This is a genomic window from Brenneria populi (genome assembly GCF_036016195.1).
In the GTDB taxonomy this organism is placed as follows: Bacteria; Pseudomonadota; Gammaproteobacteria; order Enterobacterales; family Enterobacteriaceae; genus Brenneria; species Brenneria populi.
On record NZ_JAYWTM010000037.1, the window covers coordinates 1 to 42,174 of the forward strand.

Sequence of the window (42,174 nt, forward strand, 5' to 3'; positions counted from 1 at the left end):
AAGCGCTAAATGCAAAAAAATCATCAAGCGCTCAAAAATAACCCAATACGCCTTTTTTAGCCTGCATTTCGTACTAAAAACGGGGAGGATATAGACAAAGAAAAAGAAAACGGAAGAAATAGACGATTTCCTCCGTTTTCATTCTTATTAACAAGCAAGATTACTGACGGGCAACGATGTTTTCACCATCAACGTCCAGGGTTACCGGCTTGCCGGGAATCAACTTGCCGGACAAAATCTGCTGCGCGAGCGGATTTTCAATCAGCTGCTGTATCGCCCTTTTCAGCGGACGCGCGCCATAAACCGGATCGAACCCGATTTCGCCCAACCGTTCCAGCGCAGCATCCGTTATCGTCACATGGTAACCGCGCTCTTCAAGGCGTTTATACAAACGCTGTAGCTGGATCTTGGCGATTGAGGCGATGTGTTTTCTTCCCAGAGGATGGAACACCACCACTTCATCAATACGGTTAATAAACTCAGGACGGAAGCTATGGCTAACCACTTCAAGCACCATCCCTCTCATTTCCGCATAACTCCGTTCGCCAAAGCGTTCCTGAATCAGGTCGGAGCCAAGGTTCGACGTCATAATGACGACCGTGTTGCGGAAATCGACCGTACGCCCTTGCCCATCGGTCAGACGCCCATCGTCCAATACCTGCAGCAGAATATTGAATACATCGGGATGCGCCTTCTCGATCTCATCCAGCAGGATTACCGAGTAGGGACGGCGGCGGACCGCTTCTGTCAGATATCCCCCCTCTTCATAACCGACGTATCCCGGAGGCGCCCCCACTAAGCGCGACACCGAATGTTTTTCCATAAACTCGGACATGTCGATACGCACCATCGCATCGTCGCTATCGAACAGGAAAGAGGCCAGCGTTTTACACAGTTCTGTTTTACCCACCCCGGTCGGCCCAAGGAACAGGAAAGAACCGATTGGGCGGTTGGGATCGGACAGGCCGGCGCGACTGCGTCGGATAGAGTTCGCCACCGCTTCGACCGCTTCATCCTGTCCGATTACCCGCTGGTGCAGCGCCTCTTCCATTCTGAGCAGTTTTTCACGTTCACTTTCCAGCATTCTGGATACCGGGATACCCGTCCAGCGGGCGAGCACTTCGGCGATTTCAGTATCCGTCACGCGGTTGCGTAACAGATGCATGGTTTTACCTTCAAGCTGCGTCGCCGCCGCCAGCTGTTTTTCCAACTCGGGAATTTTACCGTATTGAATTTCGGACATCCGCCCCAGGTCCCCCTGGCGCCGAGCCTGCTCCAGAGATATTTTCGCCTGTTCCAGCGCGGCTTTGATATTCTGGGTCCCCGTGAGAGAGGCTTTTTCCGCTTTCCACTCCTCTTCCAGTTTAGAGTACTCGCGCTCTTTCTCTTCCAGCTCGGTGCTTAGCAGCTCTAAACGTTTTTGGCTGGCTTCGTCCGACTCTTTCTTCAGCGCCTGTTGCTCCAGTTTTAACTGAATGATGCGGCGGTCCAGACGATCCAAAGCCTCGGGCTTTGAGTCAATCTGGATACGGATACTGGAAGCGGCCTCATCGATCAGGTCAATCGCCTTGTCCGGCAGCTTTCGATCCGCAATATAGCGATGGGACAGCGTAGCCGCAGCGACAATGGCCGGGTCGGTGATCTGCACGTGGTGATGCAACTCATAGCGTTCTTTAAGTCCGCGTAAAATAGCAATGGTATCTTCGACCGTCGGCTCGGCGACGAACACCTTCTGGAAACGACGCTCCAGAGCCGCGTCTTTTTCAACATATTGCCGGTATTCATCCAGCGTCGTGGCACCCACGCAGTGCAATTCGCCGCGGGCCAGAGCCGGCTTCAGCATGTTCCCGGCGTCCATAGCGCCGTCGGCTTTACCCGCCCCGACCATGGTATGCAGCTCATCGATAAACAGGATGACATTCCCTTCCTGTTTGGATAAATCGGTAAGCACGCCTTTTAGCCGCTCTTCAAATTCCCCGCGGTATTTCGCGCCGGCGACCAGCGACCCCATATCCAGGGAGAGTACGCGCTTGTTCTTTAATCCTTCCGGCACTTCGCCGTTCACGATCCGCAGAGCCAGACCTTCAACAATGGCGGTTTTACCGACGCCCGGCTCGCCGATCAATACCGGGTTATTTTTAGTTCGACGTTGTAACACCTGAATGGTGCGGCGAATTTCTTCATCACGGCCGATAACCGGGTCAAGCTTGCCTTGTTCCGCGCGTTCGGTCAGATCGATAGTGTATTTTTTCAACGCCTGCCGCTGGTCCTCAGCGCCCTGATCGTTCACCTGTTCTCCTCCTCTGATCTGATCGATGGCTTTGGTAACGCTTTCCTGCGTTGCCCCGGAATGTTTAATCATGTCACTCAGCGCGCTTTGAGAATCCAGCACCGCCAGCACAAAAAGTTCAGAGGAAATAAAGGTATCGCCACGTTTTTGCGCCAGCTTGTCGCACACGTTTAAAGTGCGGACCAGCTCGCTGGACGGCTGAACATCCCCGCCGGTGCCTTCTACCTGAGGTAAACGCGCAATTGCCTGACCGATCTCGTTTTTCAGACGGGAAACGTTGGAGCCGGCCGCGGTAAGAAGCGGGCCTACGGTACTCCCTTCCTGATTGAGTAAAGCGCTCATCAAGTGAAGGGGTTCGATAAATTGATGATCTCGTCCGAGAGCAAGAGATTGGGCATCGGCGAGAGCTAGTTGAAACTTGTTGGTAAGACGATCCAGACGCATAACACCTCCCATGGAACTGGTCAAAACTGCTACTGGAGATCAGATGAGGTCATCCCTCAAGATTTCAAGGTTATTTTGCCAATAGCGATGGGATTAAAATGTTATTTGCCGTGGATCGCCTTAATTCAATAGGTTATATCAGCCAGATTAAACTTGCCATACGGCCCGTCACGCCGTCGCGCCGATAAGAGAAAAATCGCCGCGGATCGCTGACCGTACAAAAATCGCCGCCAAAGATCCGCGTCACGCCGCCGGCGCGTAAACGTAACCGCGCCAGTTGGTATATATCGGCAAGAAACTTATCGCCATTAGGCCTGAATGCCGATATCGCCATGGCGTCATGCTGGATAAATGCGTCCCGAACTTCCGCCCCGACTTCAAATGCTTGCGGACCAATGGCCGGGCCAAGCCACGCCATAATCCGAGACGGTTCGGCGCGAAAACAGGATAGCGCCGACTCCACCACGCCGGCGCACAATCCGCGCCAGCCGGCATGAACCGCCGCCGCCTCATCGCCCGCGACGGAGCAGAGCAGAACCGGCAGACAGTCGGCGGTCATCACAGCGCACACCTGCCCTTGCCGATCGGTGTAGACCGCATCCCCGCGGACAGTAGACTGTTCTTCGCCGTCGATACGGATCGTATGCGTACCGTGAACCTGTTCCAGCCAGCGGGGCATTGAAGGCAAGCCGGCCTTATCCATCAGAAGCTGGCGGTTTATTCTCACCTTTTCGGCATCGTCGCCGACATGGTTTCCCAGATTGAGCGCGTCATAAGGCGGCAGACTGACGCCGCCGCAACGAGTGGTGCTGCATGCCCGGACGCTCTGCGGTACAGGCCAATCAGGATGTATCAGCATTATCTCATCACCAGTTGAGTTGATCCTGGAACGCTTCGGTATCCGCTTTTAATGCATCGATGAGATCGAGCATATCCTGGGGCAGAGGCGCATGCCACTCCATTTGTATCCCGCTGATCGGATGATATAAACGCAGCATTGTGGCATGCAGCGCCTGCCGGTCAAAACCGCGCAGCGCGGTAATAAACGCGTCCGAAGCGCCTTTAGGCGGGCGAGGACGTCCGCCGTATAAAGGATCGCCCACTAGAGGATGGCTAATGTGCGACATATGCACGCGGATCTGATGGGTTCGTCCCGTTTCCAAACGCAGCCGCAAGCGCGTATGCGCGCGGAAATGCTCCATGATGCGATAGTGCGTGACCGCAGGTTTCCCCATCGGGTGAACCGCCATATGCGTACGTTTGGTCGCATGGCGCGCTATCGGCTCCTCCACCGTTCCCCCCGCGGTCATGGTGCCAATCGCAACGGCTTCATATTCGCGCGTAATTTCACGCGCCTGTAATGATTCGACTAGCCGGGTCTGCGCCGGCACGGTTTTCGCGACCACCATTAATCCCGTGGTGTCTTTGTCCAGACGGTGCACAATTCCCGCCCGCGGCACATCCACGATTTCAGGATAGTAATGCAATAGCGCATTGAGCACGGTGCCGTCAGGATTGCCGGCGCCAGGGTGAACGACTAATCCCCTGGGTTTATTGATCACCAGAATATCCTGATCTTCATAGACGATATCCAGCGCGATATCCTGCGCTTCCCAACGCGCCTCTTCTTCGATAAGCGCATCAATATCAATCAATTCGCCGCCCAGCACTTTCTCTTTTGGCTTATTGATGACATTGCCGTTAATCTGTACCCGGTTCTCCAGAATCCACTCTTTTATACGAGATCGTGAATAATCAGGGAACAATTCGGCCAAAGCCTGATCTAAGCGTTGTCCGAGTTGGGATTCGGCCACCGTTGCGGTGAGTTGTACTTGTTGTGCCATAGTTGCAGCTTCTTCGTTAACGTTGGGTTTTCACGGCGAGGCCGTTTAAAATAATGTACTATTGTAGCTGGTCTAAATCGGGAGCTTAACGGACAGTTTCCCGGAATAACACTCTGAGGATAATCAAAACGTCATGACGCGTATGAAATATCTGGTGGCTGCCGCCACGTTGAGCCTGGCGCTGGTTGGTTGCTCCAACGGTTCCAAAGATGCGGTTCCCGACAGTCCGCCATCGGTGCTGTATGATAATGCTCAACAGAAATTGCAGGACGGTAACTTTAGAGCAGCCATCACGCAGTTGGAAGCACTGGATAACCGCTATCCATTCGGTCCCTATTCTCAGCAGGTACAGTTGGATTTGATTTACGCCTACTATAAATCCGCTGAACTGCCGCTGGCTCAAGCCTCTATCGACCGCTTCCTTCGATTAAACCCCACCCACCCAAGCATCGATTATGTCTTGTACATGCGTGGACTGACGGATATGGCTCTCGACGACAGCGCGTTGCAGGGATTCTTTGGCGTTGATCGTTCCGATCGCGATCCTCAGTACGCCCGCACCGCCTTCCGAGATTTTACCCGCCTGATTCAGGGTTATCCAAACAGCCAGTATGCGACCGACGCCAGTAAGCGCCTGGTCTATCTGAAAGAACGTTTGGCTAAATATGAACTTTCCGTCGCGCAATACTACACGAAACGCGGCGCCTATGTAGCGGTAGTTAATCGCGTGGAGCAAATGTTACGTGACTACCCGAATACTCAGGCGACGAAAAACGCCTTGCCGCTGATGGAAAATGCCTATCGCGAACTTCAGTTAGCCGCACAGGCGGATAAGGTCGCCAAGATCATCGCCGCGAATCCGGCTTAACATAACCGATACGCAAATACAGCAAACGGCGGCTTCGGCTGCCGTTTTTTATGCGTGTGAATAGAAAGGGAAAATCGTTAATAAATCAGGCGGGCTCAACTTATCCAGCCAATAATGACACAGCCCGGCTCGCCTCCTCAAGCACTTCCCGTCGATTCTCGATCTCGCCTCACAAATCATGTTTTTTTGACAAAAAGTGACAAAAAAAGGTGATCATAATCACGATTTTTGTCTTCACTCGCGCTATGCTGAAACTATTCAAGACGGACAAAGGCAGAGAGGTAAGTTATATGACTATCAATATTACCAGTAAGCAAATGGATATTACCCCCGCAATACGTCAGCATGTCGAAGACCGTCTTTCAAAGCTGGATAAGTGGCAAGCTCACCTGATTAATCCGCATATCGTTTTGTCGAAAGAGCCGCAGGGTTTTGTCGCCGACGCGACAATCAGCACGCCGAATGGCCCGCTGGTCGCCAGCGCCAAGCATGAAGATATGTATGCCGCTATCAATGAACTGATTGCCAAGCTTGAGCGCCAACTCAATAAAGTTCAGCATAAAGCTGAAGCGCGTCGTGCCGACGCATGCGTTAAAGACGCCAACCTGCAGGTTCCGCAAGAAGAGTAACCGAACGTTCATTACACTTTTTCTATCTAACGCGCCGTTTGGCGCGTTTTTGTATGTGGGCATGCGTGCCATCGCCCTTGAAGGGCGCCGCAGAGCATTGTTCAAAATCGCCGCCGGCAATTTTGTATTGACAGGATGAAAAGACAGCAGTTACTTTACACGCTCTTGCTTCCTACTCATATTTCTTATTTCATACGGGACCGGCATGACTGACACAGCGTTCTTCTTCGTATTTTTTTTCACCTTCCCCTGAACCCGGGAGGCGATTCGTCGTAAGAGTTAGAATACGAAGACGAACAAAAAAGCCTTCTGAAAACAGGAGGCTTTTTTTATGGCGGGCTATCCTTGCCCGCCTCCCTTTGGGCCGTCGCAAGCGACGTTAAAAATCGCTCCCGGCGATTTTTTATGGCGGGCTATCCTCGCCCGTCCCCTTCGGGCCATCGCAGGCGACGTTAAAAATCGCTCCGGCGATTTTTATCAGGACAGAAAACAGGTAACGATATAATGACCGATAACCCACTACTGGTTCTACGTGAGCGCATCAGTGAACTGGATTTAAAATTACTGGCACTACTGGCGGAAAGGCGGGAACTGGCGCTTGAGGTTGCACGCAGCAAACTGCTGTCGCACCGCCCTATCCGCGACAAAGAACGCGAGCGGGCTTTACTGGACAAACTCACCGCCGTTGGGAAAACCTATCATCTTGATGGTCACTACATTACCCGTTTATTCCAGGTTATCATTGAAGATTCCGTACTGACGCAACAGGCGCTATTGCAGCATAACCTCAACCAGACGAGCGAGCGCTCCGCGCGGGTGGCGTTTCTTGGACCCAAAGGCTCTTATTCTCACCTGGCGGCCCGCCAGTACGCCGCCCGGCATTTTGATCAGCTCATTGAGTGCGGTTGCCAGAAATTCCAGGATATTTTCAATATGGTGGAAACCGGTCAGGCCGACTATGCCGTGCTGCCGATTGAAAATACCAGTTCAGGATCCATCAACGACGTCTATGACCTGCTACAACATACCGGGTTATCAATTATCGGCGAGCTGTCGAATCCGATTAACCACTGCGTTCTAGTGGCCACAGATACCCGTCTGGATCAGATAGAGACGGTGTATAGCCATCCGCAGCCCTTCCAGCAATGCAGCCACTTCATCAATCGTTTCCCCCACTGGAAAATTGAATATTGTGAAAGCACCGCCGCGGCGATGGAAAAAGTGGCGGCGCTCAACTCGCCCAAAGCCGCGGCCTTGGGCAGTGAAGCCGGCGGAACGCTGTATCAACTGAAAGTGCTGGAACACGACCTGGCCAACCAGTCTCAGAACATTACCCGTTTTATTGTCCTTGCCCGTAAACCCATCGAGGTTTCAGAGCAGGTTCCGGCGAAAACCACGCTAATTATGGCGACAGGGCAACAGTCCGGGGCGCTGGTCGAAGCGCTGCTGGTGCTGCGCGACCACGGCATCATTATGACCAAGCTGGAATCCCGGCCGATTAACGGCAACCCCTGGGAAGAGATGTTCTACATTGATGTACAAGCGAACCTACGCAGCGACGCGATGCAAAAGGCATTGCAGGGACTGGCGTCGATTACGCGTTCATTAAAGATTTTAGGCTGCTACCCCAGCGAAAACGTGGTTCCCGCGGACGCCGCAGAGTGAAGAAAAGCCACCCCGGCAACCGCCGGGATGGCTGAATAAGCAATGATAAATAGTATGAACGACGCTTATTGGCGGATATCGTTGGCCTGGCGCAGCAACGTCCGGCTTTCGGCCTGGAATCGCCCCGCGTAATCGCCGAACCAATGCTCCACCTTTTTGAAACTATTGATAAACTGCGCTTTATCCCCCTGCTCCAGCAGCTCGATGGCTTCGCCAAAGCGTTTATAATAACGCTTAATCAAAGCCAGGTTATTCTCGGAAGACATAATGATGTCGGCATACAGCTGCGGATCCTGAGCGAACAGCCGTCCCACCATGATCAATTCCAGACGATAAATCGGCGATGACAGCGCCAGCAGCTGTTCGATCTGCACGTTCTCTTCCGCCAGGTGCAGGCCATAGGCGAAAGTAGCGAAATGCCGCAGCGCCTGAATGAACGTCATGTTTTGATCGTGCTCCACCGCGCTAATGCGATGCAAACGGGCGCCCCACACCTGAATTTGCTCCAGCAGCCACTGATAGGACTCCGGCTGACGGCCATCGCAATAGACGACCACCTGTTTAGCCAGGCTGCCGCTGTCCGGCCCGAACATGGGATGCAGGCCAAGTACCGGCCCATGGTGCGCCGCCAGCATGGCCTGCAAAGGACCATTTTTCACCGAAGCCAGATCCACCAGAATACAGTCGTCAGGCAGTTTGGGCAGCCGGGCGATAACCGACTCCGTCAGATGGATAGGGACGCTGACGATAACCATACCGGCATCAGACAGCAGGCTCTCGGCTCGCGGCCAATCCTCCTGTTCCAGGATCCTGACCTGATACCCCGACAGCGTCAGCATTTTTTCAAACAACGCCCCCATTTTCCCGCGCCCGCCCACAATCACTATCGGACGAAGCTGCGGGCATAGCGTTTTAAATCCTTTATCATTCTCGCTGGAATAGGACTCGCGCATCACGCGGCGCAGGATATCCTCGATCAGATCCGGCGGAACGCCTAATTGAGCAGCCTCTTTACGGCGCAAACTGAGCATTGTCGATTCACGGTCCGGCGCATAGATAGGCAGGCCGTAACGGCTTTTGACCTCGCCCACTTCCGCCACTAAACGCAACCGACGAGATAATAGCGCTAACAGCTCTTTATCTACCTCATCTATCTGATCACGCAATGCGGTCAGTTCAGCTACCATTACTGTTACTCTCCTGAATGTTTTACCCGTTCCGCGCCGATCTCTTGATGTACCTGACGCAGCAACGCTGCGGTGTTTTCCCAACTGATGCAGGCATCCGTTACCGATACGCCGTAGCGCATCTCCGAGCGGGGCTGTTCTGACGACTGGCTGCCTTCGTTAAGATGACTTTCCAGCATCAGGCCGATAATAGATTGATTGCCTGCCTTAATTTGCTCAATTGCCGACTCGACCACGATGGGCTGCCGACGGTAATCTTTGTTTGAGTTACCATGGCTACAATCTATCATCAGGGAGGGTTTCAGTCCCGCATCAAGCATCTGCTTTTCACATTCAGCAACATCTTGCGCGCTATAGTTCGGTTTCTTGCCGCCGCGTAAAATAACGTGGCCGTCCGCATTTCCCTGGGTGTGCAGCAGGCAAACCTGTCCGGATTGGTTGATTCCCATAAACCGGTGCGGCATCGCCGCGGCCCTCATGGCATTGATCGCCGTGCCAAGACTGCCATCGGTGCCATTTTTGAAACCGACGGGCATCGACAAGCCTGAGGCCATTTCCCGGTGGGTTTGCGATTCAGTGGTGCGGGCGCCAATGGCGGACCAGCTGAACAGATCGCCCAGATACTGGGGATTATTGGGATCCAACGCTTCAGTTGCCAGCGGCAGCCCTATATTGACCAGCTTGAGGAGTAATTCGCGCGCAATATGCAGCCCGGCTTCCACGTCGCATGAGCCATCCATGTGCGGATCGTTGATCAACCCTTTCCAGCCGACGGTGGTGCGCGGCTTTTCAAAATAGACCCGCATAACGATATACAACCGATCGCTCAGCTCGGCTGAGAGGGATTGCAAACGGCGCCCGTACTCCAACGCCGCATCGGTATCGTGAATGGAACAGGGACCGCACACAATCAGCAGGCGGCGATCGCGCCCGTGAATGATATCCGCAATCGTTTGGCGCGCGCGGGTGATGGCTTTTTCTTCATCATCACTCAGCGGGAATTTGGCCTTCAGATCATCCGGAGTGATAAGTATTTGTTCTTCAACGATATTAATATTATTAAGCGAGTCTTTTTGCATGTTCATATTATTCCTGACAAATCCTGTATGACGTGATCGATAAATGCGTTCTTGCATTATGGCTACACCATAACACGGGACGTAAATTTTTCAATCCATTAATGTAAACTAAATTTACCACCCTCTCCTCATCCGCGGTAGCAACCACGGATTCAGCTTCTCACTTCAGCCTTTCAGCATGGCAACCCTCAGCGTGAATAATGGTAGAATCAGCGGAACATAAAGGGGGGTTACAATGCTGAAAGCCATCATCATTGACGACGAATTACCCGCTCGTGAAGAGCTAGCCTTGCTGCTGGAAAATGAGACCGACATAACCATCCTTGCTCAATGCGGCAATGCGCTGGAGGCGATACCGGCCATTCATCGGCTACAGCCTGACGTTATCTTTCTGGATATACAGATGCCGAAAGTCAGCGGTCTGGAATTAGCCGCGATGCTGGATCCGGAGAACATGCCCTATGTCGTCTTCGTCACCGCCTATGATGAATATGCCGTGCGCGCATTCGAAGAACACGCTTTCGATTATTTGCTCAAGCCGCTCGATTCACAGCGGCTTGGCAAAACGCTGAATCGTTTACGCCGCGGCGTTAGTGTAAACAAAAATATACAATCAATTACCGAACCCTACCTGCGCCACATTCCATGCAACGGACACAACCGCATTTTTTTACTTAAGGTCGATGAGGTTGAATATCTCAGCTCCGAGCTGAGCGGAGTACATGTCGTAGGGGTAAATGAATCGGGCTATACGCAACTCTCGCTGAAGACCCTGGAAGAAAAGACCCCTTTCGTACGCTGCCACAGAAAATATATGGTCAATACGGATCTGCTGAAGGAAATTCAACTTATGGAGAACGGCGCGGCGGAAGTGCTCACCAATACGGGAAAACATATTCCCGTCAGTAGACGCTATCTAAAATTATTAAAAGAAAAATTGGGCATCGCATAAAATAAAAAGGGCGTGATTTTATCACCATGCTTACCGAATAAGGGTCCCACTATGAAATACAGTTACGCTCTGGCTGTAATTCTTTTGCTCACCGGGTGCCGACATCATCTCTCTGCGCCGACGGACGGCGGAGAAAAAAACGTCTGGTACCATGCCGGCTATCAAGACGCCATATCCGGCATGGTGGTCAAGGATAATAGCGCATTGGAGGAGTGGTTCGGCGATCCCCAGGTAGATAGGGAATCCTACTTATTCGGATACGGCGCCGGGCAGACGGCGCTCTGCCAGCCCGATAACATCCTGGCATGGAGCAAGGCCGGTAAAAATTTCCCCGCCAGCTGTGACGGCGTCGCCAACGCCGAACAGTTACGAACGCTGTGGCAGCGCAGCATCAATTAACATACGCCGGGACGAAACAGCAGACGTAAAAAAAGGGCTTAGCCATCGGCTAAACCCTTTATTCATAACAACTTTCGGATGTTGCGAAAGCGCGCTATTAGTTAAGACGCTCCTGATACAACGCACCAAAAAACAGTTACTTACCATAAAAAACAAATAGTTAATGTAACTTCTATTGCATTGTTTTGTAGCGTTATGAAAGCTCCGCCGCCATTTTGCCGCCATTGTAATCGGACAGTGGATTTAAATGCACGGCCTCTTCTAAATGGTCGGGGGCAAAGTGAGCGTACCGCATGGTTTCCCGGATATTCGCGTGACCGAGGATGCGCTGTAACACCAGAATATTCCCGCCGTTCATCATAAAATGACTGGCAAAAGTATGCCGTAAAACGTGAGTCTTTTGCCCTTCCGGTAATTCTATATGCGTTCGTGCCAACACTTTTTTGAATGTCTGATAGCAGGGTGTAAACATGCGCCCCTGCCGTGGCGATAACTCGTCATATAGCCATTGCGGGATCGGCACGCTTCTGTTCTTTTTGCCTTTGGTTTTGAAAAAGGTCACTTTACAGGGCGATAGTTGAGAACGGGTTAAGCTCTCGGCTTCCCGCCACCGCGCCCCGGTAGCCAGGCAAATTTTGATAATGGTCGTCAAATCATCATTGCCATATGCAACGCTGGCCGCTAATAGCTCTGGAATTTCTTTCTTTGTCAACCATGACATTTCCTTTTCGGCCTCTTTAAAGACGCGTATCCCGTCAAGGGGATTCGGAAGATGCCACTCACCCAGGCGCTTAAGTTCATTGAACATGGCACACAGGTATTGCTGTTCACGGTTAACGGTGATGGGCTTCACAATCCATTTTTCTGGATCCGCATCCCTGCCGTTGGGGATTTCACCGGCCAGCCGTTTGTCTCGATAATGCGCCCAATCTTTAGCGGTTAAACGGGACGCTATCGGGTCATTGAGGCCATTACATATCAGGCGAAATTTTCCCATTCGTGACTCTATCGCCGACAATGAGCGCCCGTGCAGATTATGCCAAAGCTCTATCAGCTCACTGAGTTTGCGGCGATCTTCTTTTGCCCCCAGCCACGGCTTATCGTCAACCTCACGCATGGTGTATTTTTCAAATGATTCCGCCTCACCCTTTGTATTGAACTGCTTTCTAATACGTTTGGAATCACGACCGTTCGGGTAACACTCACACAGCCATTTACCGGTGTTTAATTTTCTTACTGTCATTCCACACCTAAATAACAACGTATTTAATTAGCCATGAATATGAAATGGCTCATCGCTAATTAAGAAAAATCAATCTTCAATGATGCTTACAATGTCACCGGTTTTTAAATCGACTCTAGCGGAAACCTGTTCCTTAACCACGGCACCATAGGCATTTTTCCCTTTGAAAGTGGTTTTTACAATACCGTGGGGATCCTTGCCCAATACAATGCGTGAAAAAGTTTCAACATGTTTATAAGAAGAATCATCATTCATGCTTTTTTTAATTAGTTTTTCCAGTGGGCGATATGAGCCATCCCAGCCACTAAAGTTTTTCTGAAATGCATCAAGGTTTATCCGTTTAGCCAGCATGTCAGGGGTATTCTCATACTCGCTGTAGCACCAATCTAAGACCGTATCTAATGACAGTTCACCTGATTTTTGTAAGCTGTTTTCACTCATGCACGAATAAAAAGAATCAGCGGAATTAACATCAATACCTTTAAACTTCACATACTCATCAATAATGTCATGGCGCGTTGTTTGTGGCTTGTTACGATAATCACTTAATGACAAATCGGCATATTCAAATTTTGCTGGAGCTACTGAATTAGATACTTTTGTATCAGTTGTTTCAGCGACAATCTTTTTTGTAGGGAAAAACGTTGAACCAATAACGGCAGGGATAAAGAAAGCAGCCGCATACGTGGCACAGGAGCGTCCACGGCTCGGCATTAGTACCAGTTTCGGTTTCACCAAGCCAATCAGGAAAGCAATAAAGGCGGCTACGGAGATTAATGCTAATAAATTATCCATTCTAATACCTTTAATTAATGATTTTATCTGTGTGTAGATGTATTGCTGTTAAACCTGTCTTGAATGCAATGATTTCCATTGTAATTATATGTTTTTTTCCAATGTAAAAATCACACTGCCGTAAATCAGAATATCGTTAATCCCACATTCAAAATCTATCGAATTGTTTGATAATTTAACCCTGCCGCCCGGTAACCGGACGATATCAAATACATCATAAGAATTATCAACATTAACAACCCAGCGCCCATTACCTATATTCTTAGCAGCCGTATCAACTCCCCACGAACACCCTAAGCCTTCAATATAAACAGGCTGTGCGGTTTCATTACTCACAAGCGAGCGATCCATAGACCAGTAACCAGCCTCTTTCATGTCCCCCGCCTCAAGGCGATATTTAGGGATAAGTCTATTGGTGTTGACCTCCAGATCGCCTCCTTTCCCACTGCTAGCCGCTTTCCCCTTTCCCGTCGCCAACCACTCAAGGGAAACGCCAGTATCCAGCGCACAGGCAATCACCACATCGCCGGGAAAGAAATTACGGCGTACCCAGGTACTGATTGTTGCGGTAGAGATACCCAGCAAATCGCCTAACTCTTTCTGTGTGCTAAATCCGTAGGCGTCCATAATACGGCGCAGAACGGCTTTACCGCCGGATGCCAATATCTGATCGTAAAGCGCCTTTCCTTTCAAACTCACATTATTAATTTGCAAATGCGAACTATCAAACTCACCGGTAACTAACCAGTTAACATCAGCGCCTGTATCAAGCGCGCATTGCACTATCACGTTGCCGGGAACCTGGCCGCGCTGCAACCATCCAGCTACGTTACTTTTCGCTATCCCAAGTTTTTCGCCTAACTCTTTTTGCATAGTAAACCCATAAGAAGAAAGGATTCTTTCTAAAACCTCGGATGCTATAGCGTTTTCAATCCTCATAAAAACCGCTCCTGAACCGTTTTTCATATTTACAGATACAAAAAACGGATCTAAAGTATCTCCATCGACCAAGATGCAAGACACTGCAAAACGTATCAATAAACGCGAGATCATGCGATATGCAAGACGCAAAATCAACAGAACTCACTCAAAAAGATGTTGTTCCTATGCTCCCGCCAGAACAACTAAACCAGCTTGTCGCCCTGCTGGGGCCAGCTATTGAATCCATGATAAGCGCCTCACTGTCTGACGTGATGACCGTTCCAGACTTTGCTAAAGCGCGCGGCGTGAGTGCTCGGCTTGTCTGGCAATGGCTGGATGAAGGCGTGTTGCTCAGGGCGCCAACGGATAACACAGGTAAGGGTAAAACCCGCGTGTTAGTCAATGTCAGCGCATGGCGTGAAAAATTGCGCCAGCAGGCCGTCAATTGCCGTTACATCGATTCAAAAGCGTAATGCTTAATTCGATTATTCAAACTAAAAGGATTTTCGTCATGTTTGATTATCAGATTTCCATACATAAGCACTTTGACAGCGCCTGTCAGACGTTTGCAACAAAGCACAATCTGGCGAAGCTGGCCGAAACCGTGGGGATGAATCAGCAAACCCTGCGCAACAAACTGAACCCCGACCAGCCGCATAAGCTGACCTGTGACGAACTGCTGACGCTTACCGATGTAACCGAAGACGCAACGCTGATTGATGGGCTTTTGGCTCAGTTGAACTGTATGCCGGCCGTACCCGTAAACGAGGCTAAGGCCGAACTGTTAACAACCTACGTGTTGCAGGCAACCGCCGCCGTCGGTGCCGTAGCTGCTGAAAGCGTATCGAATGAGCGTATGACCAAAAGCCGACACAGCAATTTTATGCACAGTATTAACGCCGGGATCCGCTGCTTGTCGCTGGTCAGTTTGACTTTGCAAACACGTATCCAGGCAAACCCGACGTTAGCCTCTACCGTTGATGCACTTAGCGGAATTGGCGCGTCGCTGAATATAGGGTGACTTAACTATGCAGACACCAATATCTATCGCGCCTTTCCTCTGGTATCACCAGACGGAGAAAAAGCCCGATTTCACCATTACCCACGGCAAAGGTCGTAAGGGAATTATCATCCGTACCCGTCCGGCCAGCCGTACCCAGCGGATAGTCCGTTTCATCAAATCAGCAACAAGGGGGATAGCATGACAGCGTTTACCGTCAGCAGTATGCAGAACTTACCCGCCGGGCTGCGCAACGTGATCGGTAAACACTTTGCCGATAGCCGCTGGCGCGAAACCTGCGCATATTACAACGGCCTGTCCGAACGCTACCGTTTAACTGTGTGTTTCCATGCGCAACTAAAAAAGCGTCATTCGGTTTTTCGTCTGGAAGAAATGACCGACGCGGAACGCACGATGATTGTTTGCGCCATTGATGAACTGCGCCATGCGTTTTCGAGGCAGCGTAAGCACGGCGTTAATCATGCGACATTTTTAAGCTGGTTAAGCGTCAGCGAAAGAAGAACGTTATTTATGCACGCCGGGTTAACCGAAACAGAATTTAGCCAGCCTTATTGGCGTATTGATGATGAGTCTTGCAAATGGCGCGATTCATTATTACGCGCATTAAATGAGCTTTTAAGTTTATTTGATGATGCCCCCGCAATATTAACGGCCATAAAGCCGGAAGAATATTTCAACTAATTAGTTTCACCAAAAAGCAAATAGGCGCTTAACCGCGTCGGGAATCCTTTTATCTGAGGTTTATATGCACATGTATAAAACAGTCGGGCAGGAAATGCGCCGCAACGCAGAAAACGACCGCATACAGCTAATGCTTGCTCAGGCACGCAATGAAGCTAAAGCAGACGCGCAAGTCTCTTTTTCTTGCCGCCTGGATAAGTTGGCGACGCATGCGGACATCAACGAGCTAAGCAATAAGGAAATTATCGAATTATTACGGCAGGAATCAGTCGCCTTTAATAATTCCGGTTCAGATATTAAGGCGGTGATGTAATGGAAAACCCCGCTTATAACCGCGTCGATATCAACGGCAATTACGCCATTGTCAAAGTCGGCTATGACTTTGCGCTGGGTGAAATCAAATGCGGTAAAGAAGACGGCGATCAGCCGTATTTATCCACGCTGGCTGTTTATCAGAACCCTATCGGGCTAATTAACGATTTTATCCATCATGGAATTAGAACCGCCATTTGGAAAAACAAAGTCACCGATTCCAAAAGCCTGCTGGCTGAATCAAACCGGCTGGCCGAGTTGTGCCAGAAAGCCTTTGACCAACTGAATAACACCGAGGAGTAACCCACGATGCCGGATTTAATGGATATGGTGCAGCAGCGCCAGCAAGAAATTTTAGACAAGCAGATCGCCAGCGCCCGGAACGCCCAACGCGGCGTTTCTGCGTTTGAGTGTGAAGACTGCGATCAGCCCATCCCCGAAGCGCGCCGCGCCGCCATTCACGGCGTAACCCGTTGTGCGTCCTGTCAGGGTATCCACGAACAGAAGAATAAGCATTTTCGGGGGGCGTTATGAATAGCATTGATTGGAATGAAATTTCGCGCCGTGGGCTTTTAGTTCGCATAAATAAAGAAATTATGCACCCGCTCGGCCTTGCCGTTTTCCGTGATCCAGATAATGGCGTCTCAGAAGGGGCCGTTATCGCTGACGATGGTGTTTGGCAATATGCTGAATCTGTCCGCACATCGTTAACTGAATTAGTGCTAGGGGAAGTTAGCGATTTCTTTGCGGGTATCGGCCAGCCCGGCGCGCCAGAGACACCTGAAGAAATGCAGGTTGCATTGATGGCGCGTGTCAGGGAGGTAATGGAGGCCGGAAGCCTATGAATACTGTTATCGATCCCCGCTGTTTTGCTGCTGACACAATCAACATCAATTCAATATCTGGCGGCAAAGATTCACTAGCTCAATGGTTGCTGGCTATTGAAGCTGGCGTAACAACCATCCGAGCCTTTGCTGATACGGGACATGAACACCCACAAACAATGGAATATCTGGATTATCTGGAATCCAAGTTAGGGGAAATCCGCAGGGTTAAAGCCTCATTTGACGATCGCATAGCTGGAAAGCGTAAATTCATTGCTGAGCGCTGGCCTGTCACGTTAGTAACTGAATGCGGTATGACCGATGCACAGGCCAACACAACGGTTGCCCGTGCGCTTGATGTTCTTCATCCAACTGGTATCCCTTTTCTTGATTTGTGTATGTGGAAAGGCCGATTTCCTTCCACTAAAGCCCGGTTTTGTACTTTTGAGCTAAAACACGCCCCTATTCGTGATCAGATCGTCATGCCTCTGTTGGCTGAATATGATGAAGTTATCAGTTGGCAGGGAGTCCGGGCGGAAGAATCCCCGGCGCGTGCATTACTGCCGGAGTGGGAAACTGATGCAGACAATACGCCGGGATTGCATGTTTACCGTCCGATCCTCTCATGGACTCATGCTGATGTGTTTGCATTGGCAAAACATCACGGCATTAAGCCAAATCCTTTATATCAGCAGGGATGCAGCCGCGTCGGCTGTATGCCTTGTATTCATGCGCGCAAATCTGAATTGGCGGAAATATTTAGCCGCTGGCCAGAGGAAGTAGCACGTGTGGCTGAATGGGAAAAGTTAGTGGCCGCGTGTTCACGACGCGGTAACAGTACTTTCTTTCCATCAACGCAAGACCCTAGTAAGGCGGAACGCCGCATTGAGTTCATCACTGTTGAATCTCACGGAATTGAAACCTATAGAGACTGGGCGTTGACCTCTCGCGGCGGAAAACAGTTTGATCTGTTTGCTGGCATGAATGACAAGGCCGTGTGTAGCAGCGTTTATGCTGGGGTTTGTGAATGACAGTTACCCGCCGGGGGCGCACAGCCCCAACGCCCCCGCTTCCTTTCCCCGGTAGCACCCGCGATCAGTTCGTGGGCGCTTATCCGTGGAACGCCCCCCGTCCGGCCATCGTGCCGGAAGAAAGACAGCTTACCCGTGAGGAATGGACTCAGGGGCAAGCCGTTTTAGAGAAAATCAACCGTCAGCCTCGTTTCCTGCGTGAGATTTGCCTAAGCCGTTACGCCTGGCTGGAAAAGAATAAAGGGCAACAGAGCGCTAATAAGTTTCTGGTTTACAGCTTTATGCAGCGCATGTGGCCGCGTATTGAGGCAATCAATACCCGGCATGCCATGAACCGCAACGCATCAGAGCGTTTTCTGTCGGAATCCGACGCCTATCAAACATTGCCCGGCATGAACGATAAAGCGCTGGGGCGATTGGCGGCCAGAATATCCGGCCAGCTCTTTTCCACCTATGAAGAACTTAGCGACTCGTTGCTGGTACAGCACGACGGCGATCGGGAAAAGCTATTTACCGATGCCGCACAGTTTGAGCTTTATGGGCAGATCGCCGGTATGGCGCGTGCGTTCAATGTTACCCCGCTATTCTGGAAAAAATACCGTAAAGGCACGCTGGATATGCGAAAAGCCGTTGCCAGTATTTCCCGGTTGGTTGATGAGGAATGGTGGACGCGTCAGCTAAAAGCCCAGCGCACCCGCTGGCGTGAAGCCCTGATGATTGCCGTCGGTCAGGTCAATAAAAATGCCTCTCCCTATGCCAGCAAGTTGGCGATCCGTGACGTGCAGGCACGCCGCCTGGCAAGCATGGATTACCTGAAAAACTGCGAGCTGGAAAACGTTGAGACGGGCGAGCGTATCGACCTGATTGATAAAGTCATGGCGAGTATTTCTAACCCGGAGATCCGGCGTATGGAGCTGATGAGCACTATCGCCGGGATCGAGAAATATGCCACCGAACAGCGCGACGTCGGGATGTTTATCACCATCACTACACCATCAAAATATCACCCTACCCGCATCATCGGTAAAGAAGAGAAAGTCCAGTTTAACCGCGGTTGGGATAAAGAAGCCTTTACGCCCAAAGACGGCCAGCGCTATCTGGTTGCGCTATGGGGAAAGATGCGCACCGCATTTAAAGATAATGACCTCAAGGTTTACGGGATGCGCGTTGTTGAGCCTCATCACGATGGTACACCGCACTGGCACATGATGCTGTTTTGTAAACGCGCTCAACGCCAGCCGATCATCGATATCATGCGCCGCTATGCATTGAAAGAAGACGGCGACGAACGCGGCGCGGCTAAGTACCGATTTGAATGCAAGCACCTGAACAAAGGCGGCGCCGCTGGCTATATCGCAAAGTACATCGCAAAGAATATCGACGGGTACGCGCTGGACGGCCAACTGGACGACGAAACCGGAAAACCGTTGCGTGATATGGCCGCCGCTGTTACCGCCTGGGCGTCAACATGGCGCATCCCTCAGTTTAAAGCTATTGGCGTTCCGACAATGGGCGCTTACCGCGAGTGTCGCAGCAGCGCGTTGCGTGGCGTCAGCCTGGCCGAACAATTCGACGAACAGGTCGAAGCGGTGCGCTGTGCTGCCGACGCCGGAGACTTTGCCGCCTACATCAAATCGCAAGGCGGCGCCAACGTATCCCGCGATCTGCAAACGGTACGCGTCGCGCGGCGGATATCAGACAAGCTCAACGACTACGACGAAGAGGTGCAAAAGGTCGTCGGTATTTTTGCCCCGCATTTGGGCGCCGGTCATGTTTTTGAAACCCGCACAACAGAATGGCGCATCGTTTCTAAAGCCGTTGACCTTGAGCCTTTGACCTTAAAAAGCGCCTCTGGCGCGCCTCGGAGTCCTGTCAATAACTGTGGGTTGCGTTCTCAACGGTCGGGCGCAAATGCCAAAAATCAGGCCGAAAACAGCGGCATGGAGCCGACATTAGAAACCGGAAACCCAGCGATTGACTGGAATGACGACGCGGCTGTAAGGGCGTTAGGAATGCGCTTGCGAGGGCAAACAGTCAGAAAGAACCATGTTCAACGTGATTTTAACCCCAATACATTCCGCGATCCGTCGCCGTCGGCCAGGTTGACGAGTGAAGAACGGGAACAGATACCCCGCATTCAGCTTGATTTGTCCCAGCGCGGTATCACTGCGCAACGCTGGGAGCTGGAAGCGCTGGCGCGTGGCGCCACGGTGAAGATTGACGGCGAACCTATTTCATACCCGGTAACTGATGAGTGGCCGGGGTTTAGTAATCAGATGGAGGTTTAAATATGGCTATTTCATTTAGTTGTAAATGCGCTGAACGCAGCCAACCATTAAAACAGCGTAATTGGCGAGTGGTTCAGAGAAATTGCAATCACTCTGCGTTTAATGGATATCGTTTTACACCGAGTGAGTATTCATCAGTGACATGCCTAACGTGTGGTGCCACTGGTCGTACTAAAGCGGCATATGTTGATTATTTACCTGATTACAATCATGAGGCATCAAATGCCTAAATCCCCAGCAGAACGTAAAGCCGCCCAGCGCGCACGTCAGCATGACGCCGGTATGGTGAAAATCGAGATTCATGTCGATACGCAAGAGTTGGATATGCTTAAGCGCAACTGCGCCCTACGACGTCCGGGGCGCGATCCCTATGATATCGACGAGTATCTGACAATGTTAATCCGTTGTGATGCCGCTGCCCTGCAACAACAAATCGCCGCGTTGAATAAGCGCAAGTGCAAGAAATGCGGGGAAAAATTACCCGTTACCGAGTGCTGCCTGTCTGGTGAATCGGAGTGCTGGAATACGCTAGGATGGCATGATCTAAAGTTAATGGCGTGACATGTCACAAAAGATAGGGGGATGAAAATAAGCCCCCTATTATTCGTTGACGGGGATTCTATTTTATAAAATACTGTATATGCACACAGTATAAGGGGAAGCGTTTTTCGTGGGGTATCCAGAAGATATGCAGTTGACTTTGTCACGCGTTCAATTTATCGCGGACGTTTCGTTAGTATCACAATGTGATTTAGAAGAATTAAAAATCGCTATGTCGTTAATCGCTGATTTGGCGCAAGGGACGATACCAACTACAGACAATCGAGGGGATTTTGATAAGGCCGAAGTGTTGGAATACCTGAAAGCCAAAGCACCAAAACACCAGTCATGAGTAATGCATGCATAACCCGCATGATTTTGCATGATGATCATCTGCTAATTTTTACCCGTTGACGCCACGCCCGGAGCGGATCGAAGAGGATCGGGCGAGTGCATGAAAAGCGACCTGTAAAGCGGGCAGGCGTGGCGGGGATAGCATTGCGCGCGAGCGCTGTTAATTGTTAAATTTTGGGCGCGCCTGCGGCGTTCTGCCAGGTCGGGGCGGAAACATTGGACTGACGGTTGATTTTTCGTTGAGGCGCTTAGAATGCGATTGATGGGCTGTGAGCGGGGTACAAAAAAAGCCGCTGAAAAAGCGGCTTTCATCGGCGGGATTATTCTTCTTTCAGGGCGTAGGGCTTGAACGCGATCACCTCCATACCCAACCAGGCATTGACCTCCTTCATTCGCTCCTGCAACGGTGTTAACTCGTTACGGACAAATACCTGACTGGCTTTTTCCACATCACCAAATCCGCCTGTATTATTTGGGATAATACCCATCATCTGAGGCGGCACCCGGTGCGCGCTTAACAGGTCGTCACGGCTGGCATTCTTGATGTTAAAGAAATCGTCCTTTGTCGCTACCTCACTGAGCGGCACGATCTTGATGCCGTCCGGTTTACCGTTGGGGGCATAGAAAAACAGATTTTTAAAATTCCCCAACCCTTTGGTATCTTTCATGGCCTTACGCAAAGCGTCTACGTCTGTGCTGTTTTGTGCGGCATCGGTCACATACATGATGTAACCCGCGTGCGCGCCGTTCTGATAATACTTTCTGCGAAACAGCGTGGCCGACTCATTCAGCCAGGCGGAATTTAACGAGCTGATGTATTCCGGTAATCCGTAATACTCCTGATTGATATCCGGCTCAAGCAAATGAAAAACACTTCCGGGTTCAAAACGATACGGTAGTTTAAACGACGAGATGAACCAATAAACATCATCTTCAACACCGCGCCGGGTATATTTTGCCGGGCTGGATTCCAGCCGTAACAAGCCCCCTACCCGATTGCGGCGCTTTTCAAGATAGGCATTACCGAAAACCAAGTAATCCAGCGCAAAGCGGCTAAAGTCCTGCTGGCTCAATAACGGATGCGGGATAAACGTGCTTGCCAGAATATTACGTTTCACGTAAATGGGTGAGCTATGGTGTACGGCAGCGCGCAGGCTTTTTGCCAGCCCGGAAAAGCTGATCGGCGGCTCTATCCATTTACCGTTGGTGATGCATTCGGCATAGTCGAGAATATCGCGCCGATCCAGAACGGCGGACGGCTCGCCAAAGGTGAACGCTTCAACGGTCGGCATTTTTTCGGCTGTCGCGGTGTTGGTTTTACGGTTTCTGCGTTTGCTCATTAGTTGAATTCCAAGATGCTGACGGGGGCGTGACCGTTGATCGCGGTCAGCGGTTCATTTAACAGCGCGTGCATGGTTGCCCAGGCGACGTCGGCGTGGCTGGCTTCTTCACTGCGGCTGGCTTCATATGTGGCGCGGCTACCGCTGGCCGTCATGGTTTTGCGGATTGCCATAAAAGACTGTGTGATGTCGGTGTGGCTGGTGTCGTACTCCAGGCGGCCGCTGTTGATGGTGTCTTTCGCTTTCAGCACCATTGCGGTTTTTACTTCCGGCGAATACTTGATTTCCCGTGCTGCCGGGAAAAATCCTCGCACCAGTTGGTAAACCCCCTGACCGATGCCGGTAGCGTCAATGCCGATGTATTCAACGATGTATTTTTCAGTCAGCGCCTTGATGGCCTCCGCCTGGGCGGCAAAGTCCATGCCCTTCCACTGGAAACGCTCAAGAATACGGAATTTACCGCCCGGCGCCTGCGGTGGCGCCAATACCACGCATCCGGCGCTGTCGCCGGTATGTGATGGGTCGTAACCAATCCATACCGGCTTATAAGCAAAGGGGCGCATTGCGTAGGGGTTGAAGTCTTCCCATTCTTCCAACGAGTCGACCATGCAGCACTGCAATTCCTCAAAGGGGAACACGGACGCTTTATCATCAACGAATTCACACATCAGCAGGTTTTGATACTCTGCCGGGCTGTATTCCAGCGTGAGCTGATCGAGGTCGAACAGGTTGCAGCCGCCGGTCAGCGCATCCTCAACCGTAACAATCTGGCGCCACTGGCCGTCACCACACAACGCCCCGGCGGACAGGTGCGCATGACTTAAGTCAAGATGGATGTGATCATCTTTGTTACGCCGGCCTTTGTTGAACAGCTCGCCAGACCAGAACGGGTAAGCGCTGTGTGCCAGACTGGACGGGGTAGAAAAATAGGTGGTGCGCCACTTTTTATGCAGTGACATGCCGCTGGCGACTTTGCGCAGTTCCTGAAATTTGGGGATCCAGAAATATTCATCAAGATACAGGTTGCCGGTGTAGCTCTGCGCGGTGCGGATATTGGTGCCGAGGAAAAACAGACGCGCCCCATTCGGCAGCACCATCGGGTCGCCTTTCAGGTCAACATCAACCAGCCGGGCAAAATCAATGATGTAGTTTTTGAAAACGTGCGCCTGCGCCTTACTGGCAGAAATGAAAATCTGATTACGGCCAGTCAGCAGCGCATCTATCAGCGCCTCCCGCGCAAAATAGAATGTTGCGCCGATTTGGCGGCTTTTCAGGATATTGCGGATACGGTGTTGTAGCCCTGCCCGATACCATCCCTTTTGATATTCAAACGCATCTTTCAGAAAAATATCATTCAGCTTTTCTATAGCTTCATCACTGAACAGATTCTTGGCTGGTGCCTTGCGTTCGCCCTTGTTGCGGTTGCGAACATTGGGGTTTAAATCAGCTTCATTGCCGGTCTGGCTGTATCGGTTTACCCGTGCCAACCGCTCAATCTGACGGCCTAACAGGTCGATCTCTTTGTAGTCGTGTCCCTCTTTTTTCGTCTTCATGATGAGCTGAATCAATCGCGCTTCCAGACTGGCTTCAACACGCGAAACCGGGGCGATATCGTCCCAGCCGTCGCGCTGCTTCCAGCTCTGCACGGTTGGCGTTTTCTGATTCAGCATTTCCCCAATCTGACGCACTGAAAAGCCTTGCCAGTACAGCAAAGCCGCCTGTCGCCGTGGGTCGCTGATGATGGTTGTATCAGTGGCTATATTCATGGCTGCAAGGCTACGTCAGCCCCCGCCATACCCGCCTTAACTGCCTGTTGTGTCAGCGATTAACAAACGGTGATTGATAGCGCCCCTATCCGTTATGGTCGGATACTCGCCCCGACTTCCTGAAAACAGACGGATAAGACAATGGCAAAGAAAGTTTCTAAGTGGTTCCGGGTCGGGGTTGAGGGCGACACCTGCGACGGTCGCGTGATTGACGCGAAAGATATTCAAGATATGGCGGAAACGTTCGACCCGCGCGTTTACGGCTGCCGTATCAACCTTGAGCACCTGAAAGGCATCCTGCCTGATAGCCCATTCCGTCGCTATGGCGATGTGGTCGAGCTGAAATCGGAAAAAATCGAAGATGATTCCGCAATCAACGGCAAGTTGGCGCTATTTGCCAGACTGACCCCGACCGATGATCTGATCGCCATGAACAAAGCCGGGCAAAAAATTTATACCTCTATGGAAATTCAACCCAATTTTGCCAACAGCGGTAAAGCGCGTCTGGTCGGATTGGCTGTTACCGACGACCCGGCGAGCCTCGGCACGGAAATGCTGGAATTCAGCGCCAAAGCAAAACACAACCCGCTGGCCTCCCGTAAGTCATCCCCGGAAAACCTCTTTTCTGCTGCTACCGAAGTGACGCTGGAATTTGAAGATCTGCCCGACGTTGAGCCAACGCTATTAACCCGCGTTAAGTCCCTGTTTAGCCGCAAACAGACTAGCGACGATGCCCGATTTGCCGATGTGCATGAGGCCGTTGCCGAAGTCGCCGGTCAGATACAGACCAACGCCGACAGCGTAGATCAGCGTTTTACCCAGCTTGAGCAACGGCAGCAGCAGGACGTTAGCGAACTGACTCAGAAACTGAGCGCCAGCGAGAAACAGCTTAACGAACTAAAAGCCACGTTGGACGGCGCCGAAAGCCTGACGCAAACCCGCCGCCCAGCGGCTACCGGCGGCGAAGGTGACGCGGAGCTGTTAACCAACTGCTGATACCCGGCGAACAGAAACGCTCGCGGTAATACCCCTATTTACAGAGAAAACAGGAAAGACCATGCGTAAAGAAACCCGTTTTAAATTCAACGCCTATCTGACTCAGGTAGCGAAAATCAATGGCGTTGAGGTGGAAACGCTCAGTAAAAAATTCAGCGTTGAGCCGTCCGTCACGCAATCGTTGATGGATGTGGTGCAAGAGTCATCCGAATTTCTGACCCGCATCAATATCGTGCCTGTCGCTGAAATTACCGGTGAGAAAATCGGCGTCGGCGTCACCGGCTCTATTGCCAGCACCACGGATACGGCCAGCGGCAAAGAACGCGAAACCGAGGATTTCGCCAATCTGGAATCACGGCAGTACAAGTGCGAACAGATGAACTTTGATTTCCATATTCGCTACAACACCCTTGACCTGTGGGCGCGCTTTCAGGATTTCCAGATTCGTTTGCGCAATGCGATTGCCAAGCGCCAGGCGCTGGATTACATCATGGCCGGTTTCAACGGCGTGAAACGAGCCGCAACCTCAGACCGTAGCAAAAATCCGCTGCTGCAAGACGTCGCCGTCGGTTGGTTGCAGAAATACCGCGATGAAGCGCCTAAGCGCGTCATGAGCCAAATCACCGATGAAACTGGCGCTGTGGTTTCTGAGAAAATCCGCGTTGGCGAAAACGGCGATTATGAAACCCTCGACGCGCTGGTACTGGATGCGACCAACACCATGATCGAAGCATGGTTCGCGGAAGACCCCGATCTGGTGGTGATTTGTGGCCGTCAGTTGCTGGCTGACAAGTATTTTCCGCTGGTCAACAAATCGCAGGATAACAGCGACATTCTGGCCGCTGACGTGATCATCAGCCAGAAACGCATCGGCAATCTGCCTGCCGTTCGCGTGCCGTACTTCCCGGCTAATGCGCTGATGGTAACCCGTCTGGATAACCTGTCTATTTACTACATGGACGACAGTCACCGCCGCCATATCGAAGAGAACGCCAAACGTGACCGCATCGAAAACTACGAATCCATTAAACAGGATTACGTGGTGGAAGATTACGGCTGCGGCTGCCTGATTGAAAATATCCAGCTCGGCAAGTTCCAGAAAGCGGCGCCGGAAACCACCACTGATTCAGGAACCGGGGAGTAAGCCATGCTGAGCCCAGCACAGCGTCACATGATGCGGGTGTCGGCGGCTCAAGCGTCGCAGCGGGAGGATGATCCGCTGCGACAGGCGACGGGATATGAACAAATGCTTTTCCGGCTTGCGGCTGATAAACGCACGTTAAAACAGGTGCATTCACAAGAGCGTAAAGCCGAAATAAAACGCGGTTTACTCCTGAACTATGCGCCGTGGGTGACCGGGGTATTGAGTAACGGACGTGGCGCGCAAGATGCGGTGTTAATGACGGTCATGGTCTGGCGTCTTGATGCCGGAGACATACCCGGCGCGCTGGAAATTGCCCGTTATGCCCTGCCGCATAAGTTACTGATGCCATTCGGCACCCGCTCAACGCCCTACTTGTTAGCCGAAGAGGTGGCCGAATCTGCAACCCGCGCCCATACCGCCGGACAACCGGTAAGCATTGACGATCTGCTAACCACGCTGACGCTAACCGACGAAGAGGACATGCCGGATCAGGTGCGCGCCAAATTGCACAAGATTATCGGTCTGTTACTGCGTGACAACGACAAGCCGGAGCAAGCATTACCGCACCTTAAACGAGCCTTTCAGCTTGATAGCCGATGTGGTGTGAAAAAAGACATAGAACGGCTGGAAACCCGGTTGCGCAAAGCTGCCGCCAGTCGTTAAACGAACGCGCCCCGCGCCGGGCGGCACACAGGCCAGGACGGTTATCCGCTTCTTTGTGCCTGTGTCCACCGCCCACCTATTACGAGGTTGTCATGACGACAATGATTATCCCCGCCCCGGCGGAGCCCAAAACAGCACCGGTGACTATTCCCGTACCGGAAGGGCATGAAGAGGTAATAAAAAATACCTATTTCTGGCCGGACATTGAACCAGACCGACTGCGAAAACTCATGCGACTGGAAAGCACCATCACGCCAGACCGATTAAGGCATGCGGCCATGACGGCAATTTCCGAGGTTAACGCAGAGCTGTTCCCGTACCGGGAAGCCCAAATGGCCGCCGGTTTTATGACGCTTGCTGACGTTCCCGCCGAGAAAATCGACGGCGAAAGTGAAAAGCATCATCACTACCTGCGCGCAGTTTGTTCGATTACCACCGCGTCGCTGTATGAACGTTACCGAGGCTATGACGCCAGCGGAAAAGGAAACAGTAAAGCCGATGCCATTGACGGCACGATTGATGAGCTATGGCGAGATGCGCGCTGGTCAATCAGCCGGTTGCAGGGGCGGCAACACAGCATCATCGGGCATATCTGATGAACGTTATCGCACAGCAGGGCGACACCCTTGACGCCCTTTGTTATCGCCATTACGGACGCACGCAAGGCGTAATCGAAGTCGTATTAACGGTTAATCAGGGGCTGGCCGAGCTAGGGGCAATTTTGCCCCACGGCACCACGGTTACCCTACCGGATATCGATACGTCGCCGGTAAGTGAATCTATTCAACTATGGGATTAAGTCATGATTGAAAACGATAAAAGCATCATTTCTCTGTTTATCATCGGCATGCTGATTGCCGTCGGCAAAGTGTTAACTGGCGGCGAAGCTATCACGATCCGGTTGTTTGTCGGGCGCATCCTGCTTGGCGGTTTTGTGTCTATGGTCGCCGGTGTTGCACTGGTGCAATTTCCCGACCTATCGCCTGTAGCGATCAATGGCATCGGCGCCGCGCTGGGGATTGCTGGCTATCAGGCTGTTGAGCTGTTTATTCAACGTAAAGGAAGTAAATGGCTGAGTGGTAAAGGGGGCGATGATGACAGCCAGTAAATTTAAAAACCCTAATCTGTGTCCCTTTCTCGACATGCTGGCATTTTCCGAGGGTACAGCAAGTCATCCGCTGACGCGCAATAACGGCTATGACGTAATTGTCACCGGGCTGGATGGCAAGCCGGAGATTTTTACCGACTACCGCGATCATCCGTTTGCCTCTGGCCGGCCGGCCAAAGTTTTTAACCGCCGGGGAGAAAAATCAACGGCATCCGGTCGTTATCAACAGCTTTATCGATTCTGGCCGCATTACAAGCAACAGATGGCGCTGCCGGATTTTAGCCCGGAATCTCAAGATAAGCTGGCCGTGCAACTGATTATTGAACGCCGGGCGCTGGCAGATATTGAGCGCGGGGATATCGAACGGGCGATTTCTAAATGCCGCAATATATGGGCGTCACTGCCGGGCGCTGGTTACGGTCAACGTGAGCATCGGCTAGATAAGCTGATTCAGGTTTATCAACAGGCTGGGGGCATCTTGGCATGATAAATCAGTGGATAAAACTTCTTGCTATCGTCGCCGTGTTATTACTCGGTGCATTGGCAGTGACTAAGTGGCAACTGTCAAATGCCAAAGACACGATTGACCAACAGGCCGCTAACCTAACGCAGCAAAAAGATACGTTGCTGGCACAGAACGCCGCTATTGGGACGTTGCAGGACAACGCCCGGCGCAATGAACAGGCGCAGGCGGAATTACGCAATAAATTATCATTGGCCGGGAAATTGGCCGCTTCACGCGGTGAAAAACTAACGAGGTTACTCAATGAAAATGAAGCGCTGCGCCGCTGGTATGGCACTGCTTTACCTGACGATATTAAGCGGATGCACACCCGCCCAGACTTTGACGACCCCGACGATTATTTACGTTGGCTGTCCGAAAGTAACGAGTTGCCCGATACCGGGCAGCAGCCCGGAAACAAACGGTGATTTGAGCGCGGATAATCGCCAGTTGGAAAGCTCGCTGGTGAGTTGCGCGCTTCAGGTCGAAACTATCAAACAATGTCAGGAACAACATCATGCTGAAACCAAGCAGCTTACGCCGCGCCCTGAATGACGCTGTGCCGGTACTGAAAAATAATCCCGACATGCTGCGAGTGTTCATTGATAGCGGCACGGTGATATCAACCTATGCGCCGTCGCTGTCGTTTGAAAATCAGTACACGCTCAATCTGATTGTGACGGATTTTACCGACGATATTGATTGGTTAATTGTGCCGATTAACGCCTGGCTGCGAGAAAACCAGCCCGACATGATGGCGAATGATGATCTCCGCAAGAAAGGCTTTACCTATATTGCTGACATTAATGATAACGGTAGTTGCGATGTCAGTATCAGCCTGAAATTAACAGAACGGGTGATCGTCGACGAAGTCGATAAAGCGTTACACGTCAGACATGCGCCAGAGCCGCCGCTACCAATCCCCATCGAACGCCCGACAGCAATGTATAGCAACGGTGAACTAGTGAGCCAATGGCATGAATGAGTTAAAGCCTTTTGACGATAAGCTGGCCGGGCTGCTTGCCAGTCTGTCACCGGCTGGCCGCCGCCAACTGGCTGGGAAAATAGCTAAATCCCTGCGCAATAGTCAGCAGCAGCACATTAAGAAACAGCAGGCACCGGATGGCACGCCATACAAACCGCGCAAGACTCAGCCGATTAGAAGTAAGAAAGGCCGGGTTAAACGCCAGATGTTCCAGAAACTGCGCACCGCCAAGTACCTTAAAGCGAAGGGAACCGCCGACAGTGCCGCCGTGGATTTTGTCGGTCGGGTGCAACGTATGGCAAAAGTACATCAATACGGCTTGCGTGATCGGCCTAACCGCTACAGCGCTGACGTTCAGTATGAAGCCCGTCCGTTGCTGGGATTTAGCACCGAAAATATCAAAGCTGTTGAAGACGAACTAATTAACCATTTGTCGTTGTCTGATTGACCAGCAAACCGCCTTAGATTGCCGCCAATATCCCCCGGCGGCATTCTTCACGTCATGAGCACACAAGCAAGCCTTATCGAAATCCAGCGTCTATTGCGCAATCTGATCCGTGTCGGCGTTGTTACCCAGGTCAACACGGTTGATGCCCTATGTCGCGTACAAACCGGCGAAATGACTACTGACTGGCTGACTTGGTTAACACGTCGCGCCGGGCGTTCCCGCGATTGGTGGGCGCCGTCGGTTGGTGAGCAGGTTCTTATCCTGTCCGTAGGTGGCGAGCTTGATACCGCCTTTGTTCTGCCTGGCATCTATTCCGATGAGAACCCCGCGCCGTCGGCCTCGGCGGATGCATATCACGTCAGCTTTCCCGATGGCGCAATGATTGAGTATGAACCGAAAGCCGGGGCGCTGACTGTATCCGGGATTAAAACAGCCGACGTTACCGCATCAGAATCAATCACCGCCACGGTGCCGCTGGTAATGGTGAAAGCAGAGACACGGATCACATTGGATACGCCGGAAGTCGTTTGCACCAACAAACTGATAACGAAAACGCTTGAGGTGCAACAAGGCGGAACGATGAAAGGCAATATTCAGCATAGCAGCGGCGACCTCTCATCGAACGGTGTAGTAGTGCATACGCATGTTCATAGCGGAGTGATGGGCGGGCCCAGCAATACAGGCCTGCCGTCATGAGTGCAACCTATTCCGGCATGAGCCGGGACGCCGGGCAGACCGTCAACGACTTGGCGCATATCCGCCAGAGCGTGCGAGATATTCTGATTACGCCGATCGGTTCCCGTGTTATGAGGCGTGAATATGGCTCTTTGCTGTCAGCGCTGATAGACCAGCCACAAACCCCAGCCGTTAAATTACAGGTGATGTCAGCCTGTTACATGGCGCTGTTGCGCTGGGAGCCACGCATCAAACTGACGGGGATCACCCTTGAAAGTTCATTTGACGGCGCATTGGTCGTCGATATCACCGGCGTCATTGCTAACAGTAACAACGCCTTTTCTCTTAACGTTCCTGTGAGTTGACTCAATGGCCATTATTGATTTAAGCCAGTTACCCGCGCCGTTGGTCGTTGAAGAACTGGATTATGAAACGATTTTCGAAGAGCGAAAAGAGACGTTGCTGTCGCTGTATCCAGAAGACCAGCGGGAGGCCGTCGCCCGAACGTTGACATTAGAGTCTGAACCGCTGGTTAAGCTGCTACAGGAAAACGCCTACCGCGAGGTTTTATGGCGGCAACGGGTGAATGAGGCCGCAAAGTCAGTGATGGTCGCTTATGCAACGGGGGAAGACCTCGATCAGCTTGGCGCCGATTTTAATGTTTCCCGACTGGTAATTACCCCGGCTGACGACACAACGTTACCGCCGACACCTGCGGTAATGGAAAGCGACAGCGATTTTCGCCTACGTGTTCAGAGCGCATTTGAAGGGTTAAGCGTCGCCGGTTCTGTGGGTGCATATCAATTCCATGGTCGTAGTGCCGACGGACGCGTTTCTGATGTATCGGTTATCAGCCCCAGCCCGGCCAGCGTTACCGTATCCGTGTTATCAAGAGAGGGAGACGGTAGCGCCAGTGATGAGTTAATCGCCATTGTTGCCGCCGCGCTGAATGGCGAAGATGTGCGCCCGATAGCGGATCGGGTGACCGTCCAGTCAGCCGTTATTGTGCCTTATGATATTGCCGCCGCGCTGTTCCTGTATCCGGGGCCGGAAGCTGAGCCCATTCGCAGCGCCGCTGAACAGAAATTACAAACCTATATCAGCGCCCAGCATCGGCTGGGACGAGATATCCGTCGGTCGGCTATCTATGCCGCATTGCACGTTGAGGGCGTCCAACGTGTAGAACTGGCAAGCCCCGCCGCTGATATCGTGCTTGATGATACTCAGGCATCGTATTGCGCGGCATATACCCTAACGTTGGGGGGCGAAGATGACTAATAATCGTCTGTTGCCCGTCGGTTCGTCCACACTGGAAGTATCAGCGGCTACAGCCTGCGCTGATATAAACCGCGTGCCGATCCCACTGCGTCAGCTATGGAACCCGGACACCTGCCCCACTCACCTGCTGCCTTATCTTGCCTGGGCGTTTTCAGTTGATCGATGGGATGAAAGTTGGCCGGCCTCGCTTAAACGCAAAGTGATTAAGGACGCTTTTTTTATTCACCGCCATAAAGGCACCATCGGCGCATTGCGTCGCGTCGTGGAGCCGCTCGGCTATCTGATCAACATAGTGGAATGGTGGAAGACCGACGACGAGCCAGGCACATTCCGGCTTGATATTGGCGTGCAAGAAACCGGCATCACAGAAGAAACCTTTTACGAAATGGAGCGGCTGATAGCCGACGCCAAACCCGTATCACGTCACATGCTGGGGCTGAATATCACCCTTGATACTCAAGGCGACGCTTTTATTTCAGCGGCCAGCTACTGCGGCGACGAGTTAACCGTTTATCCCTATACGCCGGAAATTATCAGCACGTCAGGGGTAAGCGAGGTCGGCGCGGGAATTCACATCATCGGGGATGAACTGACCGTTTATTCCTATATGCAGGAAATCATCAGCGCAACCGGGAAAACCCATTCCGGCGCAAGCATTCACATTATCGACAATATGAGCGTAACCGCATGAGCACGACATACTTTGCTTTATTGACAAATATTGGCGCCGCAAAGTTGGCAAACGCCGCCTTGCTGGGGGCTAAATTAAATATCACGGAAATGGGCGTGGGTGACGGCGGCGGTAAATTACCAACGCCAAACACGGCGCAAACCGCGTTAATCAATGAAACCCGGCGTGCTGCGCTCAACATGCTGAGTATTGACCAAAACAACTCAAGCCAGATTATCGCTGAACAGGTTATTCCTGAATCAGAGGGCGGTTTCTGGATCCGTGAAATCGGATTGTACGATGATAACGGCGACCTAATCGCCGTCGCCAACTGCCCGGAAACTTATAAGCCGAAGCTACAGGAAGGCTCAGGCCGCGTGCAGACGGTTCGCATGATTCTTGTGGTCAGCAGCACTGACGCGGTGACGTTGAAAATTGATCCGTCTGTTGTGCTGGCGACACGCTCATATGTTGATAATGCGGTTATTGAAATAAAACAGCAATTGTCATCAGCCGACATGATGAAACTTGAACAAAGCGGGACTGTTCAGGATGCGATTCGCTACGTAACGCCGGAAATGTTTGGGGCAAAAGGAGACGGTATTAAGGATGATACAATGGCGATTAAAGAAGCCATTTCATATGCAATGTTGCACGGTAAAGAGATTAGATTGCAGTCAATGTACCTTCTTTCAGAAGGATTTGTCCTAACATCAAAGATTAAAATTACTGGAAGCGGCCGAGGTTCGGGGCTGTTAACAATAGATAGTATTACCAATCAAAGAGTTATATTTGATGTAATGGCTGACGGGGTCACTATTAGTGATTTTGATATTTTAACGACAGCCGACGGTTATGGGGAAATTGGATCTGTTGGTGTTTTCGCTATTCGGGTTGCTAAAGGAATCAACCACACAACAGTAACAGGAATGTACATTAACGGTAAAAGTTCCGGTGAAATGGGGTTTGTGGTTGGAATATCATTAACACGATCTAATTACGGTATTTATAAAAACAACAATATTCAATGTTGTAGTGTCGGAATGCATGGCGGTGGTTTATATAACATAGTTGATGGTAATACTGCTGACAATCATTTCACAGACGAAAACTATACGCCAGAATGGAATAGCGCATCAATGTTCTGGGATGGTTTTATGTTCGAAGGAATTCAGTACAGTAAGATTGTTAATAACACGGCCGCACATAATGGGCAGTCTGGTATATATATGGGCGGCGGCGGGTATTCAGTATCTTGCAATAACATACTTTCCGGTAATATTACAAAATGGAATAACAATCACGGAATTGATAACGGAACAACGGGAACGCAAAGCGAAACGAATGACGTGTACGGAAACGTACTAACCGGGAATATATCCATCAATAACCGATACAATCAGATATGGATGGGTACAGTTCATTCTATGACAATTAGCGGTAACAGATGCCTGATAACACCAGAACACTATGAAAAATTTCAGGAGGATAATTTATCATCAGGTATTTATCTGCGGGGTGATACGTTAGATTGCGCCGTGACAGGGAATTATGTTGAAACAACAAACCATCAATTTTCAGGCATTGCGGTACTTGGAACGGGGAACACAGTAGCAAACAATAGAGTTATTGGGCGAGGGGTCAGCATCGGCGATAAGATGTTTGCTAACGGATTTAAAAATATAACAGGGACATTCACCCCAGAAATATATGTGGGGTCGGGAATGGCACTTGATTTGGCGCGTGGTACGTACACGGTAGTGAATAACAGGATTATATTTGATCTTGATATCACAGTGAAAGCAACTGATGCGAGTGGGAAGCTTGTGATTAAGGGTGTCCCATTCATGAATTCAAGTTCGGTTTATCAATATATTGGGGCATGTCATTTTAACTCTGGACTAAAACAAGATTTTTATTCATTAGGTAATGTGATTGATATTTACACAAACGGAACAACAATAGAAGTTTCTGCCAAAGTGGGGGGGAGTTCTACAGATATCGGCGGATATTTGGGAGCATCGAATAGATTTAGAATCAAACTGGAAGCAGTTATGACTACGGCACCATTTAACGGCGTGTTTAACTGATAAGGTAACGTTATGGGGAACAATAATAAAAATTACGAATTAATAGATGTGGAAAGTTTAGCGAACATAATTAAAGAAAGGGAGTCAAAAAGCCAGACGCCGAAGGATGCAGTTGAAGTCACTGAGGGCGATTTTAATGAAAAACCTGACTAATTTAGTCAGTGATATTATGAAGCACAGCCATACCAGGCTGTGCTTTTTCATCACATCAAGAAAGCAACTGTAAACTGAATTACCTCCCATGTCCAAAGCGTTAATTTCCCGTTGTGCCATTCCCTAACAAACCGTCATCCCTCGCACCCCATTCACTGACGCCACAAAATACCCGCACACCCGCCACAGGAGAACCACCGGATGAGTGACTATCATCACGGCGTGCAAGTCGTCGAAATTAACGAAGGCACGCGTGTTATTTCCACTGTTTCAACCGCGATTATCGGCATGGTGTGTACAGCGCCTGATGCCGACGCGGAAACCTTTCCAATCAACACCCCGGTACTGATTACCAATGTCGTGAGCGCCGCCGGTAAGGCCGGAACAAAAGGCACACTGGCTGCGGCACTGTCAGCCATCGGCGATCAGGCTAAACCCGTTACCGTCGTTGTCCGTGTCGAAGAGGGTGAAACCGAAGCCGAAACCATCAGTAATGTGATCGGCGGCAGTGATGAGAACGGCAAATATACCGGTCTTAAAGCGCTGCTTGATGCACAGGCCGTTACCGGTGTGAAACCGCGTATTCTCGGCGTGCCGGGAATTGACCCGCTGCCTGTTGCTACCGCTCTGGCCTCTGTTTGTCAGTCGTTGCGCGCGTTCGGTTATGTCGCCGCATGGGGCTGCAAAACCATATCGGAAGCCATTAAATACCGTGACAATTTCAGCCAACGTGAACTGATGGTTATCTGGCCGGACTTTATCGCCTGGGATACTACGGCAAATGCAAGCGCCACCGCGTACGCTACCGCCCGCGCATTGGGCTTGCGCGCCAAGATTGACCAAGAAACGGGATGGCATAAAACCCTGTCTAACGTTGGCGTCAACGGCGTAACAGGTATCAGCGCGTCGGTATATTGGGAGCTGCAACAGCCAGGCACCGACGCCGACTTACTCAATGAGGCCGGAGTCACTACGCTGGTTCGTAAAGACGGATTCCGTTTTTGGGGTAACCGCACCTGTTCTGACGATCCGCTGTTTTTGTTTGAGAACTACACCCGCACGGCGCAGGTTCTGGCCGACACAATGGCCGAAGCGCATATGTGGGCGGTCGATAAGCCGATTACGGCAACACTCATCCGCGACATTATCGAGGGCATTAAAGCCAAGTTCCGCGAGCTGAAATCTAACGGTTACATCATTGATGCTGACTGTTGGTTCGATGAGGACGCCAACGATAAAACCACGCTTAAGGCCGGTAAGTTGTATATCGACTATGACTATACCCCCGTCCCGCCGCTGGAAAACCTCACCCTGCGCCAGCGCATCACCGACCAGTATCTTGCCGATCTGGTCACTGCGGTAAATAGCTAAGGAGCATTAACGCTATGGCACTGCCTCGCAAACTGAAATACATGAACATGTTCAATGACGGCCTGAGCTACATGGGGATCGCCTCTTCTGTCACGCTGCCGAAGTTGACGCGCAAGCTGGAGAACTACCGGGGCGGCGGCATGAACGGCGCCGCGCCCATTGATTTTGGCCTTGATGATGATGCGCTAACGGTTGAATGGACGTTGGGCGGCCTGCCAGATGAAACCATGTGGTCGCAATACTCTGCGCCCGGTGCCGATACTGTACCGCTGCGTTTTGCTGGCTCTTATCAGCGTGACGATACCGGCGATATTTCCGCCGTCGAAGTGGTCATGCGTGGACGCCATAAAGAATTTGACGGCGGCGATAGCAAGCAGGGGGAAGACACTGAAACCAAGATTTCGACCCAATGCACCTATTACAAGCTGACGATTGACGGAAAAGAAATGATTGAAATTGACACGGTCAACATGGTTGAGCGCGTCAATGGTGTTGACCGTCTGGAACAGCACCGCCGCGCAATCGGCCTTTCCTGATAATCATGACGCGGTCAGCTTAACGCTGGCCGTTATCTGAACCTGATATTGAGAAACAAATCATGAGTGAACAAAACCCGAACACTATCACGCTGGAAACCCCGATTAAGCGCGGCGACACGCTGATCGAATCCATCACACTGAGTAAACCCAACGTTGGCACCTTGCGCGGCGTCGGCCTGGCTGCACTGGCAAACACGGATGTTGATGCACTGATTAAAGTCTTACCGCGCATGACCTACCCCGCATTGACCGAGGCTGAAATCATCAGCATGGAACCGTCCGACCTGATTACGGTAGCCGGAAAGGTGATCGGTTTTTTGTCGCCGAGCTCGGCACAGTAGACCTACCGACACAATTGATGGTCGATGACCTGATGGCGGATATCGCGGTGATTTTTCACTGGCCGCCATCAGAGCTTTACCCCATGAGCCTGACTGAGATTATTCTCTGGCGCGATAAAGCGCTGAAACGAAGCGGACATAAGAATGAGTAACAGCTTAAAGCTCCAGGTCTTTCTTAAGGCCGTTGATCAGGCGACCCGTCCATTCAAGGCGGTGCAAACCGCCAGTAAAACCCTGTCTGGTGAAATAAAGAATTCACAGCAACAGCTTAAAAACCTGAACGCGCAGGCCGGGAAAATTGACGGGTTCCGTAAGGCTAGCGCCCAGCTTGCCGTTACCGGTCAGTCGCTGGAAAAGGCGAAAGCTGAAGCGGCCGCCCTTGCGGTACAGTTTAAAAACACTGAACACCCTACCCGCGCGCAGGCTCAGGCTATGGAAAGCGCCAAGCGTGCCGCCGCCGAACTGCAAACCAAACACAACAGTTTGCGCCTGTCGGTGCAACGCCAGCGTACCGAGCTGCAAGCCGCCGGGGTTAACACCCGCGAACTGTCCAGCGCAGAACGGCAATTACGCGGTGATATTTCACAAACCACGGCAACGCTAAATCGTCAGCGTGAAGCGCTATTGCGAGTCAGCAAGCAGCAGGAAAAACTCAACGCAGTAAGCCAGCGCTATGAAAAAGGAAAGGCGTTGGCCGGTAACGTCAGGAATACCAGTGCGGCGGCGCTCGGTGTTGCTACGGCGGGAGCGATGGCCGGAGTCGGGCTGTTGAAGCCCGGCTATGAATTTTCTCTAAAAAACTCATCATTACAGGCAACGCTCGGTCTGGAAAAAGAGTCAGCCGATATGAAAGAGCTGAAAGAGCAAGCGCGTAGAATTGGTGACAATACCGCCGCTTCTGCCGATGATGCCGCCGCCGCACAAAACATTATTGCAAAAGCCGGTGGGGACAAGGCCGCAATTATGGCTGCAACTCCAGTCACCTTAAATATGTCACTGGCAAACAGCCGTACCATGGAAGAAAACGCATCATTACTAATGAGCGCTAAATCATCCTACGGACTGGAAAATAAAGACATAGCCCACATCGGGGATGTGATTTCGGCGACATTAAATAAAACAGCCGCGAATTTTGACGGCCTATCTGATGCGCTAACTTATATGGGCTCTGTAGCAAAAAACGCAGGAGTCAGTATTGAACAAACCAATGCCATGATTGGGGCATTAGCACAGGATGGCATTACAGGAAGTATGGCCGGGACTGCTGGTAGAGCTGTTTTAATGCGGCTTCAAGCGCCTACCGGGCAAGCCTATTCCGCGATTAAAGAGTTGGGAGTTAAGACAGCCGATAATAAAGGCAATATGCGCCCACTCTTTACCATCCTAAAAGAAATGCAGAATAGCTTTGATAAACACAAGCTGGGTAGCGCCCAACGCGCCGAATATATGAAAGTCATATTTGGTGAGGAAGCCGCCGCCGGTGCCGCCTCGTTACTGAAATCTGCCGCTAATGGCTATCTCGACAGTCTAACCAAGACATTCCAAAAATCAGATGGCAGTACTGAAGCACTAGTAAAAATCCAGCAAGATAATCTTGGGGGTGATTTTAAAGAATTTCAGTCAGCCTATGAAGCTGTCGGAAACGATCTATTTGACCAGCAAGAAAGCAGCCTGCGAAAGCTAACGCAAACCGCCACAAAATACGTGCTCAAGCTCGATGAGTGGATACAGAAAAATCCTCAATTGGCTAAGACATTGACAGCTATTGCTATCGGAGGAACAGCTATTATTGGTGTGCTTGGCGCTATCGGTCTGGTTGTCTGGCCTGTAATGACAGGGATTAATGCCCTGATTGCCGGTGCAGGGTTATTAAGTACCGGATTCAGTATTGCCGGGGGAGTAATGGCTACGGCGATCGGTGCAATCTCTTGGCCGGTTGTGGGAGTGGTTGCCGCCATTGTCGCCGGGGCGTTACTGATACGTAAATATTGGGAGCCAATCAGCGCATTTTTCGGGGGCGTTGTTGAGGGGCTAAAAGTGGCGTTTGCCCCGATAGCGGAACTATTCGCCCCACTGCAACCGGTCTTTGACTGGTTGGGTGAGAAATTGAAAGCGGCATGGGAATGGTTTAAGCAATTAGTCGAGCCAGTAAAAACCACACAGGATTCGCTCAATAGCTGCCGTGATGCGGGTGTTGCATTCGGGCAAATGCTGGCAAACGCCCTAACCTTGCCGGTACAGGCGTTAAACCAACTACGCGGCGGTATTGATTGGGTGTTAGAAAAACTCGGTGTGATTGATAGCAAATCCTCCGATCTGAATGACAAAGTACCGCGTACGCCGTTTGATTATACCGCCTCTGAGGCGTTGGGTTATTCCCCATCCGGCGGCTTACTAAATGCCAAGTATGCCCCGGTTACTGCGTCAGGCAATGCCGGTATGACAGATAACAGCCGTACAGAAAACAATTATCAAATAACCATACCGCCGGGCATGAGTAAAGACGAAGTGTTAAGTCTGCTGGCACAGCATAGCGAGCAGCAAGAGCGCGAGAAACGCGCACGGCAGCGTAGCCAGATGGACAGCGATTAAGGAGACAACCCGATGATGCTTGCGCTTGGGCTGTTTGTATTCCAGCTAAAAACTATCCCCTATCAGAACATGCAGCGCACCGTTGATTATCGCTGGCCGTCAAACAGCCGCGTCGGCCAGCGCCCCGCCCTGCAATTTTTAGGGATTGAGGAAGAGAAAATCACTTTATCCGGTGAGCTGCTGCCGGAAATCACCGGCGGCCGGCTATCGTTATTAATGCTGGAAACAATGGCCGATCAGGGGCGTGCCTGGCCGTTGATTGAAGGGAGCGGCACGATTTACGGCGTGTTTGTCGTGAACAGTATCAGCCAGACGAAAACAGATTTTTTTTCCGACGGCAGCGCCCGGCGTATTGAGTTTAGCGTCACGCTCACCCGCGTTGATGAGTCGCTGGCGTCAATGCTGGGCGATCTGCGCCAACAGGCTGATGTTTTACTTGGCAGCATGGGCGAATCCATCAGCAAGGCTCAATCAGCTATCGGGGGCTTATTGTCATGATAAACCCGCTTACCGTCAGTGCCGGAAGCAAAGTTGCCCCCGCCTATCTGCTACGGCTGAACCAGCAGGATATCACGACCATTATCAGCCCCAGGCTGTTGTCGCTCAATCTTACAGACAACCGAGGGTTTGAAGCCGATCAGCTTGATATCGAACTGGACGACAGCGACGGGCAGATACAAATGCCGATACGGGGCGCCGTACTCTCTGTATTTCTCGGTTGGGAAGGTTCCGCCCTGATCGGGAAAGGTGATTTCACCGTGGATGAAATAGAGCACCGCGGCGCACCGGACACGCTCACCATCCGGGCTAGAAGTGCGGATTTTCGCGGCTCGCTCAATTCCCGCCGGGAACTCTCTTACCACGACACTACGCTGGGCGCGATTGTCGAACAGGTAGCTAAACGGAATAACCTTACACCGATGTTGGCCGATGGGCTGGCAAGTATCGCTATACCGCATATCGACCAGACGCAGGAAACCGACGCTAAATTTATCACTCGGCTGGCAGAGAGAAACGGCGCGGTTGCCGCCGTCAAAGCTGGCCGCCTGTTGTTTATCAAAGCCGGAACGGGAAAAACGGCCAGCGGTAAACCTATTCCACAACAGATTATCGAGCGCAGCGACGGAGATCGGCATAGTTTCAGCCTGGCCGACCGTGGAGCCTATACCGGCGTGACGGCGAGCTGGTTACATACCAAAGACCCCGCGCCAAAAAAAGTAAAAGTTCAGCGCAAGAAAAAAGAACAACATTTAAGGGCGCTGCAACATCCAAAAGCCAAAACAACAAAGAAAACCACAAAGACACCTGAAGCGCGTGAAGGTGATTATATGGTCGGTACTGATGAAAACGTGTTTACTTTGACCACCGTTTACGCAACCAAAGCCCAGGCTATGCGAGCCGCACAGGCTAAGTGGAACAAGCTACAACGTGGCGTGGCGGAATTTTCTATCACGCTGGCAATGGGGCGCGCCGACCTGTTCCCGGAAACGCCGGTACAGGTGAAGGGATTCAAACAGGTAATTGACGAGCAGGCTTGGACAATCACGAAAGTGGAACATTCGCTGAGTAATAACGGCTATACCACCGCGCTGAGCCTAGAAGTTTTATTGTCAGATGTGGAATATGAGAGTGAATCTTGAATTCATTTGCAACCTACAATTTGCAAAATCAAACATGGTGTTAAAATCATCAGTATCAATTGAACTCGATAATAAGGTGATTTGAAAATGATGCATTGCCCGTTGTGCCAACATGCGGCACATGCCAGATCCAGCCGCTACTTAAGCCCAAAGACAAAAGAACGTTATCACCAATGCACAAATATTAATTGTGGTTGCACTTTCAAAACCATGGAAACGATATCCGATATGATTGTGACGCCGGGAGACGTTAAACCGGTTCCGCCGCATCCAACCCGATCCAATCAGGGAACCCTCTGGATTTAATCACCTTATATCAAGCCTGCGAAAGCAGGTTTTTTTATGCCCTATTGCCACGGTATGAATGATTGGCTGTCGCCATTTTGCCGCCATTGATAATAAAAAAGGGCTTAGCCATTGGCTAAACCCTTTATTTATAACAACTTTCGGATGTTGCGAAAGCGCTATCTTAGTTAAGACGCTCTTTGATACGGGCGGACTTACCA

52 protein-coding genes, 1 pseudogene and 1 other annotated feature are annotated in these 42,174 nt (G+C 51.2%); of the genes and pseudogenes, 42 read left to right on the forward strand and 11 right to left on the reverse strand.

From position 1 onward, the window contains the following. Positions 1-160: 160 nt before the first annotated feature. The 3 genes from clpB to rluD all read right to left on the reverse strand — a co-directional run bounded on the left by clpB (position 161) and on the right by rluD (position 4,578). Positions 161-2,734, reverse strand: coding sequence for an ATP-dependent chaperone ClpB (gene clpB / locus VSX58_RS20860; protein ID WP_327619759.1), 2,574 nt, complete (start codon positions 2,732-2,734; stop codon positions 161-163). A 133-nt stretch (positions 2,735-2,867) separates the two neighbouring features. Then, entirely contained in the window at positions 2,868-3,593 is a 726-nt protein-coding gene (yfiH, locus tag VSX58_RS20865; RefSeq protein ID WP_327619760.1) for a purine nucleoside phosphorylase YfiH, read from the reverse strand. Between the two features lie 7 nt (positions 3,594-3,600). Beyond that, entirely contained in the window at positions 3,601-4,578 is a 978-nt protein-coding gene (gene rluD, locus VSX58_RS20870; RefSeq protein WP_327614373.1) for a 23S rRNA pseudouridine(1911/1915/1917) synthase RluD, read from the reverse strand. Between the two features lie 133 nt (positions 4,579-4,711). On the opposite strand from rluD, the gene bamD reads away from it, so the two are divergent. The 3 genes from bamD to pheA all read left to right on the forward strand — a co-directional run bounded on the left by bamD (position 4,712) and on the right by pheA (position 7,740). Next, positions 4,712-5,446: an outer membrane protein assembly factor BamD gene (gene bamD / locus VSX58_RS20875; protein ID WP_327619761.1), complete on the forward strand. Its 735-nt coding sequence runs from the start codon at positions 4,712-4,714 to the stop codon at positions 5,444-5,446. A 290-nt stretch (positions 5,447-5,736) separates the two neighbouring features. After that, positions 5,737-6,075, forward strand: coding sequence for a ribosome-associated translation inhibitor RaiA (gene raiA / locus VSX58_RS20880; protein WP_327614371.1), 339 nt, complete (start codon positions 5,737-5,739; stop codon positions 6,073-6,075). Positions 6,076-6,279: 204 nt separating this feature from the next. Further along, positions 6,280-6,408, forward strand: a sequence feature (Phe leader region). 171 nt (positions 6,409-6,579) lie between these two features. Continuing rightward, positions 6,580-7,740: a bifunctional chorismate mutase/prephenate dehydratase gene (pheA, locus tag VSX58_RS20885; protein WP_327619762.1), complete on the forward strand. Its 1,161-nt coding sequence runs from the start codon at positions 6,580-6,582 to the stop codon at positions 7,738-7,740. Between the two features lie 65 nt (positions 7,741-7,805). Here the strand turns inward: pheA and tyrA are convergent, their stop codons facing one another. Then, complete coding sequence (gene tyrA / locus VSX58_RS20890) at positions 7,806-8,927, reverse strand: bifunctional chorismate mutase/prephenate dehydrogenase (RefSeq protein WP_327619763.1); 1,122 nt, start codon at positions 8,925-8,927, stop codon at positions 7,806-7,808. 5 nt (positions 8,928-8,932) lie between these two features. Then, entirely contained in the window at positions 8,933-10,006 is a 1,074-nt protein-coding gene (locus VSX58_RS20895; protein ID WP_327619802.1) for a 3-deoxy-7-phosphoheptulonate synthase, read from the reverse strand. A gap of 235 nt (positions 10,007-10,241) precedes the next feature. On the opposite strand from VSX58_RS20895, the gene btsR reads away from it, so the two are divergent. Both btsR and VSX58_RS20905 read left to right on the forward strand, forming a co-directional pair. After that, a complete protein-coding gene (gene btsR / locus VSX58_RS20900) occupies positions 10,242-10,958 on the forward strand; it encodes a two-component system response regulator BtsR (RefSeq protein WP_327619764.1) in 717 nt (238 codons plus the stop codon). Positions 10,959-11,009: 51 nt separating this feature from the next. Next, entirely contained in the window at positions 11,010-11,357 is a 348-nt protein-coding gene (locus tag VSX58_RS20905) for a DUF2799 domain-containing protein (RefSeq protein WP_327619765.1), read from the forward strand. Between the two features lie 193 nt (positions 11,358-11,550). Here the strand turns inward: VSX58_RS20905 and VSX58_RS20910 are convergent, their stop codons facing one another. The 3 genes from VSX58_RS20910 to VSX58_RS20920 all read right to left on the reverse strand — a co-directional run bounded on the left by VSX58_RS20910 (position 11,551) and on the right by VSX58_RS20920 (position 14,334). Continuing rightward, a complete protein-coding gene (locus VSX58_RS20910; RefSeq protein WP_327619766.1) occupies positions 11,551-12,600 on the reverse strand; it encodes a site-specific integrase in 1,050 nt (349 codons plus the stop codon). A 69-nt stretch (positions 12,601-12,669) separates the two neighbouring features. Further along, complete coding sequence (locus VSX58_RS20915) at positions 12,670-13,395, reverse strand: hypothetical protein (RefSeq protein ID WP_327619767.1); 726 nt, start codon at positions 13,393-13,395, stop codon at positions 12,670-12,672. A gap of 84 nt (positions 13,396-13,479) precedes the next feature. Then, positions 13,480-14,334, reverse strand: coding sequence for a phage repressor protein CI (locus VSX58_RS20920; RefSeq protein ID WP_327619803.1), 855 nt, complete (start codon positions 14,332-14,334; stop codon positions 13,480-13,482). Between the two features lie 119 nt (positions 14,335-14,453). Here VSX58_RS20920 and VSX58_RS20925 point away from each other — a divergent pair, with 119 nt between their 5' ends. From VSX58_RS20925 to VSX58_RS20980, 12 genes are all read left to right on the forward strand, one after another. Beyond that, entirely contained in the window at positions 14,454-14,789 is a 336-nt protein-coding gene (locus VSX58_RS20925) for a Cro/Cl family transcriptional regulator (RefSeq protein WP_136168781.1), read from the forward strand. Between the two features lie 38 nt (positions 14,790-14,827). Next, on the forward strand, positions 14,828-15,337 hold the full coding sequence (locus VSX58_RS20930) for a phage regulatory CII family protein (RefSeq protein WP_327619768.1): 510 nt from the start codon (positions 14,828-14,830) through the stop codon (positions 15,335-15,337). A gap of 7 nt (positions 15,338-15,344) precedes the next feature. Next, a complete protein-coding gene (locus VSX58_RS20935) occupies positions 15,345-15,521 on the forward strand; it encodes a hypothetical protein (protein ID WP_327619769.1) in 177 nt (58 codons plus the stop codon). Continuing rightward, a complete protein-coding gene (locus VSX58_RS20940) occupies positions 15,518-16,018 on the forward strand; it encodes a replication protein B (protein ID WP_327619770.1) in 501 nt (166 codons plus the stop codon). The genes VSX58_RS20935 and VSX58_RS20940 overlap by 4 nt, the downstream gene beginning before the upstream one ends. 64 nt (positions 16,019-16,082) lie before the next feature. Continuing rightward, on the forward strand, positions 16,083-16,331 hold the full coding sequence (locus VSX58_RS20945) for a DUF2732 family protein (protein ID WP_327619771.1): 249 nt from the start codon (positions 16,083-16,085) through the stop codon (positions 16,329-16,331). Next, positions 16,331-16,633, forward strand: a complete 303-nt coding sequence (locus tag VSX58_RS20950) for a DUF5405 family protein (protein ID WP_327619772.1) — start codon at positions 16,331-16,333, stop codon at positions 16,631-16,633. The genes VSX58_RS20945 and VSX58_RS20950 overlap by 1 nt, the downstream gene beginning before the upstream one ends. A gap of 6 nt (positions 16,634-16,639) precedes the next feature. Continuing rightward, a complete protein-coding gene (locus VSX58_RS20955) occupies positions 16,640-16,864 on the forward strand; it encodes a TraR/DksA family transcriptional regulator (RefSeq protein ID WP_327619773.1) in 225 nt (74 codons plus the stop codon). Then, positions 16,861-17,175: a DUF7415 domain-containing protein gene (locus VSX58_RS20960; RefSeq protein ID WP_327619774.1), complete on the forward strand. Its 315-nt coding sequence runs from the start codon at positions 16,861-16,863 to the stop codon at positions 17,173-17,175. Before VSX58_RS20955 ends, VSX58_RS20960 begins: the two co-directional genes overlap by 4 nt. After that, positions 17,172-18,185, forward strand: a complete 1,014-nt coding sequence (locus VSX58_RS20965; RefSeq protein ID WP_327619775.1) for a phosphoadenosine phosphosulfate reductase domain-containing protein — start codon at positions 17,172-17,174, stop codon at positions 18,183-18,185. The genes VSX58_RS20960 and VSX58_RS20965 overlap by 4 nt, the downstream gene beginning before the upstream one ends. After that, a complete protein-coding gene (locus VSX58_RS20970; protein ID WP_327619776.1) occupies positions 18,182-20,473 on the forward strand; it encodes a replication endonuclease in 2,292 nt (763 codons plus the stop codon). The genes VSX58_RS20965 and VSX58_RS20970 overlap by 4 nt, the downstream gene beginning before the upstream one ends. Before the next feature lie 222 nt (positions 20,474-20,695). Next, on the forward strand, positions 20,696-21,034 hold the full coding sequence (locus VSX58_RS20975) for a hypothetical protein (protein WP_327619777.1): 339 nt from the start codon (positions 20,696-20,698) through the stop codon (positions 21,032-21,034). Between the two features lie 109 nt (positions 21,035-21,143). Further along, a complete protein-coding gene (locus tag VSX58_RS20980) occupies positions 21,144-21,365 on the forward strand; it encodes a hypothetical protein (protein ID WP_407654909.1) in 222 nt (73 codons plus the stop codon). 322 nt (positions 21,366-21,687) lie between these two features. Here the strand turns inward: VSX58_RS20980 and VSX58_RS20985 are convergent, their stop codons facing one another. Together VSX58_RS20985 and VSX58_RS20990 are read right to left on the reverse strand one after the other, a co-directional pair. Beyond that, positions 21,688-22,707, reverse strand: coding sequence for a phage portal protein (locus VSX58_RS20985; protein WP_327619778.1), 1,020 nt, complete (start codon positions 22,705-22,707; stop codon positions 21,688-21,690). Then, positions 22,707-24,473, reverse strand: coding sequence for a terminase ATPase subunit family protein (locus VSX58_RS20990; RefSeq protein ID WP_327619779.1), 1,767 nt, complete (start codon positions 24,471-24,473; stop codon positions 22,707-22,709). The genes VSX58_RS20985 and VSX58_RS20990 overlap by 1 nt, the downstream gene beginning before the upstream one ends. A gap of 141 nt (positions 24,474-24,614) precedes the next feature. Between VSX58_RS20990 and VSX58_RS20995 the strand changes: the two genes are divergently transcribed. The 25 genes and pseudogenes from VSX58_RS20995 (at position 24,615) to VSX58_RS21115 (ending at position 41,974) form a co-directional block, all read left to right on the forward strand. Further along, on the forward strand, positions 24,615-25,469 hold the full coding sequence (locus tag VSX58_RS20995; protein WP_327619780.1) for a GPO family capsid scaffolding protein: 855 nt from the start codon (positions 24,615-24,617) through the stop codon (positions 25,467-25,469). A gap of 61 nt (positions 25,470-25,530) precedes the next feature. Continuing rightward, a complete protein-coding gene (locus VSX58_RS21000; protein ID WP_327619781.1) occupies positions 25,531-26,613 on the forward strand; it encodes a phage major capsid protein, P2 family in 1,083 nt (360 codons plus the stop codon). Between the two features lie 3 nt (positions 26,614-26,616). Then, entirely contained in the window at positions 26,617-27,276 is a 660-nt protein-coding gene (gene gpM / locus VSX58_RS21005; RefSeq protein ID WP_327619782.1) for a phage terminase small subunit, read from the forward strand. A 92-nt stretch (positions 27,277-27,368) separates the two neighbouring features. Beyond that, on the forward strand, positions 27,369-27,872 hold the full coding sequence (locus tag VSX58_RS21010; RefSeq protein ID WP_327619783.1) for a head completion/stabilization protein: 504 nt from the start codon (positions 27,369-27,371) through the stop codon (positions 27,870-27,872). Then, positions 27,872-28,075 (forward strand): tail protein X, encoded by a 204-nt coding sequence (locus VSX58_RS21015; protein WP_327619784.1) that lies wholly within the window; start codon positions 27,872-27,874, stop codon positions 28,073-28,075. The genes VSX58_RS21010 and VSX58_RS21015 overlap by 1 nt, the downstream gene beginning before the upstream one ends. Positions 28,076-28,078: 3 nt before the next feature. Continuing rightward, positions 28,079-28,384, forward strand: a complete 306-nt coding sequence (locus tag VSX58_RS21020) for a phage holin family protein (RefSeq protein WP_327619785.1) — start codon at positions 28,079-28,081, stop codon at positions 28,382-28,384. Further along, a complete protein-coding gene (locus tag VSX58_RS21025) occupies positions 28,371-28,871 on the forward strand; it encodes a glycoside hydrolase family 24 protein (protein ID WP_327619805.1) in 501 nt (166 codons plus the stop codon). The genes VSX58_RS21020 and VSX58_RS21025 overlap by 14 nt, the downstream gene beginning before the upstream one ends. After that, a complete protein-coding gene (lysB, locus tag VSX58_RS21030) occupies positions 28,868-29,314 on the forward strand; it encodes an Rz-like lysis system protein LysB (RefSeq protein ID WP_327619786.1) in 447 nt (148 codons plus the stop codon). The genes VSX58_RS21025 and lysB overlap by 4 nt, the downstream gene beginning before the upstream one ends. Next, entirely contained in the window at positions 29,199-29,441 is a 243-nt protein-coding gene (gene lysC / locus VSX58_RS21035) for an Rz1-like lysis system protein LysC (RefSeq protein WP_327619806.1), read from the forward strand. Before lysB ends, lysC begins: the two co-directional genes overlap by 116 nt. After that, positions 29,404-29,871, forward strand: coding sequence for a phage tail protein (locus VSX58_RS21040; RefSeq protein WP_327619787.1), 468 nt, complete (start codon positions 29,404-29,406; stop codon positions 29,869-29,871). Before lysC ends, VSX58_RS21040 begins: the two co-directional genes overlap by 38 nt. Continuing rightward, positions 29,864-30,319: a phage virion morphogenesis protein gene (locus VSX58_RS21045; RefSeq protein WP_327619788.1), complete on the forward strand. Its 456-nt coding sequence runs from the start codon at positions 29,864-29,866 to the stop codon at positions 30,317-30,319. The genes VSX58_RS21040 and VSX58_RS21045 overlap by 8 nt, the downstream gene beginning before the upstream one ends. Before the next feature lie 54 nt (positions 30,320-30,373). Continuing rightward, on the forward strand, positions 30,374-31,015 hold the full coding sequence (locus VSX58_RS21050; protein WP_327619789.1) for a phage baseplate assembly protein V: 642 nt from the start codon (positions 30,374-30,376) through the stop codon (positions 31,013-31,015). After that, positions 31,012-31,359, forward strand: coding sequence for a GPW/gp25 family protein (locus VSX58_RS21055; RefSeq protein WP_327619790.1), 348 nt, complete (start codon positions 31,012-31,014; stop codon positions 31,357-31,359). The genes VSX58_RS21050 and VSX58_RS21055 overlap by 4 nt, the downstream gene beginning before the upstream one ends. Before the next feature lie 4 nt (positions 31,360-31,363). After that, positions 31,364-32,272 (forward strand): baseplate assembly protein, encoded by a 909-nt coding sequence (locus VSX58_RS21060; RefSeq protein WP_327619791.1) that lies wholly within the window; start codon positions 31,364-31,366, stop codon positions 32,270-32,272. Next, on the forward strand, positions 32,265-32,963 hold the full coding sequence (locus VSX58_RS21065; protein WP_327619792.1) for a phage tail protein I: 699 nt from the start codon (positions 32,265-32,267) through the stop codon (positions 32,961-32,963). The genes VSX58_RS21060 and VSX58_RS21065 overlap by 8 nt, the downstream gene beginning before the upstream one ends. After that, positions 32,960-33,442 (forward strand): annotated as a pseudogene (locus tag VSX58_RS21070) (phage tail protein); the annotation flags it as partial. The gene VSX58_RS21065 and the pseudogene VSX58_RS21070, both read left to right, overlap by 4 nt. A 1,602-nt stretch (positions 33,443-35,044) precedes the next feature. Then, a complete protein-coding gene (locus tag VSX58_RS21075; RefSeq protein WP_327619793.1) occupies positions 35,045-35,185 on the forward strand; it encodes a hypothetical protein in 141 nt (46 codons plus the stop codon). A 201-nt stretch (positions 35,186-35,386) separates the two neighbouring features. Beyond that, positions 35,387-36,556, forward strand: coding sequence for a phage tail sheath protein (locus VSX58_RS21080; protein ID WP_327619794.1), 1,170 nt, complete (start codon positions 35,387-35,389; stop codon positions 36,554-36,556). A 14-nt stretch (positions 36,557-36,570) separates the two neighbouring features. Then, positions 36,571-37,092: a phage major tail tube protein gene (locus VSX58_RS21085; protein WP_327619795.1), complete on the forward strand. Its 522-nt coding sequence runs from the start codon at positions 36,571-36,573 to the stop codon at positions 37,090-37,092. Positions 37,093-37,154: 62 nt separating this feature from the next. Then, entirely contained in the window at positions 37,155-37,436 is a 282-nt protein-coding gene (locus VSX58_RS21090) for a phage tail assembly protein (RefSeq protein ID WP_327619796.1), read from the forward strand. A gap of 17 nt (positions 37,437-37,453) precedes the next feature. Next, complete coding sequence (locus VSX58_RS21095; protein ID WP_327619797.1) at positions 37,454-37,588, forward strand: GpE family phage tail protein; 135 nt, start codon at positions 37,454-37,456, stop codon at positions 37,586-37,588. Beyond that, entirely contained in the window at positions 37,581-40,028 is a 2,448-nt protein-coding gene (locus tag VSX58_RS21100) for a phage tail tape measure protein (RefSeq protein WP_327619798.1), read from the forward strand. Before VSX58_RS21095 ends, VSX58_RS21100 begins: the two co-directional genes overlap by 8 nt. 12 nt (positions 40,029-40,040) lie before the next feature. Further along, the gene (locus VSX58_RS21105; protein WP_327619799.1) at positions 40,041-40,526 is read left to right on the forward strand and encodes a phage tail protein; all 486 of its coding nucleotides are present in this window, start codon (positions 40,041-40,043) and stop codon (positions 40,524-40,526) included. Then, positions 40,523-41,668, forward strand: coding sequence for a phage late control D family protein (locus tag VSX58_RS21110; protein ID WP_327619800.1), 1,146 nt, complete (start codon positions 40,523-40,525; stop codon positions 41,666-41,668). Before VSX58_RS21105 ends, VSX58_RS21110 begins: the two co-directional genes overlap by 4 nt. 87 nt (positions 41,669-41,755) lie before the next feature. Continuing rightward, positions 41,756-41,974 (forward strand): DNA-binding transcriptional regulator, encoded by a 219-nt coding sequence (locus tag VSX58_RS21115; protein WP_136167657.1) that lies wholly within the window; start codon positions 41,756-41,758, stop codon positions 41,972-41,974. Here the strand turns inward: VSX58_RS21115 and VSX58_RS21120 are convergent. Continuing rightward, on the reverse strand, positions 41,975-42,174 hold a 200-nt coding region (locus VSX58_RS21120), incomplete at its 5' end, for a hypothetical protein (RefSeq protein ID WP_327619801.1).

Bases quoted from the DNA above. Each gene is read 5' to 3' on its own strand.
- clpB (WP_327619759.1), bottom strand. From the start codon at position 2,734: ATGCGTCTGGATCGTCTTACCAACAAGTTTCAACTAGCTCTCGCCGAT.
- yfiH (WP_327619760.1), bottom strand. From the start codon at position 3,593: ATGCTGATACATCCTGATTGGCCTGTACCGCAGAGCGTCCGGGCATGC.
- rluD (WP_327614373.1), bottom strand. From the start codon at position 4,578: ATGGCACAACAAGTACAACTCACCGCAACGGTGGCCGAATCCCAACTC.
- bamD (WP_327619761.1), top strand. From the start codon at position 4,712: ATGACGCGTATGAAATATCTGGTGGCTGCCGCCACGTTGAGCCTGGCG.
- raiA (WP_327614371.1), top strand. From the start codon at position 5,737: ATGACTATCAATATTACCAGTAAGCAAATGGATATTACCCCCGCAATA.
- pheA (WP_327619762.1), top strand. From the start codon at position 6,580: ATGACCGATAACCCACTACTGGTTCTACGTGAGCGCATCAGTGAACTG.
- tyrA (WP_327619763.1), bottom strand. From the start codon at position 8,927: ATGGTAGCTGAACTGACCGCATTGCGTGATCAGATAGATGAGGTAGAT.
- VSX58_RS20895 (WP_327619802.1), bottom strand. From the start codon at position 10,006: ATGCAAAAAGACTCGCTTAATAATATTAATATCGTTGAAGAACAAATA.
- btsR (WP_327619764.1), top strand. From the start codon at position 10,242: ATGCTGAAAGCCATCATCATTGACGACGAATTACCCGCTCGTGAAGAG.
- VSX58_RS20905 (WP_327619765.1), top strand. From the start codon at position 11,010: ATGAAATACAGTTACGCTCTGGCTGTAATTCTTTTGCTCACCGGGTGC.
- VSX58_RS20910 (WP_327619766.1), bottom strand. From the start codon at position 12,600: ATGACAGTAAGAAAATTAAACACCGGTAAATGGCTGTGTGAGTGTTAC.
- VSX58_RS20915 (WP_327619767.1), bottom strand. From the start codon at position 13,395: ATGGATAATTTATTAGCATTAATCTCCGTAGCCGCCTTTATTGCTTTC.
- VSX58_RS20920 (WP_327619803.1), bottom strand. From the start codon at position 14,334: ATGAGGATTGAAAACGCTATAGCATCCGAGGTTTTAGAAAGAATCCTT.
- VSX58_RS20925 (WP_136168781.1), top strand. From the start codon at position 14,454: ATGCAAGACGCAAAATCAACAGAACTCACTCAAAAAGATGTTGTTCCT.
- VSX58_RS20930 (WP_327619768.1), top strand. From the start codon at position 14,828: ATGTTTGATTATCAGATTTCCATACATAAGCACTTTGACAGCGCCTGT.
- VSX58_RS20935 (WP_327619769.1), top strand. From the start codon at position 15,345: ATGCAGACACCAATATCTATCGCGCCTTTCCTCTGGTATCACCAGACG.
- VSX58_RS20940 (WP_327619770.1), top strand. From the start codon at position 15,518: ATGACAGCGTTTACCGTCAGCAGTATGCAGAACTTACCCGCCGGGCTG.
- VSX58_RS20945 (WP_327619771.1), top strand. From the start codon at position 16,083: ATGCACATGTATAAAACAGTCGGGCAGGAAATGCGCCGCAACGCAGAA.
- VSX58_RS20950 (WP_327619772.1), top strand. From the start codon at position 16,331: ATGGAAAACCCCGCTTATAACCGCGTCGATATCAACGGCAATTACGCC.
- VSX58_RS20955 (WP_327619773.1), top strand. From the start codon at position 16,640: ATGCCGGATTTAATGGATATGGTGCAGCAGCGCCAGCAAGAAATTTTA.
- VSX58_RS20960 (WP_327619774.1), top strand. From the start codon at position 16,861: ATGAATAGCATTGATTGGAATGAAATTTCGCGCCGTGGGCTTTTAGTT.
- VSX58_RS20965 (WP_327619775.1), top strand. From the start codon at position 17,172: ATGAATACTGTTATCGATCCCCGCTGTTTTGCTGCTGACACAATCAAC.
- VSX58_RS20970 (WP_327619776.1), top strand. From the start codon at position 18,182: ATGACAGTTACCCGCCGGGGGCGCACAGCCCCAACGCCCCCGCTTCCT.
- VSX58_RS20975 (WP_327619777.1), top strand. From the start codon at position 20,696: ATGCCTAAATCCCCAGCAGAACGTAAAGCCGCCCAGCGCGCACGTCAG.
- VSX58_RS20985 (WP_327619778.1), bottom strand. From the start codon at position 22,707: ATGAGCAAACGCAGAAACCGTAAAACCAACACCGCGACAGCCGAAAAA.
- VSX58_RS20990 (WP_327619779.1), bottom strand. From the start codon at position 24,473: ATGAATATAGCCACTGATACAACCATCATCAGCGACCCACGGCGACAG.
- VSX58_RS20995 (WP_327619780.1), top strand. From the start codon at position 24,615: ATGGCAAAGAAAGTTTCTAAGTGGTTCCGGGTCGGGGTTGAGGGCGAC.
- VSX58_RS21000 (WP_327619781.1), top strand. From the start codon at position 25,531: ATGCGTAAAGAAACCCGTTTTAAATTCAACGCCTATCTGACTCAGGTA.
- gpM (WP_327619782.1), top strand. From the start codon at position 26,617: ATGCTGAGCCCAGCACAGCGTCACATGATGCGGGTGTCGGCGGCTCAA.
- VSX58_RS21010 (WP_327619783.1), top strand. From the start codon at position 27,369: ATGACGACAATGATTATCCCCGCCCCGGCGGAGCCCAAAACAGCACCG.
- VSX58_RS21015 (WP_327619784.1), top strand. From the start codon at position 27,872: ATGAACGTTATCGCACAGCAGGGCGACACCCTTGACGCCCTTTGTTAT.
- VSX58_RS21020 (WP_327619785.1), top strand. From the start codon at position 28,079: ATGATTGAAAACGATAAAAGCATCATTTCTCTGTTTATCATCGGCATG.
- VSX58_RS21025 (WP_327619805.1), top strand. From the start codon at position 28,371: ATGACAGCCAGTAAATTTAAAAACCCTAATCTGTGTCCCTTTCTCGAC.
- lysB (WP_327619786.1), top strand. From the start codon at position 28,868: ATGATAAATCAGTGGATAAAACTTCTTGCTATCGTCGCCGTGTTATTA.
- VSX58_RS21040 (WP_327619787.1), top strand. From the start codon at position 29,404: ATGCTGAAACCAAGCAGCTTACGCCGCGCCCTGAATGACGCTGTGCCG.
- VSX58_RS21045 (WP_327619788.1), top strand. From the start codon at position 29,864: ATGAATGAGTTAAAGCCTTTTGACGATAAGCTGGCCGGGCTGCTTGCC.
- VSX58_RS21050 (WP_327619789.1), top strand. From the start codon at position 30,374: ATGAGCACACAAGCAAGCCTTATCGAAATCCAGCGTCTATTGCGCAAT.
- VSX58_RS21055 (WP_327619790.1), top strand. From the start codon at position 31,012: ATGAGTGCAACCTATTCCGGCATGAGCCGGGACGCCGGGCAGACCGTC.
- VSX58_RS21060 (WP_327619791.1), top strand. From the start codon at position 31,364: ATGGCCATTATTGATTTAAGCCAGTTACCCGCGCCGTTGGTCGTTGAA.
- VSX58_RS21065 (WP_327619792.1), top strand. From the start codon at position 32,265: ATGACTAATAATCGTCTGTTGCCCGTCGGTTCGTCCACACTGGAAGTA.
- VSX58_RS21075 (WP_327619793.1), top strand. From the start codon at position 35,045: ATGGGGAACAATAATAAAAATTACGAATTAATAGATGTGGAAAGTTTA.
- VSX58_RS21080 (WP_327619794.1), top strand. From the start codon at position 35,387: ATGAGTGACTATCATCACGGCGTGCAAGTCGTCGAAATTAACGAAGGC.
- VSX58_RS21085 (WP_327619795.1), top strand. From the start codon at position 36,571: ATGGCACTGCCTCGCAAACTGAAATACATGAACATGTTCAATGACGGC.
- VSX58_RS21090 (WP_327619796.1), top strand. From the start codon at position 37,155: ATGAGTGAACAAAACCCGAACACTATCACGCTGGAAACCCCGATTAAG.
- VSX58_RS21095 (WP_327619797.1), top strand. From the start codon at position 37,454: ATGGTCGATGACCTGATGGCGGATATCGCGGTGATTTTTCACTGGCCG.
- VSX58_RS21100 (WP_327619798.1), top strand. From the start codon at position 37,581: ATGAGTAACAGCTTAAAGCTCCAGGTCTTTCTTAAGGCCGTTGATCAG.
- VSX58_RS21105 (WP_327619799.1), top strand. From the start codon at position 40,041: ATGATGCTTGCGCTTGGGCTGTTTGTATTCCAGCTAAAAACTATCCCC.
- VSX58_RS21110 (WP_327619800.1), top strand. From the start codon at position 40,523: ATGATAAACCCGCTTACCGTCAGTGCCGGAAGCAAAGTTGCCCCCGCC.
- VSX58_RS21115 (WP_136167657.1), top strand. From the start codon at position 41,756: ATGATGCATTGCCCGTTGTGCCAACATGCGGCACATGCCAGATCCAGC.